The following is a 57,671-nucleotide window of genomic DNA, read 5'->3' on the forward strand; positions in this document are numbered from 1 at the left end:
TCCGGCCGCGTCAATCACTCATTGACAGCTGGGGGGCTCACCTTGACAGGCAGCCAGACGGCTGAATGTGTTTCCTGCAGGCGGCTGCTGCAGGTGGTGCTCGAAGCCGACCCCTACCGCCGGCTCGCCTACACGTCCCAGGTGAGCTTCGACCCGGAGCAGGTCGGCGAGCAGATCCGGCTCACCGTCGTCCACGGCGGGTTCGAGCCCGGGAGCACGGTCCTGCAGATGATCAATAACGGCTGGCCGAAGCTGCTCTCCGACCTCAAGACCCTCCTCGAGATCGAGACCACAGCAGCGGCCCGCTGACACCCGGCGGGACCGCGCCGGACCAGCGCACCCGCGGGGGCACTGGAGTGCGCGTAAGGTCCGGATCCATGCCCGTCGGATGGTCCAGTGACGTCGACCTGCACCTCGGGGTCACCGCGCCGATCCGGACGGCGCTCGACCTCTCGACGGCACTGCGTGCCGCCGTCCGCGACGGCAGGCTCGCCGCGGGGGCCACGCTGCCGTCCACGAGGGTCCTCGCAGGCGACCTCGGCCTCGCCAGGGGCACCGTCACCGCCGCCTACGGCCAGCTCGCCGCCGAGGGCTTCCTGGAGGTCCATCAGGGCTCCCCCACGCGCGTCGCCGACGTGGACAGGGTGCGCCCGGAGCCGGTGCCCCCGGCGGGACCACGGCCGGCCTGGCAGATGCGGCACAACCTGATGCCCGGCATGCCCGACGTGTCCGCGTTCCCCCGCGACAGCTGGCTCACCGCCACCCGCCGGGTCCTCGCCACCACGGCGGCCGAGCAGCTCGGCTATCCCCACCCGCTCGGGCACCCCGTGCTGCGCGCCGCGCTCGCCGCCTACCTCGGCCGGGCCCGCGGCGTCCTCGCCGACCCGTCGACCGTGGTCATCGGGCCCGGGTTCTCGGCGCTGCTCACACAGTGGGCCGCGGTGCTGGGCGACCACGGGGTCGACGCCGTCACCTTCGAGGACCCCTCGGTGCCGCACCTGCGCGCCGCCGTCCGCTCCGCGGGACTGACCGTCACCGCCGCCCGGGTCGACGAGGCGGGCGTGCGCACCGAGGACATCGGCTCCCCCGCGGTCGTGCTGACCCCGGCGCACCAGTTCCCGATGGGCGTCACGCTCGCGCCCTCCCGCCGGGGCCGCCTCGCCCGCCAGGCCGGGGCGCAGGACCTGCACGTGCTGGAGGACGACTACGACGGCGAGTTCCGGTTCGACCGCGGCCCCGTCGGTGCGCTGCAGGCGCTCGCCCCGGCCCAGGTGACCTACGCCGGCACCGCCAGCAAGGCGCTCGCGCCCGGGCTGCGGCTGGCCTGGTTGGTGGTGCCGCCGCGGCTGCTGCCCGCGCTGGGCGAGCGGATGGCGCTGCGCAGCACGTCGGTGCCGGTGCTCGACCAGCTCGTGCTGGCCGACCTCATCACGTCCGGGGCCTACGACAAGCACGTCCGGCGGATGCGCAACCGCTACCGCACCCGTCGTGACGCCGTCGTCGCCACCGCGGCAGCGCACGGGTTGGCGCCCGCGGGCATCGCCGCCGGCCTGCACCTGCTGCTGCCCACCGCTGACGGCGGCGAACGGGCGGCCGCAGCCGCGGCCCGCCGGCACGGGCTCGGCATCGACCTGCTCGCGCGCTATCGCCTCGCCCACGACCACCCCGACGGCCTGCTCGTGGGCTACGCGGCACCCGCCGACCACGCCTTCGGGCCTGCCCTCCGCGCGCTCGACGCGGTCCTCGGCGAGGTGAGCCCCCGCTGACGCATCCACCCCGCGGGCGGCTGGTCAGGAGTAGGCCTCCACCGGAGCGCAGCTGCACACCAGGTTGCGGTCGCCGTAGGCCCCGTCGATGCGCCGTACCGGCGGCCACACCTTGCGGTCGTGGACGCCAGGGGTGGCCCCCGTCGGGTAGGCGGCGATCTCGCGCGAATAGGGGTGGTCCCACTTGTCGGTGATGCTGGCCGCGGTGTGCGGGGCGCCGCGCAACGGGTTGTCGTCCACCGGCCACTCCCCCGCCGCGACGCGGTCGATCTCGCCCCTGATGCCGATCATCGCGTCGATGAACCGGTCGATCTCGGCGAGGTCCTCGCTCTCGGTGGGCTCCACCATCAGCGTGCCGGCCACCGGGAACGACATCGTCGGGGCGTGCAGGCCGTAGTCGGCCAGCCGCTTCGCCACGTCGTCGACGGTGACGCCGGACCGCTTGGTGATCTCGCGCAGGTCGAGGATGCACTCGTGGGCGACGTGGCCGCCCGCGCCCGCGTAGAGCACCGGGTAGTGCTCGCCCAGGCGCTGGGCGACGTAGTTGGCGGCCGCGATCGCCGTCAACGTGGCGCGGCGCAGGCCGTCGGTGCCCATCAACCGCAGGTAGGCCCACGGGATGGGCAGCACGCCCGGGCTGCCGTACGGCGCGGCCGAGACGGCGCCGACAACGCCGCGGCCCGGCAGGAACGGTGCGAGGTGCTCGGCGACGGCCACCGGACCGACCCCGGGCCCGCCACCGCCGTGCGGGATGCAGAACGTCTTGTGCAGGTTCAGGTGGCTCACGTCGCCGCCGAACGCACCCGGTCGCGCGACGCCGACCAGCGCGTTCAGGTTGGCGCCGTCGACGTAGACCTGCCCGCCCGCCTCGTGGACGGCGTCGCAGACATCGCGGACCTGGGCCTCGAACACTCCGTGCGTGGACGGGTAGGTGATCATCAGCGCGGCGAGCGCTTCACGGTGCTGCTCGATCTTCGCGCGCAGGTCGCCGAGGTCGACGTCGCCGGTGGGAGCGGTGGCCACCACGACCACCTTCAGCCCCGCCATCACGGCCGACGCGGCGTTCGTGCCGTGCGCGCTGGCCGGGATCAGGCAGATGTCGCGGTGCTCCTCGCCGCGGCTGCGGTGGTAGGCGGCGATGGCGAGCAGCCCGGCGAACTCGCCCTGGCTGCCGGCGTTGGGCTGCAGCGACACCGCGGCGTAGCCGGTGAGCTCGGCGAGCCAGCGCTCCAGGTCGCTGATCAGCTCGAGCATCCCGGCGGCGTCGGCGGGCGGGGCGAACGGGTGCAGGTCGGCGAAGCCGGGCCAGGTGATCGGCTCCATCTCCGCGACGGCGTTGAGCTTCATCGTGCAGGAGCCCAGCGGGATCATCGTGCGGTCCAGCGCCAGGTCGGCGTCGTTGAGCCGGCGCAGCCAGCGCATCAGCGACGTCTCCGAGCGGTGCGCGTGGAACACCGGGTGCGTGAGGTACTCGCCGGTGCGCAGCAGCCCTTCCGGCAGCGCGTCGTCCGTCGCGGCGTCCAGCTCATCGACGTCGGCGCCGGACACCTGGAACGCCGCCCACACGGTCTGCAGGTGCGCGGTGGTGGTGAGCTCGGAGCAGGAGATCCCGAGCGTGTCGGCATCGACGCGGCGCAGCGCGATCCCGGCGGCGTGCGCCGCGTCGGCGATCTGCCCGGCGCGGCCGGGGACACGCGCGGTCACGGTGTCGAAGAACGCGCCGTGCACGACCTCGACGCCGCCTGCCCGCAGCCCGGCGGCCAGCACCGCGGCCATCCGATGGGTGCGCAGCGCGATCGTGCGCAGGCCGTCGGGGCCGTGGTAGACGGCGTAGCACGCCGCGACGACGGCCAGCAGCACCTGCGCGGTGCAGATGTTGCTGGTGGCCTTCTCGCGGCGGATGTGCTGCTCGCGGGTCTGCAGCGCCAGCCGCAGCGCGGGACGGCCGTCGGCGTCGACGGAGGCGCCGACGATGCGTCCGGGCAGCTGGCGCGAGAGCTTCTGCGCCACCGAGAGGTAACCCGCGTGCGGGCCGCCGAACCCCAGCGGCACCCCGAAGCGCTGGGTGGTGCCGACCGCCGCGTCGGCACCGAGCTCACCGGGCGAGGTGAGCAGCGTCAGTGCCAGCAGGTCGGCCGCGACAGCGACCAGTGCGCCCCGCTCGTGCGCCTGCGCGATCAGCGGCGACAGGTCCCGCACAACCCCCGTGGCGCCCGGGTAGGACAGCAGCAGGCCGTAGAACTCGCCCTCGGGCAGGCCGTTCGCGAGGTCGACGACGTCCAGCTCGATGCCCAGGGGCGCGGCGCGGGTCTGCAGGACCTCCAGCGTCTGCGGGAGCGTGTCGGCGTCGACGACGAACCGGGGCGAGGTCGCACGGTTGGCGCGGCGCAGCAGCGTCATCGCCTCCGCGGCGGCCGTGGCCTCGTCCAGCAGCGACGCCCCGGCCACGGGCAGCCCGGTGAGGTCGGCCACGGCGGTCTGGAACGTCAGCAGCGCCTCGAGCCGGCCCTGGCTGATCTCGGGCTGGTAGGGCGTGTACGCCGTGTACCAGGCGGGGTTCTCGATCACGTGCCGGCGGATCACCGGTGGCGTGACCGTACCCGCGTAGCCCTGCCCGATCATCGGCACCGTGATCGTGTTGCGCGCGGCCAGCGCCCGCAGCTCGGCGAGCACCTCGGACTCCGACGCGGCAGGCGGCAGCGTCGACGGGGCCGGGCCGACGTCGCGGATGCTGCCGGGCAGTGCCGCCGCCGCGAGGCCCTCGAGCGACGCGGCACCGACGACGCCCAGCATCGCCTCCAGCTCCCGGCTACCGGGACCGATGTGCCGGTCGGCGAAGGGCGTACCGCGCTGCAGCTCGTGCAGGGACAGCCGCACGGGAGACGGGCTGGCGGAAGAGTCGGACAACGGTGCTCCTCGGGCTCGGGCGGTCGGACGCGCGCGTCACTGCCCTCCCCCTCTGTCACCGCCCGCGATCGGGCACCTGAGAGATTCACCCGCGCCGGAGCGGGCTTTCCCCGTCGGTGGCCGGACCGGTAGCGAGACCGTGCCCGGCGCTTTCCAGAGGCGTCTCGCCCACGCGGTCCCTGTTGCCTGAGAGATTCCGGGGAGGAATTGCTCCTTCGGCGTCCGGAGAGGAGATCCGGAGCTCTCCCGCGCGGGGTCGGCGACTACTGCGGCATCCTACGCCCGCCACTGCCCTCCCGTACCCCGCCGCGCCCGAGACATCGCCCTCACCCGGACAGGGCCCTCACCCGGACAGGGCCCTCACCCGCCCGCTGCGCCGAACCCGGCCCGCCAGGACGGGTACCGCGGCGCCCAGCCCAGGTCGAAGCGGGCGTGGTGGTTGTCGGCGCCCCGGGCCCAGCCGGCCCGGCCACTCGCCTGCGGCGGCGGTGGTGCCCCGACCGACCGGGAGAACGCCGGCACCCAGTCGCGAGCCGGAGCCGGCTCGTCGTCGCACACGTTGACGGTGCCGGCCGGCCAGTCCAGCGCCGCCACGGCGGCCGCTGCCGCGTCGTCGACGTGCAACAGGCTCGACACGGCGTCATCGGCCACGATCCGCCCGGCGACCGCGTCAGCGGCGCGCGCCCCGCCCGCGGTGTACCAGCTGCCCGGCCCGTAGAGCAGGCCGTAGCGCAGCAGCACCGCCTCGGGCACCTCCCGCACCGCGTCCTCCAGCGCGGCGACCCCCAGCACCGACGTCTGCCGCGGCTCGGCGGCGGCCACGTCGAGCGGTTCGTCCTCACGGGCCGGTGCCTCCCCCGCGGCGTAGGCCCACGCGATGCTCTGCGCCACCACCCGGCACACATCGGCGGCCAGCGCGGCGTCGACCAGGTTGCGCGTGCCCTCCCGGCGGATCGCCGCGTTGGCCGCGAGATCACCCCCGGCCAGGCTCGTGAGCTGGTGCATCACGACGTCGGGCCGGGCGGCCGTCACCGCCGCCTTGACGGCGTCGCGGTCGAAGACGTCCGCCACCAGCGGCCGCACCCCGGCCGCGCGCAGCCCGTCGACCGCCGCCGGGGAGCGCAGCAGCGCCGAGACGGTGTGCCCGGCCGCGAGCAGCAGCGGCAGCACCCTGCTGCCCACCACCCCCGTCGCCCCGGCCACCAGCACGTGGGTCATCGCGGTGCTCGCAGGTGCTTGCGCTCCTCGAGCTCGGCCGCCTCGACGAAGGTCAGCATCGGCTCCCCCGGCTTGCAGAGCATCACCGCGAGGAACCGGCTGGGACGATCGGACAGGTTGTTGGCGGCCTGGTAGTGGATCACGTCGCCGCCGGGCTCCCAGAACGCCCCACCGGCGGGGATCACCCGCTCCGGCTCGCCCTCCAGCTCGAACACGATCTCGCCCTCGATCACGTACCCGAACACCGGGCCGGAGTGGCGGTGCGGCGCGGCGCCCGGGTCGCCGGGCGGCAGGTCGATCTGCACCGTCATCGCCTCCACGGGATCCAAGACGGTGGGTGTGACGTGGTCGAGCAGCACCGAGAGCTGCGAGCGGGATCCCCGGAAGGTCGTCATGCCTCGAAACTAACCCGCACTGGTCCAGCTACCTGGTCCAGTTCCCGGCCGACCTGCTGATCCAGTTCGGAGCCGTAGTTCCACCGATGCCACGCCGGACCGCGCTCGACAGACTCCTCGCATGACATCGAAGCCCCCGCCGGCGCCCAGCACGGCAGCGTTCCACCTGCAGGCCGTGCTGTCGTTCGCCGTGTCCCTCATGGCGGTCGGCATCGCCATCTGGAACCTGCCGACCGACGTCTGGATCCGCGCGTTCCTCGCGATCGGCGTCCTCTACGTCACGACCTCGTCGTTCACGCTCGCGAAGACCATCCGCGACCGCCAGGAGACGACCACCGTGGTCAACCGGGTGGACCAGGCGCGACTGGACAAGCTGCTCGCCGAGCACGACCCGTTCCGGGTGGACCCGGTCCGCCTGGAGAGCTGATCCCAGCTCGCACACCCGACCACGACCTCGCACACGTTCGCCGGTCCTCGCACGGTGTGGAGGCCCTGCGAGGACCGGCCAGGGTGTGCGAGGTGGCGCGCTCCTAGCTGATCGCGCGGCGGGCTCGGCGGCGCGAGAGCTCGTCCTCGGGCGACTCGTCGACGGAACCACCGTCGGCGCGCTCGACCGGGAAGTCCTTGATGGAGCCGCTGATCTCGCGCATCGCCCCGCTGACCGCGATGCCGAAGACGCCCTGCCCACCGCGGAGCAGGTCGATGACCTCCTCGGGCGACGAGCATTCGTAGACCGTGGTGCCGTCGCTGAACAGCGTGATCCCGGCCAGGTCACGGATGCCGCGCCGGCGCAGGTGCTCGACGGCCACGCGGATGTTCTGCAGGGACACCCCGGCGTCGAGCAGTCGCTTCACGACCTTGAGGACCAGCACGTCCTTGAACGAGTACAGGCGCTGGCTGCCCGAGCCGGCAGCACCACGGATCGACGGGACGACGAGCCCGGTGCGGGCCCAGTAGTCCAACTGCCGGTAGGTGATGCCGACGACCTGGCAGGCCGTGGGTCCCCGGAAGCCGACGAGCTGATCCGGCAGGCCATCGAAGCCGGCGCCCAGAAGTGGGTCCGGGAAGAGCTCACCCTGCTCGGGTGCGCCGGACGGCGGGTCTTCCACCGATCTCCTTCCCGCCGGGGCCGACCGGATGTTCCGGGCCCGGATCCTCCAGGCACGGCCCGCTGTTGTGAACTGACCGTAAGCGGCAGTCAGCGGCGGGTCAACGCGGCGCGCCGCCGACATCACCCGGGAGCGGGCGTGTCGACGGCGCGGAACCCGCTTCCGGGTGGACCTGCGGCGTCCTGGATCAGGGCTGGGCGCCGCGGAAGTCCTCCGGGGAGATCGAGTCGAGGAACTCGCGGAACTTCTCGACCTCGTCCTCCTGCTCATCGGGGATGATCAGGCCGGCCTCGGCCAGCACCCGCTCCTCGGCGTGGATCGGTACCCCGATCCGCAGCGCGAGCGCCACCGAGTCGCTGGGCCGCGCCGACACCTTCAGGCCGCCGTCGAACACGAGCTCGGCGTAGAAGGTGCCTTCGCGCAGATCGGTGATGCGTACCTGCTCCAAGCGGCGTCCCAACCCGGAGATCACGTCCTTGAGCAGGTCGTGGGTCAACGGGCGGGCGGGCTTCACTCCCTGCTGCTCCAGGGCGATCGCGGTGGCCTCCACCGAGCCGATCCAGATCGGCAGGTAGCGGTCGCCGCTGGTCTCCCGCAACAGGAGGATCGGCTGGTTCGCGGGCAGTTCGACCCGGACGCCCACGACGCGCATCTCGCTCATGCGCTCTCCTCCTCCTGACGGTCCTGCTGTAGTCCGACGCTACACGCGACGACCGGCATCCGCGCGCCTCCGGACGGGCGGCGCCGCGTCGCGCTGGGTCGCTGTGGCTGCTCGCCCGGCCCGGGACGGGTCAGCCGCGCGGCCCGGTGAGGAAGACCAACCGGAACTTCCCGATCTGGACCTCATCGCCGCTGACCAGCACCGCAGTGTCCACCGGCTCGCGGTTGACGTAGGTGCCGTTGAGGCTGCCGACGTCGACCACGACGAACTCCCCGGACTCGCCGCGGAACTCGGCGTGGCGCCGGGAGACCGTGACGTCGTCGAGGAAGATGTCGCTGTCGGGGTGGCGACCCGCGCTCGTGGACGCGCGGTCGAGCAGGAAGCGCGAGCCCGCATTGGGGCCGCGCCGGACCACCAGCAGGGCCTGCCCCGCGGGAAGTGCGTCGATGCCGGAGACCGCTTGGCCCTGAGCCGGTTGCTCCACCTCGGAGAGGAAGTCCGCACGGAAGACCGATGTGGTCTCCGGGGAGCGCTCCGGGGGTACGCCGGGCCCGTCGTTCATGGTCACCTCGGGGACTCCTCCTGGAAATATGCCTGGAATGTCACGAGCAGGCAGCGACGGCCTGCTGTGTTCCGTCCAACCTACCGTTGCCCGGTGTGGTGGACACGGGGCGGTCAGTCGCCGGTGAGCTCGCGGTAGGCGGCGGCGTCGAGAAGATCGGCCACGGCGCCCTCGGCACCGTCGGCGAGCTTGATCTCGATCATCCAACCGGCCTCGTACGGGCCCGTGTTGATCAGCTCCGGGTTGTCCTGGAGCGCCTCGTTGACGGCCACGACGCTGCCGGCGACCGGCGCGTAGAGATCGGAGACGGACTTGGTGGACTCGACCTCACCGACGGCCGCGCCCGCGGTGACGGCGTCGCCGACCGCGGGAAGCTGCACGAAGACGACGTCGCCGAGCTGGGACTGGGCGTGGTCGGTGATGCCGATCCGCACCACCCCGTCCGCCAGCTCCCGCACCCACTCGTGGGCCTCGGTGTAGCGCAGCTCCTCTGGGATCACGCGGCGAGCCTAGGGCATGCGCTCCGGGACCTCCGCGACGTCCCCGGCCGGTCGTTCACGGTCCACGGGTGTGCGCATCGCGAGCACGAACTGAGCCAGGTAGAGCGCGCCCGCGTAGAGGTAGAGCACCGCTCCCCAGGCCGCGAACGCGTAGCCCGTCGGCCGGGCGAGGTCGGCGAACCAGCCCGTCTTCGTGCCGCACAGCAGCAGCGGGAACGCGTAGAGCAGCAGGAAGGTGGCGCCCTTGCCGATGTAGGTGACGACGAACGGTCCGTAGCCCCTGGCCCGCAGCACCGGCAGGCAGACCGCGAGCACGAGGTCGCGGGCCACCAGCGCGATCACCGCCCACCACGGCACCACCTCGCGCACGCCGAGCGCGATGAGCGCGGCCAGGATGTAGAGCCGGTCCACGGCGGGGTCGAGCAGCGCCCCCAGGCGGCTGTACTGGTCGAGCAGCCGCGCGAGCTTGCCGTCGGCCCAGTCGGTGATGCCGCCGACCGCCAGCACGACGATGGCCCAGACGTCGCTGAAGAACCCCGCGTCGGGCCGCAGGAGCAGCCACAGGAACAGCGGTACCCCCGCCAGCCGCAGCAGGCTGAGCAGGTTCGGAACGGTCAGGATCCGCCATTCACCGGACGGCGGGGCGGCGGCGTCGGTCACGGCTCGCAGCGTAGTTCCCACAACCCCGTGTTCCCGCAGCCGCCGGTGGGGCCCCGACGTGCGCTTCGCGGGGGATCACCGAAGATGGGCCCATGGACGCATCCGCCCTCAGGCAGCTGCAGGCGCCGCTCAAGGCGCGCTACACCGACGACCCGGGCGCCGCGGTGGTCACGCTCACCGCCGACGGTGAGCTCGACGGCTCCGGCATCGCCTGCCGCGTGCGCACCGCCTCGGCGATCGCCGAGGCGGGCCTGCACCCGGCCACCGGCGGCGACGGCAGCCAGCTCTGCTCGGGCGACATGCTGCTGGAGGCGCTCGTCGCCTGCGCCGGGGTGACGCTGCGCGCCGTCGCCACCGCGCTCGGGCTCGAGGTCGGCGGCTCGGTGCGCGCCGAGGGCGACCTCGACTTCCGCGGGACGCTGGGCGTCGCGAAGGACGCGCCGGTCGGCTTCTCCGACATCCGGCTGACGTTCGCCCTCGACACCACCGCCGACGCCGAGCAGGTCGCCACGTTGATCAAGCTCACCGAGCGCTACTGCGTGGTGCTGCAGACGCTCGTGTCCTCCCCCACCACGAGCGTCGTGGTGTCGGCGTGAACGGCTCGAACGGCGCGCACGCCCTGATCAGCTCGCTCGTCGCGAGCGGCGTCGACGTCTGCTTCGCCAACCCCGGCACGTCCGAGATGCACTTCGTGGCCGCGCTCGACGGCGTGCCGGAGATGCGCGCGGTCCTCACGCTGTTCGAGGGCGTGGCCACCGGCGCCGCCGACGCGTACAACCGGATGGCCGGCAGGCCCGCCGCCACGCTGCTGCACCTGGGCCCCGGGATGGCCAACGGGCTGGCCAACCTGCACAACGCGCGGCGCGCCGACAGCTCGGTCGTCAACGTCGTCGGTGACCACGCCACCTACCACGCCAAGTACGACGCCCCGCTGCAGTCCGACATCGCGGCCGTCGCCGGCTGGGCGTCGGGCTGGCAGCGCCACAGCGGCTCCGCCCACGACGTCGGTGCCGACGCGGCGGCCGCCGTCGCCGCCGCCCGCGCCGGGACGATCGCCACGCTCGTGCTGCCCGCCGACGTCAGCTGGGACAGCACCGACGCCGGCACCGCCGAGCCGGTCACCCCGACCCCGCGGCCCACCGCGCACCCGGACGCGATCACCTCCGCCGCGGAGGCGCTGAGCTCCGGGGAACCGTGCGTGCTGTTCATCGGGGGTGACGCCGCGCTCGCCGACGGGCTGGCCGCCGCCGACCGGATCGCGGCGGCCACCGGGGCGAAGCTGCTGCTGGAGAACTTCCCGACGCGGATGGAGCGCGGCGCGGGCGTCGTGGCCGTCGACCGGCTCGCCTACCTCGTCGACGCCGCGCTGCACCAGCTCTCCGGCGCCGAGCACCTGGTGCTGGTCGGCGCCCGCTCCCCCGTCGCGTTCTTCGCCTACCCCGACAAGCCCGGCGACCTCGTGCCACCGGGGTGCCGGGTCCATGAGGTCGTCGGACGCACGGGGCTCGCCGCCGCGGCACTGGAGGAGCTCGCCGACCTGCTCGCGCCGGAGACGCAGCCGCGCCTGGCCCCGGCCGCGCGCCCGGAGCTGCCCACCGGCCCGCTGACCGTCGAGACGGCCACCGCCGTGGTCGGCGCGCTGCTGCCGGAGGGCGCCATCGTGATCGACGAGTCGTTGACCTCCGGGGCGGGACTCCCGGCGGCGACGGCCGGGGCGCCGCGCCACGACCTGCTCTGCGCCACCGGCGGGGCGATCGGCTGGGGTCTGCCCGCCGCCGTCGGCGCGGCCGTGGCCTGCCCGGACCGGCCGGTGTGGTGCCTGCAGGCCGACGGCAGCGCGATGTACACGATCTCCGCGCTGTGGACTCACGCCCGCGAGAACCTCGACATCACCACGGTCCTCTACAACAACAGCGCCTACGCGATCCTGCGCCTGGAACTGCTGCAGGTGGGTGCGGCCGGGTTCGTCACCAACGACGGCAAGGCGGCCCGCGCGCTGCTGGACCTGGGCGGGCCGCAGTTGGACTTCGTGTCGATCGCCACCGGCATGGGTGTGCCCGCCGTGCGGGTGGACACCGCGGAGGCGTTCGCCGACGCGCTGCGCACCGCGGCGGCCGAGCCCGGCCCGCACCTCATCGAGGCGATGGTGCCGGCGCTGGTGCCCTGATCGGGGTTTCCGGGCGGGCAGGGGCCGTGGGAGCGCCACACGGTTCCCGGTGGCTGCGACCTGGCCGGGGTACGCAGCCACAAGGTTCCATGTGGCTGCCGGCGAGGTGCGGCTCGCAGCCACACGGTTCCATGAGGCGCTCCGGAAGCCAGGCCGGGCAGCCACAAGGTTCCATGAAGCAGCCACCCGGCGGCCACACACAGCCACCAGGTTCCATGAGCCCCCCCAACCAGGCCCCGTGACCTGCCCCGCACCTGCACGAGCAGGTGCAATGGCTCCCGATCCGATCCCTGCACGAGCGCCTGCACGGGAAGCGACCGGATCGGAAGTGGTAACCACGTCCGTGCACCTGCACGGTCACCGTTCGTCGCGAGGCGATGCCGATTCAGCGACCAGTCCCCCTCCCACCCCGCCTGGGGGGCCGGTTCGCCGACGTACAGTGTCGCCAGGGTGACGCTGCGTCCCGGACGGGCCGGGGAACGGTCGCCGCCAGAGCTCTGTACCGGGAGGTCTGGCGCGGGCAGCGTCGACGACCATGCCGGGCACGTGCCGGCGTCCCGCGGGGTGGACGAATGACACGAACGGTCGAGGGGTTCTCCTCTCTCGACCACGCCTGTGCCGTTCCGGTCAGCGACGAGCAGCTGTGGGAGATGACGGCGCGCTTCGTCGCCGACGGGCTGGCCGCGGGCGAGCAGGTCGTGTACTTCGACGACGGCACCGTCGAGGCCGTCCTCGACCGCCTGTCCGACGACCGCGTCGACATCGGCGGGCCGATCGACGGCCACCAGCTGGAGATCGTCCCGCCCGAGGCCACGCGCACCGCGCTGCGCAGCACCACCGGCCAGGTGCGCGAGATCGTCGCGGGCACCATCGACGGAGCGCTGCAGCGCGGGTTCAGCGGTGTCCGCATGACCGGGCAGCTCAGCTACGCGCTCGAGCGCCGCGGCGGCGTCTCGCTGGCCGAGTACGACGCTGCCATGGCCGAGGCGATCCTCGGCAAGCCCGCGTCGGTGCTGTGCTTCTACGATCGGCGCCGCTTCCCCGAGCACGACATCGAGGAGCTGCGCGCCCAGCACCACACGGAGGTGGCCGTGCACGCGATCTACGACGACACCATGCTGCGGATCACGAGCACCGGGCCGGGCGGGGCCCGGCTGGCGGGCGAGATCGACCACAGCAACCGCCAGCGCATCCGGCGCCTGCTCGACACCACGCTCGACCACGCGCTGCGCTCGCACTCCGCGCCCACCGACATCACGCTCGACCTGTCGTCGCTGCGCTTCCTCGACGTCGCCGGCGCGGTCAGCCTCGTGCACGCCGCCGAGGAGTTCCCCAGCACCCACCGGCTGGTCCTCACCGGCGTGCGGCCCCGGGTCGTGCGGGTGCTCGACCGCTGCGGGGCACCCTTCGCCGCCCAGCTGGAGATGCACAGCCGCGTCGACGGACCGTCCGCGTGAAGGTCGAGACCACCCGCACGGCCGTCGCGGTCCGGCTCCAGCACAGCGCCGCCTTCCACTCGTCGGTCGGTCACCTGCACCAGCAGCTGATCCCGCTCGTGCGCTCCGGCCTGGAGCGCGGTGGGCCCGTGGCCGTCGCGCTCAGCCCGGACACGGAGGCGGCGCTGCTGGCCGAGCTCGGCCAGCCTGCCGGGCTCATCGTGCTGGCCCGCCCGCACGGTCCCGACGCCGGTTCGGGGCAGACGGTCGCGGCACTGCGGGCTCGGGAGCTGCGGGAGCTGACCGCCGCCGCCGGCCCGGCCACCGTGATCAGCGAGCACTGGAACGCGCTCGACGGTGCCGACGGCGGTTTCTGGACCGAGTTCGACGCCGCGCTCAACATCGCGCTGGCGGATCTCGCGATCGACCTCACCTGCTTCTTCCCGGAGATGCCGCTGCACCAGGCCATCCTCGACGGCGCCCGGCGCAACCACCCCCACCTGCTGCTCGACGGCAGGCTGCACCACAACCCCGACCACCGCCCGCCCCGTGAGGTGCTCGCCGAGCTCCCCGCGGCGGCACCGATGCTGCTCGGAGCACCCGAGCTGCAGGTCACGTTCGGGGCGTGGCAGCTCGGCGAGGTGCGCACGGCCGTCGAGAGCGTCCTGCTGGCGTCGGACTACGGCGCGGCCAGGGCCGAGGACGTCGTGCTCGCCGTCAACGAGATCGCCACCAACGCCGTCGAGCACGGGGCGGGCGAGGCGCGGATGTTCGTGTGGGCCGGCGCCGACGGCTTCGTCTGCGAGGTGCACGACACGGGGATCCTGCGCGATCCGCTGCCGGGTCTGCAGGCCCCGCACCCGTCCGATCCGCGCGGCCGAGGCGTCTGGATCGCCCGGCAGCTGTGTGATTCCCTGCACGTCTGGACGGATGGGAGGGGCACCCACGTGCGGATGTACGCCGCACGGTGAGTAGGATGTGCACCGAACGTCACCCGGACGGCCGCTTCAGGGCTGGAAACTGTGACGCACATGCCCCTTGGCAAGCCGCCCCTCACGGAGAACACTTCTCCGCGGACTCGGCGCCACGAGGCTGCAGGCGAGTCAACTTACGGGCACGATCACAATCTTGGGACAACCATGTCTGACGATCAGCGACGATCCCCCGCGATGCACGTCACCGTCCTCGGCTCCTTCACGCTGAGCACCGACGGCAACCCCGTCGCGCTGGGAGTCGACGCCCGTAGGCTGGTCGCCTATCTGGCGATCCACCCGCGATCGCAGGATCGGGGTGCGCTGGCACTCGACCTGTGGCCCGGCGTTCCGCAGGCCGCCGCGCTGCGGCTGCTCACCGAGGCCATCGAGGCGATCGGCGTACCCGGTCTGCTGGCCGACGCGCACACCGACGGCCGGCTGAGCCTGTCGGGCGAGGTCACCGTCGACCTCGCCGCGGCCATGGCGCTGATCCGGGCCCTGCCCGAGATCCCGGCCAACACCGACCCCGAGATCTCCCCGCTCGCCGCCGACATCCTCCCCGGCTGGACCGCCGCGTGGATCGTCGTGGAGCGCGAGCGGTTCCGCCAGCTCCGCCTGCACGCCATCGAGGAGCGCAGCCTGCGGCTCACCGCCGCGGAGCGCTTCGAGGAGGCCGCCGCGATGGCGCAGCGGTCGGTCACCGCCGCCCCGAGCCGCGAGAGCGCCCGCCGCGCCCTCATCGAGGCCCACCTCGCCCAGGGCAACATCGCGGCAGCCGTCGCGGAGTACGACGAGTACCAGGAGCTGCTGCGCTCGAGCGTCGGCGGCCCCGCAGGCTCCGGGCTCGACGGGCTGTTCCCCCCGTCGCCCGTGTGGCCCGTCCTGCGCGCCCGCCGCGCCATGCCGCGCTCCGCGGTGCAGCTGCCCGGCCTGCGCTCGGTGCGCGCGTCCGGCAGCACCCGCCGGCTCGTCGCGGGCGGCTCGCTGCCCGGCCACGGCCGCTGATCACTGCCCGGCCACGGCCGCTGATCACCCCCTTCTGACCGAACGCCCCCGTCGCTGCGACGGGGGCGTTCGGTCGTCCGGGGCCGGTGGCTCAGGCCAGCGCGCGCAGCTTCGGCAGCACGTCCTCGGCGAACTGGGTGAGGAACCGCTCCTGGTCGTTGCCCGGACCGTGGAACACGAGGTGGTTGAGCCCCGCATCCACGTACGGCTTGATCTGCGCGAGCGCCTCGTCCGGGTCCGACGCCACGATCCAGCGCTTCGCCACCTGCTCGATGGGCAGCTCGTCGGCGAGGCGCTCCATCTCCACCGCCGAGTCCACGCTGTGCTTCTGCTCGGGGGTCAGCGACAGCGGCGCCCAGAACCGCGTGTTCTCCAGCGCCTTCTCGGCGTCACGGTCGTAGGACATCTTGATCTCGATCATCCGGTCGACGTCGCCGGCGGTCTTGCCCGCCGCCTCGGCTCCCTCGATCACCGCCGGCATCAGCTTGTCGGTGTAGAGCTCCATGCCCTTGCCCGACGTGCAGATGAACCCGTCACCAGAGCGGCCCGCGTACTTCGCGACCTGCGGGCCGCCCGCCGCCACGTAGACCGGGATCGGCTGCTCGGGCTTGTCGTAGATCGTGGCGTTGACCGTCTTGTAGTACTCGCCGTCGAACGAGACGTCCTCGCCCGTCCACAGCTCCCGCATCAGCCGCACCGATTCCCGCAGCCGCGCGAAGCGCTCCTTGAACTCCGGCCACTCCCGACCCGAGACCGCGATCTCGTTGAGCGCCTCACCGCTGCCGACACCCAACATCACCCGGCCGGGATACAGCAGCCCCAGCGTCGCGAACGTCTGCGCCAGCACCGCCGGGTTGTAGCGGAACGTCGGCGTCAGCACCGACGTGCCCAGCATGATCCGCGAGGTGCGCTCCCCCACCGCCGTCAGCCAGGCCTGCGCGAACGGCGCGTGCCCACCCTCGTGGCGCCATGGCAGGAAGTGGTCCGACACGACCGCGCTGTCGAGCCCCAGCTCCTCGGCCCGCACCCCGAACTCCACCAGCTCCCGTGGCCCGAACTGCTCGGCCGACGCCTTGTACCCGATCCGTAGCCCCACGATCTCTGCCCCTTGCCCTCGTTGCGCTGTGTGCCGTCCCACCGCTCCACCGCCACCCTGCTCCATGCCGGTGGCTTGACCTTCACCCGGGTTCACCTCCGATGGTTCGGGGATGACGGAACTCGGATGCGTCGCGGCGATGAAGTTTCTACTCTCGGAACAACCATGACCATCGCTGATCATCCCGTTGCTGATCATTCGGCTGCGGCCGGCGGCGTCAGGCTCCGATCCCTGTACCGCCTCCGGCCCTTCGTCCATCCCCATCGTTACGCGCTGGCGGGAAGTGGTGTCGCCGCACTCGTCGCCACCCTCGCCGGCCTGGCCGTGCCGCTCGTCACGCGCACCATCGTCGACGGGCCGATCGCCCACGGCGATCTGTCGTCGCTGCCGTGGCTGGTGGTGGGAGCGCTCGGGCTCGGCGTCGTCGAGGCCGGGCTGATCTTCGTCCGCAGGATGCTGGTGGCGCGACCCGCCAACCAGATCGAGACGTCGATGCGCTCGGAGCTGTTCCACCACCTGCAGCGGCTGCCGGTGGCGTTCCACGACCGGTGGGCGTCGGGCCAGCTGCTGTCCCGGGCCACCACCGACCTCTCCACGATCCGGCTGTTCGTCGCGTTCGCCGGTATCTTCCTGATCGTCAACGCGCTGACGCTGCTCATCGGCCTCGGGGTGCTGGTCTGGCTCTCGCCGTGGCTCGGTCTGGTCGTGGCGGTCGCGGCCGTCCCGCTGATCGTCCTGACGCTGGCGCTCGAGCGCCGCTACTCCGCGGCAGCCCGCCTGGCCCAGGATCAGCAGGGCGACATCGCGACCATCGTCGAGGAGTCGGCGCTGGGCATCCGGGTGCTCAAGTCACTCGGTCGGGGCCGCTCGATCGCCAAGCAGTTCACGGCGCAGGCCCGCACGCTGCGCGGCACCGAGATGCTCAAGATCCGGCTGCTCGCAGCACTGTGGACGGTGCTCGTGCTGCTGCCGGAGGTCGCCATCGCCGCGGTGCTCGGGATCGGTGCCGCCAACGTCGCGCAGGGCACCCTCACGCTGGGCACCCTGGTGGCCGCCGTCAGCGTGCTGACGTTCCTGTACTGGCCGATCGCGTCGCTGGGCTGGCTGCTGGCCGAGGCGAGCAACGCGGCCGCGGCCACCACGCGCTACTTCGAGGTGCGCGACATCGCGCCCACCATCACCGCGCCCGAGCACGCCGTGGCGCTGCCGGTCCCGCTGCGCGGGGAGCTGGTGCTGCGCGACCTGCACTTCGCCTACCCGGGCAGCGATCGCGAGATCCTGCGCGGTGTCGACCTCACCGTCCGGCCCGGCGAGACGTTGGCGCTCGTCGGCGCCACCGGGTCGGGCAAGACCACGCTCACCGCGCTGGTCCCGCGGCTCTACGACGTCACCGGCGGCGCCGTGCTCCTCGACGGCGTCGACGTGCGCACCGTCGCGCTCCCCGAGCTGCGCCGTGCGGTCGCCACCGCGTTCGAGGACCCGGTGCTGATCTCGGCGAGCGTGCGCGAGAACGTCGCGCTGGGGGTGCCCGACGCCCCCGACGAGGCGATCTGGGAGGCGCTGCGCGTCGCCAGCGCCGACGGGTTCGTCGCGGCACTGCCGTGGGGGCTCGACACCCGCATCGGGGAGCAGGGCATGTCGCTCTCGGGCGGGCAGCGTCAGCGCCTGGCGCTGGCGCGCGCGGTCGTCGGTCACCCGCCGGTGCTGGTGCTCGACGACCCGCTCTCGGCGCTCGACGTCCACACCGAGGCCGAGGTGGAGGCGGCGCTGCGCCGCGTGCTGGGCGGGGTCACGGCACTGGTCGTCGCGCACCGGCCGTCCACCGTGCAGCTCGCCGACCGCGTCGCAATGCTGGCCGATGGCCGGATCGCGGCCGTCGGCATCCATTCCGAACTGCTCGCCACCGACCCGGACTACCGGGCGCTGGTGTCGAGCCTCGATGACGCCTCGGCGACGAGCATCAGTTCCGACGAGGTGACGGCATGACCACCACACCGGCCGACGCGCCGGACACGGACGCGCTCGCGGTCCAGCAGTGGCGGGGTCGCGGGCCCGACGACGAGGAGTCCGACGTCGTGTCGCTCGCCAGCGGGGTGCGGCTGCAGCGCCGGGCCCGGCGGCTGGTGGCCGAGCTGGTGCGCCCGCACCGCATGGCGATGCTCGCCGCGCTCGTGCTGCTCATCGCCGAGAACGCCGTCATGCTCGCCGGCCCGCTGCTCGTGGCCACCGCCATCGACGTGGGCGTCCCGGCCGCGATCAACGGGCAGCTCGCCCCGCTGGCCTGGTCCATCGCGGGCTACGCGGCCACCGGCATCGTCGGTGCGGGGCTGCGGGCGGCGTTCCTGGTGCTCTCGGGCCGGATCGGGCAGGACGTCCTGCTCGCCGTCCGGCGGCGGGTGTTCGCCCACGCGCAGCGGCTGTCGCTGGACTTCCACGAGTCCTACACGTCGGGCCGGATGATCTCGCGGCTCACCAGCGACGTCGACTCGCTCTCGGACATGCTCGAGAAGGGCCTCGACGGCCTGCTGGGCGCGGTCCTGTCACTGATCGGCATCACGACGCTGCTGCTGGTGCTCGACCCGGTGCTGGCCGCGGTCGTGCTCGCCGGGTTCGTCCCGCTCGTCTTCCTGACGCGCTGGTTCCAGCGGCGCTCCCGCGCGAGCTACCGTCGCACCCGCACCACCGTCGCACGGCTGATCGTGCACTTCGTCGAGTCCATGAACGGCATCCGCGCGGTGCAGGCCTACCGTCGCGAGGCCCGCAGCGAGCAGATCATGGACGGGCTCGGCAACGCCTACCGCGACGCCAACGCGAAGGCGTACCTCACGGTGGCCTGGTACGTGGGCTGGACCCGCTTCGTCGGCAACATGACGCTGGCGGTGGTGCTGCTGCTGGGCGGGCTGCGGGTGATCGACGGCGCGCTCGAGCTGGGGGCGCTCACCGCGTTCCTGCTCTACCTGCGCCGCTTCTACGACCCGCTCGACGAGATGGCGCAGTTCTTCAACTCCTACCAGTCCGCCGCGGCGGCGCTGGAGAAGCTGGCGTCGGTGCTCGACACGCCCCCGGACGTGCCCGCGCCGGCCAGCCCGGTGGCGCTGCCGTCGCCGGTGCGGGGCGAGCTGGTGTTCGACGAGGTGCGCTTCGCCTACAAGCGCGCCGCGGAGCGCACGATCCTGCCCGCGTTCACGCTGCACGTCCCGGCCGGGCAGACCATCGCACTCGTCGGTGCCACCGGCGCGGGCAAGTCCACGCTGGCCAAGCTGGCGGCGCGGTTCTACGACCCCACCGACGGCGCCGTCCGGCTCGGCGGGGTCGACCTGCGCGAGATCGACGACGCCGCACTGCGCACCGCGCTGGTGATGATCACGCAGGAGGCGTTCCTGTTCTCCGGTTCGGTGGCCGACAACATCGCGATGGGCCGTCCCGACGCGAGCCGCGCCGAGATCGTGGCCGCCGCGGAGGCGGTGGGCGCCCGCGGGTTCGTCGACGCGCTGCCCGACGGCTTCGACACCGACGTGCGCAAGCGCGGCGGGCGCCTGTCCGCCGGGCAGCGCCAGCTGGTGTCACTGGCGCGGGTGGTGCTCGCCGACCCGGCCGTGGTGCTGCTCGACGAGGCCACGTCCTCGCTCGACGTGCCGTCCGAGCGGGCGGTGCAGGCTGCGCTGGAGACGGTGCTGGCCGGACGCACGGCGCTGATCATCGCCCACCGGCTCTCGACGGTGCTGATCGCCGACCGGGTGCTGGTGATGGACGAGGGCCGGATCGTGCAGGACGGCTCGCCTGCGGCGCTGCTGGAGGGCGGTGGCGAGTTCGCCGACCTGCACGCGGCCTGGCGGGCGTCGCTGGCCTAGCGGTTCGGGGTTCGACCAGTGGGGTGACGTCGCCGGCGCCCAGCGTCAGCGATGTCGCTCCCTGGCCGTCCGGATGGGTGCCAACCGGCCGAAACCGGGCCCCGGCTGCCGTGTCGGCCTAGTCTGCAGGGGTGACCGTCGACCTGCTGGGTCGCACACCCGTCCTGCAGCGCCACCACGGCGTTCCGGCGCATGTGCAGATCGAGCGGTGGTTGCTGGCCCAGATCGCCGCGGGCGAGATCGTCACGGGCGATCGGCTGCCCGGTGAGCGCGTGCTCGCCGCCGCCCTGCGCGTCAGCCGCATGACGCTGCGCCAGGCCCTGGACGAGCTGGCCCGCCGCGGCGTGCTCGTGCGGCTGCCCGGGCGCCGCGGCGGTGCGTTCGTGGCCGAACCCAAGCTCGACTGCGACCTCACCGGCGTCGCCGGCTTCACCGAGCAGATGCGCCGCGCCGACCGCAGGGCCGGAGCCCGGGTCCTGTCGGCGCGCACCGTCGCCGCCGAGCCGCCGGTCGCCACCGCGCTGGGCCTGCCAGCGGGTGATCCCGTCCATGAGCTGGTGCGGGTGCGCGACGCCGACGGCACCGCGCTGGCGCTGGAGTGCTCGTGGCTGCCCGCGGCGCAGCTGCCGGGCCTGCTGGAGCGCCCGCTCACGGGGTCGCTCTACGACCTGCTCGGCCGCGGTTACGGGCTCGCGCCGCACACCGCCGTCGAGTACCTGGAGCCGGTCACGGCCGACGCCGCGGACGCCGCTGCGCTCGGTCTCCCGGTCGGCACGGCGCTGATGCAGGTGGAGCGCACGGCACACTCGGCAACGGGCGTGGCGGTGGAGTTCGCGCGCGACCGCTACCGCGCCGACAAGGTGCGCCTCATGATCCGCACCGAGGTCACCGGGTAGTCGAGGGCGAGCTCACGCACACCGTGAGGGGTCGGCGCACACCGTCCACGGTGTGCGTGATCCCCCGACGGTGTGCGTGAGCACGTTCCTCGTCGGGGGTCACCACCCACCCAGCGTCGCCCCCAGCGCCGTGCGCCGGTGCAGCACCTCCCGCCCGGCCCGGCGAGCCGTCACCAGCCCCGCGGCGCGCAGCACCCGCAGGTGCACCGAGGTGGTGGGCAGGCCCAGCCCGAGCCGGCGCGCCAGCGTGCTGGTGGACGCCTCCACGGCGAGCTCGGCCAGCAGCCGGGCCCGGGAGGTGCCCAGCAGCTCCCCCAGCGCACCGGCCGGGCGGGCCGGGCCGGGTGGCCACAGCGTGCCGACCCCGCGGGCCGGGTAGATGACGGTCGGCTGCCAGGGCGGGTCGGTCACAGCGATGACGTTCGGCCACGCGAACACGCTCGGCATCAGCACCAACCCGCGGCCACGGACGTCGTCGGTGAAGCCGTGGGCGGTGCCGCCGAAGCGCAGCACCCCGTCGGTCCACGACAGGTTGGCGTGCAGCCCGTCCAGTGCCGTGGCGAGCCCGGCACCGGCGAGGACGGCGGCGCGGTGGGCGATGTCGTCGGCGAGCAGGTCGTCGACGGCGGCCCAGTACGGCCGCACGAGGTGGTCCCAGCAGGTGCGCTGGGCCGCGACGACCCGCCGCAGCGTGGCCGCCGGGTCGGCGAGCAGCGCCCGCACCGCGACGGCGACGTGCGGTGCTGCGCGCGAGCTCGTCAGGCAGATGCGCAGCTCGCGCTCGACGACCTGGAGCGGGGTGGCGGCGACGGTGGCGAGGTCGTCGTCGACGGTGGTGGTCGGGCCCGTCGGGATCGGGATGAGGAAGTCGGGTGTGTAGCCGGGGGTGGGGATCAGCGGGGCCAGCTCCCGGGCCGCGGCGGCGACGGCCGCCCGGTCGACCGAGCGCAGCCAGAACAGGTGGAAGGCCTGGCGGCGCGGATCGCCGAGCGTCCGCAGCGCCTCCATGGTCTCCCACAACGGGGAGCGGGCGAAGCGCAGGCCCGCCACGTCGGCGGTGCCGAGCCGCAGTTCGAGGGGCACGTTTCGATCCTGCACGAAGTATGAGGAGATCGGCACCGGTGCGGCGAGGGTGACCCCGTGCCGACCTACCGCAGCGTGCTCCGCAACGGCGAGTTCCGCGCCGTGCTGGGCGCACACGTCGCCACGATGCTGGCGATCATCACCTCCGACGTGTCGCTGGCCGTGCTCGTGTTCCAGCGCACGCAGTCGCCCCTGCTCGCCGCCGTGACGTTCGCGATCGGGTTCGTGCCGATGGGTGTCGGGGCGGTGTTCCTCGCCGGGGTCGGCCGGCGGCGCCCCAGCCGGGACGTCCTCGTCGCCTGCTCGGCGGCCGTGGCCTGCCTCGTCGCGGTGATGGCGGTGCCGGGCCTGCCGGTGCCGCTGGTGCTGGGGCTGCTCGCCGTCAAGGGCCTCATCGACCCGATCTTCAGCGGGGTGCGCGCGGCGACCCTGCCCGAGCTGCTGGGCGACGACGGCTTCGCGATCGGCCGCTCGTTGCTGCGGCTGGTGTCGCAGAACGCGCAGTTCGCCGGGTTCGCCGCGGGCGGGGTCGCGCTGGTGTTCGTCACGCCCAGCCAGGCACTGGCCGCGGCCGCCTGCGGGCACGCCCTCGCCGCGACGGTGCTGCTGCTCGGCACCCGGCGCCGCCGACCGGTGGCCACCGCCGCGGCGGCGCGCGGTCCGATCGCCGGTATCCGGGCGCTGCTGGCCGTTCCCGGCATCCGGCCCCTGATGGCGATGTTCTGGCTGCCCGGGTTCTTCGCGGTCGCACCGGAGGCGCTGGCCGTGCCCTACGCGCAGGTGCTGGGTGGCGGGAGCGTCGCGGTGGGCCTGCTGCTCACGGGGCTGCCGGCGGGCGCCGTGCTCGGCGAGCTGCTCACCGGGTCGCTGATGCGGCCGGCGCAGCGGGTGCGGTGGCTCGTCCCGGTGGCCGTAGCGGGGTTCGTCCCGGTGCTCGGGTACGCCTTCGCGCCACCGCTGGCCGTGACGATCACGCTGCTCGTGGTGGCGGGCGCCGGGATGAGCTACCTGATCGGTCTCGACCAGCTCGCCGTCGCCGCGATCGACGAGGACGCCCGCCGGCAGGCCTTCACCGTGCTCACCGCCGGGAACATGGTGACGCAGGGACTCGGCTTCGCCGCGGCGGGGGCGCTCGCGGAGTGGCTCCCGGTGCCGGCGGCGGTGCCGCTGCTCGCCGCCACCGGCCTGACCGTGACGCTGCTGGCCGGGCGGCATCTCCGCCGCACCCACCCGCTCCCCGTCGAGAACGACGTTGCCATGATCATCGAGCCCTGTTGATCACGACAACGTCGTTCTCGACGGGCGTGCCGGCGCTGTCGGGGCCCCCGCCTACGATCGGGGCGTGGCTCTCCCCGACACCGCCTCGGCTCCCCTCGACGTGCTCAAGCGGGTGTTCGGCTACGCCGCCTTCCGGGGCGAGCAGGCCGCCATCGTCGAGCACGTCAGCGCGGGCGGGGATGCGCTCGTCCTGATGCCCACCGGCGGGGGCAAGTCGCTGTGCTACCAGATCCCCGCGCTCGTCCGCGAGGGTGTCGGCGTCGTCGTGTCGCCGCTCATCGCGCTGATGCAGGATCAGGTCGACGCGCTGCTCGCGCTCGGCGTCCGCGCCGGGTTCCTCAACTCCACGCAGGATCTCGACGAGCGCCGCGCGGTCGAGGCCGCCTTCGTCGCCGGCGAGCTCGACCTGCTCTACCTCGCCCCCGAGCGGCTGCGCGTCGAGTCCACGCTGCGCCTGCTCGACCGCGGGAAGATCGCCCTGTTCGCCATCGACGAGGCCCACTGCGTCGCCCAGTGGGGCCACGACTTCCGGCCCGACTACCTGGCCCTCTCGGAGCTGCACGAGCGCTGGCCCGACGTCCCCCGCATCGCGCTCACGGCCACCGCCACCGAGGCCACGCACACCGAGATCGCCAGCCGGCTCAACCTGCGCGAGGAGTCGGGGGCGCGCCACTTCGTCGCGAGCTTCGACCGGCCCAACATCCAGTACCGCATCGCGCCGAAGAACGAGCCGCGCCGCCAGCTGCTGGAGCTGCTGCGCACCGAGCACCCCGGCGACGCCGGCATCGTCTACTGCCTCTCGCGCAAGTCCGTGGAGCAGACGGCCGAGTTCCTCGTCACGCAGGGCATCACCGCGCTGCCCTACCACGCGGGCCTCGACACGCGGGTCCGCGCGCGCAACCAGTCGCGGTTCCTGCGCGAGGACGGCATCGTCATGGTCGCCACCATCGCGTTCGGCATGGGCATCGACAAGCCCGACGTGCGGTTCGTCGCCCACCTCGACCTGCCGAAGTCCGTGGAGGGCTACTACCAGGAGACGGGCCGCGCGGGCCGCGACGGGCAGCCCTCCACCGCGTGGCTGGCCTACGGCCTCTCCGACGTCGTGCAGCAGCGCAAGATGATCAACGAGTCCGAGGGCGACCGGGCTCACCGCCAGCGGCTGGGCCAGCACCTCGACGCGATGCTCGCGCTGTGCGAGACGGTCTCGTGCCGGCGCGTGCAGCTGCTCAACTACTTCGGCCAGCGCGGCGAGGCGTGCGGCAACTGCGACACGTGCCTGTCGCCACCCGAGTCGTGGGACGGCACCGTGGCAGCCCAGAAGGTGCTCTCCACGGTCTTCCGGCTCGACCGCGAGCGCGGCCAGAAGTTCGGGGCGGGGCAGATCGTCGACATCCTGCTGGGCAAGCGCACCCCCAAGGTCGAGCAGTTCGACCACCACTCGCTCACGGTGTTCGGGGTGGGCACCGAGCTCGCCGAGGGCGAGTGGCGCGGGGTGGTGCGCCAGATGCTCGCGCAGGGCCTGCTCGCGGTCGAGGGCACCTACCAGACGTTCGTGCTCACCGAGCCCGGCCGCGTCGTGATGCGGGGCGAGCAGGAGGTGCGGCTGCGCCGCGATCCGGAGAAGACCGCCCGCTCCCGCACCCGGTCGTCGAAGGCGCCGCAGGTGGAGCTCCCGGCGGGCGCCGCGCCGGTGTTCGAGCGCCTGCGGGCGTGGCGGGGTGCCACGGCCAAGGAACAGGGCGTGCCGGCCTACGTGATCTTCCACGACGCCACCCTGCGCGAGATCGCCACGCGGGCGCCCTCGTCGCTGGCCGAGCTGGGCACCGTCAGCGGGGTGGGCGAGAACAAGCTCGCGAAGTACGGTCAGGGCGTGCTCGACACGCTCGCAGAGGATTGAGCGTCGAGGAATAGGCGCACCCGTCCGGCTGATCCGCCCGCGCCCGACGGTCACCGTTGGTGATCCCCCTGCGGGCTCCGCGACAGCGCGCTGACACGATGTTCGCCGATGCCGCGCGACTCCCCGGCGCGGGCCGACCTCCCGGAGGCACCCATGTCTCGTTCCCGCATGCCGCGCCACGTGCTGGCCGCCACCGCGCTCGTCCCGCTCGCGCTGGCGCTGACCGCCGGCTGTGGCGCGGCCACGACAGCCGGCAACCCGCTCGCCGCCGGCGGGGCGTCCTCTGCCGCCGCGCCCACCACGTCTCCCAACGCGGCGTTCTGCAGCGCCATCGCGCAGCTCGGGGTGCAGACCAAGCAGATCACCAGCAAGCCCAAGCTGGCGGCGATCGACTTCCTCAACGTCGCCGATGCCTACGACAAGGTCGCCGCCGTGGCACCGCCGGAGCTCAAGGCCGGGCTCGCCACCGTCTCGCGCGACTACCGCATGGTCGGGCGCGGTGACGTGGTGCTGGCCAAGGTCAGCCCCGAGATCGAGAAGAACATCAAGGACCTCACGGCCGCCACCACCCAGATCTGCGTGGCGAAGTAGCGGGCCGGGAAGCTCAGGCCTTCACCCGCTCCGCCTTCGGGTCGTAGAGCGGGCTGCGGGCCACCTCGGCGCCGATCCACGTGCCGTCCACGGCCACCTCGACGCGCCCGCCGAACGCCGCCGCACCCGCCGGGAGGTAGGCGTAGGCGATCGAGCGCGCCACCGTGTAGCCGTATCCACCGGTGCGCACCTGTGCCACCACGTCGCTCCCGTCCACCCGGACGGGCTCCCCGCCCAGTGCCACCGCCCGCGGGTCGTCGAGCACGAGGCAGCGCAGGCGGCGCGTGATCCCGGCGGCGCGGTGGCGCTCCAGCGCCGCGCGGCCGACGAAGTCGCCCGCACCCGACAGCGGGCGCACCGCGAAGGCGAGCCCGGCCTCGTCGGGGGTGGTCTCGGGGCCGATGTCGCCGCTCCAGACCCGGTAGCCCTTCTCCAGGCGCAGGCTGTCGATCGCGCGGTAGCCGCCAGGGCGGGCACCGGTGGCGGCCAGCGTGCGCCACAGCGCCGCGCCGTACTCGGTGGAGCAGTACAGCTCCCAGCCCAGCTCCCCCACGAACGTCACCCGCAGCGCCCGCACCGGGACGTCGCCGACGGTGATCTCACGCATCGACGGGTAGGGGAAGTCGGCGTTGGCCAGCGACGCCGGGGTGAGCGGGGCGAGCAGCTCGCGCGCCTGCGGGCCCCAGATCCCGAAGCAGGCCCAGGCACCGGTGACATCGACGATCCGGACGTCGGCGCCGGTGAGCCGGGCCTGTCGGCGCAGCCAGCCGATGTCGTGCTGCCCGAACGCCGTGCCGGTGACCACCATGAACTCGGCCGCACCCACCCGCGTGACGGTGACGTCGCACTCGATGCCACCGCGCTCGTTGAGCGCCTGGGTGTAGACGACCGCACCGGGCGGACGGTCCAGGTCACCCGCGAAGACGTGCGCGACGAACGCTGCCGCGCCCGCACCCGTGATCTCGATCTTCGAGAAGGACGTCTCGTCGAAGATCCCGGCCGCCTCGCGGACGGCGACGTGCTCGGTCTCGACGCACGGCGACCAGTGCCGCCCGGCCCAGCCGCCGGGGCGCAGCGCCTCGCCGCCCCCCCGGCCAGCGGGCAGCGCGGAGTAGTGGTTGACGCGCTCCCAGCCCGCCTTCTCCCCGAACACCGCGCCGTTGGCGGCGTGCCACGGGTAGGCGGGTGAGGTGCGCAGCGGGCGGCCGGCGGTGCGTTCCGCTGCCGGGTAGCGGATGTCGTAGTAGCTCTCGTAGTTCTCGACGGTGCGCGCCAGGGTGTAGCCCGGCGAGCGATAGTGCGCGCCGAAGCGACGCACGTCCATGTGCCACAGGTCCATGCCGGGATCGCCGTCCAGGATCCACGCGGCCAGCACCTGTCCGATGCCGCCTGCGCCCGCGATGCCGTGCGCGCAGAACCCGGCGGCGACGAAGAACCCGGCCACCTCGGTCTCGCCGAGGCAGAACTCGTTGTCGGGGGTGAACGCCTCCGGCCCGTTGATCATGCTGGCCACGCCGACCTCGGCCAGTACCGGCACCCGGACCTGCGCGTTCTCGACGATCTCGGTGAAACGGTCCCAGTCGGGCGCCAGCAGCTTGCCGTTGAAGTCGGCCGGCACGGCGTCGTAGGAGGTGGCCGACGCGGTCCACGGCGCGGAGTCGCGTTCGTAGCCACCCATCACCAGCCCGTCGATCTCCTGGCGGTAGTAGACGAGCAGGTCCGGGTCGCGCAGCGAGGGCAGCGTCCGGCCGGCGGGCAGCGAGCCGGCCGGCAGCGGCGCCGTCACCACGTACTGGTGCGACATCGGCACCACCGGGATCCGGACGTCGACCAGCCGCGCGATCTCCGCGGCGAACATCCCGCCGCAGTCCACCACCACGTCGCACTCGACGTCGCCACGATCGGTACGGACGCCGGTGATGCGACGGCCCTGCGCGCCCGCCACCGTGGTGATCGCGGTCACGCGCGTCTGCTGCGCGATCGTGACCCCCGCCTTGCGCGCCATCGCGGCGAGCGCGTAGCACAGCCGCGCCGGGTCGACCTGGCCGTCGGTGGGCGTGTACGCGGCGCCGAGCACGCCCTCGATGCTGATGAGCGGGAACAGGTCGCGGGCCTGCTCCGCCGAGATCAGCTCCAGCGGCAGGCCGGCCCGCTGCGCCCATCCGTGCTGGCGGCGGATCTCCTCCAGCCGCTGCGGCGAGGACGCGAGCTTGATCGAGCCCGACCCCACCCAGCCCGGCGCGTGCTCGGTGCGCTCCAGCTCCCGGTACAGCTGCGCCGACCAGACGTTCATCCGGGTGAGGGCGGGATCGGACCGCAGCTGCCCGACGAGGCCCGCCGAGTGGAACGTGGAGCCGCTGGTGAGCTCGGAGCGTTCGATCAGCAGGACGTCGGTCTCACCCCGTTCGGCGAGGTGATGTGCGACGCTCGCACCGCCGACCCCACCTCCGATGATCACGATTCGGGCTCGGTCGGGGAGCACGTCCACCATGGCTCGAGCCTACGGTCTAGACCGTTCGTGGCGCGAGCCATACCCTGCACCGATGGAGTACCCGGCCACGGCACTCGGCCCCGAGACCGAGCCCGGATCAGGCACCGGCACCGACGCCGGGATCGACGCACTCCTCGACTCCATCGCTGCCACCGCACGACGTCCGCGCACCGTCGTCGACCTGCCCGGCGGGCTCACCAACCGCAACCTCAAGGTCACCAACGCCACGGGCACCGCCGTGGTGCGCATCCCCGCGGGCGGGCCCTCCCTGCTGGGCATCGACCGCGATCAGGAGCACGTCAACTCCGTGGCGGCGGCCGCCTCCGGGGTCGGTCCCCGGGTCCTGCACTACCGCCCGGGAGAAGGGATCGCCGTCGAGTTCGTGCCCGGACGCACGCTCACCGACGACGACCTGCATGATCACGCGGTACTCGGACGGGTGGCTGCCGCATGCCGGCAGCTGCACGCCGGTCCACGGTTCAGCGGCGAGTTCGACATGTTCGCCGTCACACAGCGTTACCGCGGCATCGTCGCCGAGCACGGCTTCCGCCTGCCACCCCGCTACGACGAGTTCGCCCCCGTCGTCGAGCGGATCCGGCAGGCGCTCGGGCCGCGCACGCACACGGTGCCGTGCAACAACGACCTGCTCGCCGCCAACCTGCTCGACGATGGCGAACGGGTCCGCATCATCGACTACGAGTACTCCGGCAACAACGATCCCTGCTTCGAACTGGGCAACATCTGGAGCGAGGCCGCGTTGCCGAACCCCCTGCTCGACGTGCTCGTCACGGCCTACTTCGGGCGCCCACGCCCGTCCCAGGTGGCACGGGCGCGACTGTTCGGGCTCGTCGCGAAGTACGGCTGGACGGCGTGGGCGTCGATCCAGGAGGGCTCGAGTCCGATCGAGTTCGACTTCTGGTCGTGGGGGATGGAGAAGTACGACCGCGCCATCGCAGAGTTCGACGGGGACGATCTCGAGCACCTGCTCGTGACGGCCCGGCGAGCCGACTGATCCGGAGAGGCACCATGGCCGCCAACGACACGTCCGCCGCCGAGAGCGACGAGGCCCTCCTGCACCGCCTGGGCTACGCCCAGGTGCTCTACCGCGAGATGGGCGGGTTCTCGAACTTCGCCATCTCGTTCACCATCATCTCGATCCTCGCCGGCTGCCTGACCTCCTACTCGATCGCGTGGAACAACGGCGGCCCGGTCGCGATCACCTGGGGCTGGCTGCTCGTCGGCGCCTTCTGCGTGCTGGTGGCGCTGGCCATGGGTGAGATCGCCTCCGCGATGCCGACCGCAGGTGCCCTCTACTTCTGGGCGTCCAAGCTGGGTGGGCCCGCGTGGGGCTGGTTCACCGGCTGGTTCAACCTGGTGGGCCAGATCGCCGTCACCGCGGCCATCGACTACGGCGCGGCGACGTTCACGACCGCGCTGCTGAACCTGTGGCTGCCCGACGTGATCGGCACCGACACCGGCGCCATCTTCATCACCTTCACCGTGATCATGGCGCTGCACCTGGCGATCAACCTGCTGGGCGTCAACCTGCTCGGCAAGCTCAACACGATCTCCGCCTGGTGGCACATGGTCGGTGTGGCCGTCATCGTCGTGGTACTCGCGATCGTGCCGGAGCACCACCAGTCGGTCGGCTTCGTGTTCGGCCAGACGATCAACAACTCCGGGTTCGGCGGTGACGGTTTCGGCCAGATCTCCTTCTGGTTCGTCTTCGGCATCGGGCTGCTCATGGCGCAGTACACCGTCACCGGGTACGACGCCTCGGCGCACATGAGCGAGGAGACCCGGTCCGCGTCGCGCACCGCGGCCATCGGCATGGTCATGGCCGTCGTGGCCTCGGTGGTCTTCGGGTTCGTCCTGCTGGTCGCCATCACCTTCGCCGTCACCGACATCAACGGCACCACCGCGGCGGGCGCCAACGCCGTGGTCTACATCTGGACGTCGTCGCTGGGTGACACGCTCGCCGAGTTCCTGCTGCTGATCGCGGTGATCGCGCAGTTCTTCTGCGGCACCGCGTCGGTCACGGCCGCCTCGCGCATGCTGTTCGCGTTCTCCCGCGACGGGGCCGTGCCGTTCTCGAAGACCTGGCGCAAGGTGGCGGCCAACCGCGTCCCGGTCAACGCCGTGATCATCATCGCCGCGCTGTCGTGGGCGCTGATGATCCCGACGCTCGCCAACGGGATCATCGGCTACCAGGTGGGCACGTCGATCGCCGTGATCGGGCTCTACATCGCGTTCGCGCTGCCGATCATCCTGCGCATCAAGGCGGGCGACTCGTTCGAGCACGGCGCCTGGAGCCTCGGCAGGCACTACAAGTGGATCGCGCCGCTCTCGGTGATCTGGATCGGCATCGTCTGCATCCTGTTCCTGATGCCGACCACACCGAAGAGCGTGCCGTGGAGCGCCGAGTTCAGCTGGGAGGCCCTCAACTACGCGCCGATCACGGTCGGCGCCGCGCTGATCGGCTTCGGCGGCTGGTACCTGATCTCGGCGAAGAAGTGGTTCACCGGTCCCGTCCGCGAGGCCGGCAGCGCCGAGGAGCTCAGGAGCATCGAGCAGCAGCTCGAGGCGGAAGCGACCTGATCAGCCACCCGCGGACGCGTCCGAGGTAGCGTCGCGGCGATGACGCCCGGCAGGCGATCAGCCTGCCGGGCGTTCCTACTCGTGGAGGGACGACGACATGGGCACCGAGGTGAGCGAGTGAGGGCGCTGCGCGGAATGCTGAGCCTGGAGCAGCTGCGCGTGCACGTCGGGGAAGGCACGATCGACACGGTGCTCGTGGTGTTCACCGACATGCAGGGGCGGCTGCAGGGCAAGCGCACCGACGCCCAGTTCTTCCTCGACGAGGTCGTGCCGCACGCGTCGGAGGCCTGCAACTACCTGCTCGCCGTCGACGTCGAGATGAACACGGTGCCGGGCTACGCCATGTCGAGCTGGGAGCGCGGCTACGGCGACTTCGTGCTGCGCCCCGACATGGCGACGCTGCGCATGGTGCCTTGGCACGAGGCCACCGCGCTGGTGCTGTGCGACGCGCTGTGGGCCGACGGCTCCCCGGTCGTGGCCTCGCCGCGCCAGATCCTCAAGGGCCAGCTCGACCGCCTCGCCGAGCACGGCCTGGTGGCCGACGTCGGCACCGAGCTCGAGTTCAACCTGTTCGCCGACTCGTTCGACACGGCGCTGCGCAAGGGCTACCAGAACCTGGAGCCCGCCAACCTCTACAACGTGGACTACTCGATACTCGGCACGTCCCGGGTCGAGCCGCTGCTGCGGCGCATCCGCAACGGCATGACCGGCGCCGGCATGATCGTCGAGTCGGCCAAGGGCGAGTGCAACCTCGGGCAGCACGAGATCGCGTTCCGCTACAGCGACGCCCTCACCACCTGCGACAACCACTCGATCTACAAGACCGGCGCCAAGGAGATCGCGGACCAGGCCGGCATGGCGCTGTCGTTCATGGCGAAGTACGACGAGCGCGAGGGCAACTCGTGCCACATCCACATCTCGTTGCGCTCCCCCGAACACGGCGCCGTGTTCGCCGGGGACGGGGAGCATGGCTTCTCGCCGCTGTTCGCCAGCTTCGTGGCCGGCCAACAGGCCTGCCTGCGCGAGCTCACCTACCTCTTCGCGCCCAACATCAACTCCTACAAGCGCTACGCCGAGGGCAGCTTCGCCCCGACGGCCGTCGCGTGGGGCCTGGACAACCGCTCCTGCTCCCTGCGGGTCGTCGGCCACGGGCCGGGGCTGCGCGTGGAGAACCGGGTGCCCGGCGGCGACATGAACCCCTACCTCGGCGTCGCGGCGCTCATCGCCGCCGGCCTGCACGGCATCGAGAACGAGCTGCCGCTGGGTCCGCCGCTGGAGGGCAACGCCTACACCTCCGACGCACCACGCGTGCCGTCCACGCTGCGGGAGGCTGCCGAGCTGTTCGCCGCGTCCACCGTCGCTGTGGACGCGTTCGGGCAGGAGGTTGTCGAGCACTACAGCAATGCGGCGCGGGTGGAGCTCTCCGCGTTCGACGCCGCCGTCACCGACTGGGAGCGCAAGCGTGGGTTCGAACGGCTCTAGCTCGCGGCCTCGCAAGCCACTGATCGGCCTGACCGCGTACGGCGAGCGGGCCGCGTTCGGGGTCTGGGACCTCGCGGCGGTGCTGCTCCCCCGCACCTACACCGACCAGATCGTCGCCGCGGGCGCCCTTCCCGTGCTGCTGCCCCCGCTGGTCGAGTCCGCCGATGCCGTGGAGCGGCTCGACGCCGTGGTGCTCACCGGCGGACCCGACGTCGCCCCGCACCGCTATGGGGCCGACCCGCTGCCGACCACCGGCGCCCCCCGCCCCGAGCGCGACGCGGCGGAGCTCGCGGTGCTGGCCAGGGCGTTGGAGCTCGGCAAGCCGGTACTGGCCGTGTGTCGCGGGATGCAGATCCTCAACACCGGCCTGGGCGGCACGCTCGAGCAGCACGTCCCCGACGTCGTCGGCCACACCGGGCACAACCCGGCGCCGGGCGTGTTCGGCACCACGACCATCACGCTCGACCCCGACACCGTCGTCGGTACCGCGCTCGGTCCGGCGGTCGCCGGGCGCTGCCACCACCACCAGGCGATCTCGCGCCTCGCCGAGGGCCTGGTCGTCACCGGGCGCGCGGGCGACGGCACCATCGAAGCCGTCGAACACTCCGGAACCACGTTCGTCGTCGGCGTCCAGTGGCATCCGGAGCAGGACGATCCGCGGCTGTTCACGGCACTCGCCGCAGCCGCATCCCCATCCAGGACGAGGGAGACAGCGTGAGGTTCGACGGGAAGGTCGCCGTGATCACCGGCGGCGGGTCCGGCATCGGGCTCGCCACCGCACGGCGGCTGGCCAGCGAGGGTGCCAAGGTCGTGGTCGCCGACATCGACGACACCACCGGCAAGGCCGCGGCCGACGAGGTCGGCGGGCTCCACGTCCGCACGGACGTGACGTCGGAGACCGACGTCGAGGCGCTCTACGCGGCGGCGGCGCAGGCCTACGGCTCGGTCGACGTGGCGTTCAACAACGCCGGCATCTCCCCGCCCGACGACGACTCCATCCTCACCACCGGGCTCGACGCCTGGCGGCGCGTGCAGGAGGTCAACCTGACCTCGGTGTACCTGTGCTGCAAGGCGGCCATCCCGTACATGCAGCGCCAGGGTGGCGGCTCGATCGTCAACACCGCGTCGTTCGTGGCCGTGATGGGCGCCGCGACCTCGCAGATCTCCTACACCGCGTCCAAGGGCGGGGTGCTGGCGATGTCACGGGAGCTGGGCGTCCAGTTCGCCCGGGAGAACATCCGGGTCAACGCGCTGTGCCCCGGGCCGGTCGACACTCCCCTGCTGCAGGAGCTCTTCGCCGCCGACCCCGAGCGCGCACAGCGCCGGCTGGTGCACATCCCGATGGGCCGCTTCGCCCGGCCCGACGAGATCGCCGCCACCGTGGCGTTCCTGGCCAGCGACGACGCCAGCTTCATCACCGCCTCCACCTTCCTGGTGGACGGTGGGATCTCCGGGGCCTACGTCACCCCGCAGTAGCCCCGCTCGCACACACCGCCGCGCCACCGCACACACCGCACACGGTGTGTGCGGTGCCCCGCGAGTGTGTGCGAGCGAGCTAGCTCAGGCGGTGCAGCATCGCCGGCAGCGGCTGGGCGTGGACCACCGCGAGCCGCTGCGTGGCGCGGGTCAACGCCACATAGAGGTCGTTGGCGCCACGCGGGCTCTCGGCCAGCACATCGGCGGGCTCCACGACCACCACGGCATCGAACTCCAGGCCCTTGGCCGCGGTGATCGGCAGCACCACCACCGCCGCCTCCAGGTCGACGTCGGTGTCGGACCCCGGAGCCGGGGTGCCACCGAGGCGTTCGCGCAGCTCGGCCAGGTGCGACTGCGGTACCAGCACCGCGGTGCGCCCCTCCCCGATCGCCCCGGACTCCTCGGCCACGACCTTCGCGACGGCGTCGACGAGCGCTCCGGGTTCCACCGCCACCGCGCGGGGCGGGACCCCGGTGCTGCGCACCGAGCTCGGCGCCGCGAGGCCCGGTTCGATGACGGCCAGCACGTCGTCGGCGACGTCGGCGATCTCCGACGGCGTGCGGTAGTTGACCGTGAGCTGCTCGAGGCGCCACCGGTTGGCGACGTAGGGCGCGAGCATCTGACCCCACGACGACGCGCCGGCCAGATCGCCGGTCTGCGCGATGTCGCCGACGATCGTCATCGAGCGGCTCGGGCACCGGCGCATGATCAACCGCCAGGCCATCGCCGAGAGCTCCTGCGCCTCGTCGACGATCACGTGCCCGAACGTCCACTCCCGGTCGTTGGCGGCCCGGTCGGCGGTGGACTCGAAGGTGCGCACCTGCTGGCGCTCGGCCAGCCGGTCGGCGTCGATGATGTCCCCTGCCCGCAGCAGGTCCTCGTCGAGGTCCTCCTCCAGGTCGAGCACGTCGAGCACGCCCTGCGCGTAGAGGACCTCCTCGCGCAGCGCGGCGGCCTCCCTCGCGGCCTGCTCGGCACCGTCGTCGCCGAGCAGCTCGGCCGCCTCGTCGAGCAGCGGGACGTCGGCGGGCGACCAGACCCGGCCCGGCGCGGTGCCCGCGGCGGGACGCTCCCGGAGCAGCAGCTGGCGGTCGGCCGCAGGCAGTCGCCGGGCCACCGCGTTGAGCCGGCGGGCGTCGGAGTAGAGGTCGGTGAGCAGGTCCTCGGCCGAGAGCGTCGGCCAGAGCTTGTTCAGCTCGCGCGCGAGCTCGCGGCTCTCGCCGAGCTCCTCGCGGATGTCGGCGAGGTCGCCGGAGTCGAGCAGGTTGCGCCCGCTGGAGTTGCCCCCCAGCGTGCGGGCCACCTGCTCGGCCAGCAGCCGGATGGCCTCCTTGTGGAAGATGCGCTTGCCGGCGTTGTGCGGCTTGCGCGAACGCCGGGCCCGGGTGCGGGCCGTGTTGACGACGTCGCGGTCGAGCCGGATCTCCTGCCCGTCCACCACCATCCGCACGGGCCGGCGCGGCAGCTCCTCCCGCTCGCGCACGGCCGCGGCGATGACGGCCGCCATCTCGGAGCGGCCCTTGACCTCCGCGACCGCGACGGGCTCCGGGCGCCGCGCGTCCAGCCCCGGGAACAGCTGGCCCACCGTGCCCAGCACCACGCTGGTCTCGCCAAGCGACGGCAGCACCTGGCCGATGTAGCTCAGGAACGTCGGGTTGGGACCGACGACGAGCACGCCGCGGCGCGCCAGCCGGTCGCGGTGGGTGTAGAGCAGGTAGGCGGCACGGTGCAGCGCCACGGCCGTCTTGCCCGTGCCCGGGCCGCCCTGGACCACGAGCACGCCCGAGGGCTTCGAGCGGATGATCGCGTCCTGCTCGGACTGGATCGTGGCGACGATGTCGGACATGCGCCCGGTGCGGTTGGCACCGACGGCGGCCAGCAGCGCCGCCTCGCTGGTGAGCCCGCTGGCCTGGCCGATGGCGCCGGCGTCGTCGAGGTCGAGCACCTCGTCGTCGATGGCGGTGACCTCACGACGCCGGGTGCGCAGGTGACGGCGCCGCCGGATGCCGTCCGGGTTGGCCGCGGTGGCCGTGTAGAACGGCCGTGAGGCGGGCGCGCGCCAGTCCATCAACAGCGGCTCGTACTCGTTGTCCTCGTCGAGCAGGCCCAGCCGCCCGATGTAGCTGCGCTCACCGGGCGAGCCGTCGGGCTCGTCGACGGCGTCGAGCCGCCCGAACGCCAGCCCCTGCTCGGCGGCACGCAACGCCGTGAGCCGGTCGGTGTACATCGCCGCGGCGGCGTCACGCTCGGTCAGCGCCTGCGGGGTGCCGACCGTCTCGTCGTGCAGCACGCCGTGCAGACGCCGTGCCGTCTCCTCGCGACGGTCGTCGAGCTTGCCGTAGAGCATGCCGACGTAGGCACGCTCGTTCTCGATCCCGTCCCCGGCATCCGCGGAGCTGTCGTTCGGCGCGGGGGACGTCTTGTTGGACACCTGCTGATCACCTTCGCGCTGCCGGACTGGTGGAGAAGCGACTTGTGAACGTACCAGCGGACCGTTGCGGTGCTGCAGTGCCGCGGCCCAACCGTGCGTGTTCGCCGTCACGTCCCCACCGACGGCGTCGATCAGCTCCCGGGGTGGCGGGCCTTCGGGGCCCGGCCGAACGGCTGCTCGACGGGCTCCACGGGCTCCGCTGCTGGCACGTGGCGGGTGACCGGCTTCTCCGCCAGTGCGAGGGGCTCGTCGTAGTGCTGCAGGCGCATCGGTGGCCCGGAGACGAGCGTGTAGTCGGCCTCGTCCTGCCGGATCTCCACCCGCAGCTGCCGGCCCTGCCACAGCAGGCCGAACGCGATCCGCGACAGCGCCGGGGGCAGCCGCGGTGCGAACCGCAGGCCCGTCGCGTCGCACCGCATCCCGCCGAACCCGGACACGACCGCCGTCCACGTCCCGGCCATCGACGCGATGTGCACGCCGTGGTCGGAGTTGCCTGCCAGGTCGTTCAGATCCACCAGCGCGGCCTCGGCGAGGTAGTCGAACGCGAGGTCCAGGTGCCCCGTCCACGCCGCCACGACCGCCTGCGTGCACGCCGAGAGCGACGAGTCCCGCACCGTGATGCCCTCGTAGTAGGCGAAGTTGCGCTGCATCTGCTCCGGGGTGAATGCATCCGGGCGCAGCTGCATCGCCAGCACCAGGTCCGCCTGCTTCGAGACCTGCTTCCGGTACAGGTCGAAGTACGGGACGTTGAGCAACAGCGGGTACTTCTCGGGTGGCGTGTGCTCGAAGTCCCACACCTGGTGGTCGGTGAAACCTTCCGACTGCGGGTGCACCCCGAGGACCTCGTCGAACGGGATCCGCATCGACTTCGCGGCGTCGCGCCACGACGCCATCTCCTCCGCGTTGACGCCCAGCCGGGCCGCGGCCCGGCTGTGGCGCGCCGCGGTATCGGCGGCCACGCGCAGGTTCAGCTGCGCCATCAGGTTCGTGTAGACGTTGTTGTCCACCACCGCCGTGTACTCGTCCGGACCGGTGACACCGTCGATGCGGAACTGGCCGGACTGGTCGTGGTGGCCCAGCGAGCGCCACAGGCGCGCCGTGGCCACCAGCAACTCCAGGCCGGTGTCGCGTTCGAACTCGACGTCGCCGGTGGCGGCGACGTGGCGGCGGACGGCGTCGGCGATGTCGGCGTTGATGTGGAACGCCGCCGTTCCCGCGGGCCAGTACCCCGAGCATTCCTGCCCGCGGATGGTGCGCCACGGGAACGCCGCCCCCGACAGGCCCAGCTGCTCGGCGCGCTCGTGGGCCAGCGGCAGGATCGACTGGCGCCAGCGCAGCGCGTCCGCGGCGGCCTCGGGCGCCAGGAACGACAGCACCGGCAGGCAGAACGTCTCGGTGTCCCAGAACGTGTGCCCGTCGTAGCCCTCGCCGGTCAGCCCCTTGGCCCCGATCGCGCGCCGCTCCGCCCGCGCCCCGGCCTGCAGGACGTGGAACACCGCGACCCGCACGGCCTGCTGCAGCTCCGCGTCGCCGTCGATCTCGACGTCGGCGGTGGCCCAGAACTCGTCGAGGTACTGGCGCTGCTCCTCCAGGAGGCCGTCGAACCCCGTGTAGCGGGCCGCCGCCAGCGCGGCGCGGACCTGGTCGTGCAGCGCAGGCTGGGAGCGGCGCGCGGACCAGCCGTAGGCCAGGTACTTCACGATCGTGAGCGTCTCGCCGGGCTGCAGGCGCGCGATCACGGTGGTGCGCCCGATGTCCTCCGTCGACTCCGACGAGGTCTTGGTGCCCTCGGGCCCGGTGACCTCGTGATCCATCGCCGCGGCCACCCGCAGCCCAGAGCGGCGGGTCTGGTGGATCAGCCACGCCCCGTGGTCGTGCACGCCGTTCTGCTCCGCCTGCAACGGATCGGTCAGTGCGGCCTCGACGCGCGGGTCGTCGTCGTCGCGGGCCGGGAGCTGCTCGTTGGCGACGAGCTCCGACTGCACCACCAGCAGCGCGGGCGCATCGAGCACCTCCACCTCGTAGCGGATGGCCGCGATCGCCCGCTGGGTCAGCGACACCATCCGGACACTGCGGACCTTCACCGCGCGCCCGGCGGGTGAGGCCCACTCGACCTCACGCGTCAGGGTGCCCGCCCGCAGGTCCAGCACCCGCTCGTGGCGGCGCAGGTCGCCGTAGCGCAGGTCGAACGGCTCGTCCTCCACCAGCAGCCGGATCAGCTTGCCGTTGGTGACGTTGATGATGGTCTGGCCCGACTCCGGATACCCGTACCCACCCTCGGCGTACGGCAGCGGCCGCCGCTCGTAGAACGAGTTCAGGTACGTGCCCGGGGTGGCGTGCGGCTCCCCCTCGTCGAGGTTGCCGCGCAGCCCGATGTGCCCGTTGGACAGCGCGAACACCGACTCGACCTGGCCCATCGCGGCCATGTCCAGCTTCGGCTCCCGCACCACCCACGGCTCGACGGTGAACGAACGTGCCGGGTCCGGGCTCATGAGTGGCTCCCATCGGTCTGGTCCAGCAGTTCGGCGAGGTCCTGCACGACGACGTCGGCCCCGTGCTCGCGCAGGGCGGCGGCATGGCTGACCCGGTCGACACCCACGACGAAGCCGAAGCCACCCGCCCGGCCCGACTCGACGCCTGCCAGCGCGTCCTCGAACACCACGGCATCGGCCTTGTCGACGCCCAGGTCGGCCGCGGCGGCCAGGAACGTGTCCGGTGCCGGCTTGCCCGGCAGCCCGCGCTCCTTGGCGCTCACCCCGTCGACGCGGTGGTCGATCAGGTCGGCGATCCCGGCGACCTCGAGCACCTGCTCGGCGTTGGCCGACGACGACACGACGGCTGTCTTGAGCCCGGCGTCACGCACGGCATGCAGGTAGCGCACCGACCCCGGGTAGACGGTGACGCCGACGGTGACGATCTTCTCCTGGACGAGGTCGTTCTTCCTGGTCGACAGCGCGTAGATCGTCTCGGCGTCCGGGGCGTCGTCCGGGCCGCCATCGGGCAGCTCGATACCGCGCGAGCGCAGGAACTCCCGGGTGCCGTCGAGGCGCGGCCGCCCGTCGACGTACGGGCCGTAGTCGGCGGCGATGTCGAACTCGCGGAACGGGGTTCCCTCACGCTCCGTCCGGGCCCGGAGGTAGTCGTCGAACATCTGCTTCCAGGCAGCAGCATGCACGCTGGCGGTGTCGGTCAGGACGCCGTCGAGGTCGAAGAGGCACACGCGGGTGCCGTCGGGGAGGCCGAGCATGCGCGAACGGTACCGATACCGGCGATCACAGCCGACCTCCGTGGTCAGATGTTCACACCGAGGATGCACAGCCGGAGCACTGGATCCGGACATCGGGGGTGTGGGGGGCTGAGCGCTGCGGGCAGCCGCCGTTGTGGGGATCGGGATTCGGGTTGCTGTTCGGGCCGGGTGCCGCATTCCCCCTGCCGAGCGCCTCACGGAACCATGTGGCAGCCCAAGCCCCGGCCCCCCGAACCGCAACAAGCCCAGATCACGCCCAGACATGCCGAACACCTGCCAGCCCGAGGGGTGCGGCCAAATCCCCTACGCCGGCCTCGCCGCCCCGGCCATGGGCAGCACGATCACCACCGGCTCCCCGGCGCCACCCACCACGCGCAGCTCGCACCGGCCGTCGACGGCGCGGGCCGACACCGTCAGGACGCCGCCCTGCGGGCGCGGTTCGATGTCGCGCTGCACGGCCTCGCGCACGGCGTCGAGCAGGCGCATGGGCGGCACGGGCACGGTGTCGATCCCCGCACCGAGCGCGGCCGCGATGTCGGGAGCGATGTCGATCTCCACGCGCAGCCGCTTGCCGAACCGGACCTGCTCGAGCTGCAGGTAACCGCGGACGGCATCGATCTCGCGCGCCAGCGTGCTCGACGCGTCGACGGGCTGGTCGGCGGCCCGCGACACGTCGGCGAACCCGAGCAGCAGCTCGCGCGCACGCATCGGGTCGGTGCGGATCAGCGAGGCGATCGTGTTGAGCGAGTTGTAGAAGAAGTGCTGCTCCAGTCGCCGCGCCTCGACCGCACCGGAATCGACGGGAGCAGGATCGGCGGGAGCGGCCGCCGGGCCCGGCTCCTCGACGGTTTCCGGCGCGACGACCGCCACCACCTCGGCCGGTGCGGCCTCCACGACAGGCGCGGGCGTCTCCAGCGGGCGCTGCGGCGGGGGCTGCGGGGCATGCGCCCACCCGTGCTCGGTGACCTCGATGCGCTCCACCGCCACCTCGGCCGGTCCACCCGCGGGATCGACCAGCCCCCGCCAGTGCGGCAGCCGGAGGCGCGAACCCGCGACGAACCCGGTGAACTCCACGAGGCCGGTGAGCCGCGGATCCACCCAGATCGCGTGGCGCGCGGCGTCGGCGGGCACCCCGGCCGCGAACGGCGAGCGCGACCGGCGCAGCGTCGCGAGGCCGGCCACCTGCCGCCGCTGGTCACCGGTGACACCGACCCGCCCGACGTAGCGCAGCTTCCCGTCCTCCCCCGGAACCCCCAGCAGCAGGCTGGCGATGGTGTCGGGCCGCGCGGGGTCGGTGGGTGTCCAGCCACCGACGACGACCTGGCGGGTGCGCGGGACCGGCACCTTCAACCACAGCGGTGACCGGCCACCGGGCCGGTAGCGCGAACCGAGGTGCCGGGCGTGCAGCGCGTCGACGCCCTTCGCGTCGGCGATCTCCAGCATCGACGGCAGCTCGGAGACCGGCAGCGGCGACGTCGTCCAGATCGGGGCGCTGGCGAAGCCGAGACCCTCGAGCAGCGACCGGCGGTCGCGGAAGGGCAGGTCGACCGTGGAGTGCCCGTCGAGCCAGAGCAGATCCGCCACCTGGTAGTCGACCGGGACGCTGCGGATGTGGCGCTCGTTGGGCCGGAACCGGGCGCTGCGGCGCTTGAGCAGGCGAGCCCGCGGCGCGTGCTCCTCACCGCGGGCCACCAGGGTGCCGTCGAGGATCATCCCCCGCGGCGGGGACCGGCGCTGCAGCGGCGCGTCCAGCTCGGGGTAGGCGGCCGTCATCGACACGTCGTTGGCGGAGAGCAGCCGGGTGCGGCGTCCCGGTTCGACGTAGGCGATGCAGCGATGGCCCGTCCAGGCGAGCTCCACCACCCAGTCCGGACCGGTCGGGGGCTGCCCGGACCCTGCGGAGACCTGCATCGGCGCGACGAGCTCGGGCACCCCGGAACGTTCGACGGGCCCGCGAGCACCCGTTTCGCGCAGATGGCCGGGCCCGCGAGCGACCCGCCCGTCCGACGCCGACCGCCCCGTCACAGCGCTGACAGTAGCGGCGCCACCACGCACCAGCCGCCACGAGGTCCCCCGGACTCGGCGAGCGGACATCGACGGGGGACGATCAGTACCACCATGACGCTCACCGACCGCCTCCCACCCCACCCCGACGACCCCGACGCGCTGGTCGAGGCGTTCACCGACTGGGCCTTCGACGAGCAGGGTCTCTCGCTGTACCCGGCGCAGGAGGAGGCGCTGCTGGAACTCGTCACCGGCAGCAACGTCATCCTGTCCACACCCACCGGCTCCGGCAAGTCACTGGTGGCCATCGGCGCCCACGCCGCGGCGCTGCAGCGGGGGCAGCGCACGTTCTACACCGCGCCGATCAAGGCGCTGGTCAGCGAGAAGTTCTTCGCGCTCATCGACGTCTTCGGCGCCGACAAGGTCGGCATGCTCACCGGCGACGCGGCGGTCAACGAGCAGGCCCCGATCATCTGCTGCACCGCCGAGATCCTCGCGAACATCGCGCTGCGGTCGGGCCGCGACGCGGATGTGGGCTCCGTCGTCATGGACGAGTTCCACTTCTACGCCGACCCCGACCGAGGGTGGGCCTGGCAGGTGCCGCTGATCGAGCTGCCGCAGGCGCAGTTCCTGCTGATGAGCGCCACGCTCGGCGACGTCTCGTTCTTCCGGGAGGACCTGACCCGGCGCACCGGCCGCGAGACGGCCGTCATCACGTCGGTGGACCGGCCCGTGCCGCTGCTCTACCAGTACGTCTACACGCCCATCCACGACACGATCGCCGAGCTGATCACCACCAACCAGGCGCCGGTGTACGTCGTGCACTTCACCCAGCAGTCGGCGGTGGACCGGGCCCAGTCCCTGATGAGCGTCAACGTCACGGCGAAGGAGGACAAGCAGGCCATCGCCGATCTGATCGGCCGGTTCCGCTTCACCTCCGGCTTCGGCAAGACGCTCTCGCGGCTGGTGCGCCACGGCATCGGCGTGCACCACGCCGGCATGCTGCCCCGCTACCGGCGCCTCGTCGAGACGCTCGCCCAGGCCGGCCTGCTCCGTGTCATCTGCGGCACCGACACCCTCGGCGTCGGCATCAACGTGCCGATCCGCACCGTCCTGTTCACCGCGCTCGCCAAGTACGACGGCACCCGCACCCGCCCGCTCAAGGCCCGCGAGTTCCACCAGATCGCCGGCCGGGCCGGGCGCGCCGGCTACGACACCGTCGGCACCGTCGTGGCCGAGGCCCCCGACCACGAGGTGGAGAACGCCCGGCTGATCGCCCGGGCCGGTGACGACGAGAAGAAGAAGAAACGGATCGTGCGCAAGAAGGCGCCCGAGGGTTTCGTCGGCTGGTCCGAGGTGGGCTTCGGCAAGCTGCAGCTGGCCCAGCCCGAGGCGCTGACCAGCCACTTCGCCGTCACCCACGCGATGCTGCTGAACGTGATCTCGCGCCCCGGCGACGCCTTCCAGGCGATGCGCCACCTCCTGGAGGACAACCACGAGCCCCGCCCCCGCCAGCGCCGCCACATCCTGCGGGCCATCGCGATCTACCGCGCCCTGCTGGCCTCGGGTGTGGTGGAGCAGCTCCCCGAGCCCGACGCCGAGGGCCGCCGGGTCCGCATCGTCGGCGACCTGCAGCTGGACTTCGCCCTCAACCAGCCGCTCTCGCCGTTCGCGCTGGCCGCGTTCGAGCTGCTCGACCGCGAGTCCCCGACCTACGCCATGGACATGCTCTCGGTGATCGAGGCGACCCTCGACGACCCGCGCCAGGTCCTCTACGCCCAGCAGAGCAAGGCCAAGGGCGAGGCCGTCGCGGCGATGAAGGCCGAGGGCATCGAGTACGAGGAGCGGATGCAGCTGCTGGAGGAGGTCAGCTGGCCCAAGCCGCTCGACGAGCTGCTCAACGGGGCCCTGGAGACCTACCGCCGCGGCGCGCCGTGGGTGGAGGACGCGAAGCTCTCCCCCAAGTCCGTGGCCCGCGACATGTTCGAGCGGTCCATGACGTTCGTCGAGTACGTCGGGCACTACCAGCTGGCCCGTTCGGAAGGCCTGGTGCTGCGCTACCTCGCCGACACCTACCGGGCGCTGCGCCAGACCGTGCCCGACGAGGCCAAGACCGAGGAGCTCACCGACGTCGAGGAGTGGCTCGGCGAGCTCGTCCGCCAGGTCGACTCCTCGCTGCTCGACGAGTGGGAGGCACTCGCCGCGGGTGCCGGCACCGGCACGGAGGAAGTGGCACCCCCCAGCCTCGACCAGGGCCCGGCCGGGGTCACCCGCAACGTCCGCGCCTTCCGGGTGCTGGTGCGCAACGCGCTGTTCCGCCGCGTCGAGCTGGCCGCCTTCCGGCGCTGGGACCTGCTCGCCGAGCTCGACGGGGCGGCCGGCTGGAACGCGGAGGACTGGCGCGAGGCGCTCGAGCCCTACTACGCCGAGCACGACCGGATCGGCACCACGGGCGACGCCCGCGGCCCCGCACTGATCACCATCACCGAGGAGCCCGAGCGCTGGCTGGTGCGCCAGGTGCTCGACGACCCCGCGGGCGACCGCGACTGGGCGATCAACGCGGAGGTCGACCTCGCCGCGTCCGACGAGGAGGGCGGTGCCGTCGTCTGGATCACGTCGGTGGAGCCGCTCGGCGGGTACTGAGCAGCTGGTCGAGCAGGCGCAGCGCCTCGCCGTAGGAGAACCGGGACAGCTCCTCGTAGGACAGCTGCTGGAAGATCCCCCGTGCGACCGGCCGCCACCGACCCGAAGCGGGCGCCGAGATCGCTGAGCACCTCTCCCCTCCCGGCGTCGGGCAGGAACGCGTACGCCGCGCCCGGGATCCCGTACGCCACGCCCCAGCGCAGCGTCGCGAGCTGGTCGGCGCGGCGGGCCCGCACCTCCTGGACGCGGCGCGCATCGCCGCCCCGCGACGCCTCACGCCCGACGGCGGCACCCCCTCCCCCAGCTGCACCGTCGTCGGTCGACGAACGATTGACGTTCTGGTGGTGTCAATGTATCGTTGACGTATGAAGTACGAGGAAGCGGTGCAGTGGCTGGACCGCGTCGACCCCGCCATCACCCGGCCCGACCGCTCGGTCACCGCCCGGCTCGACCGGCTCAAGGAGGTCAGCGCCGAGGGCGGGCTCACCCGCGACGCCGCCGCCGCCTGGTACGCCCTGGTCCAGGAGATGCGCCGCCTCGCCGACTACTACGAGCGCGACCTCGTCCGCAGGCTCCGGTCCGACGGCATGACGTGGGCGCAGGTCGCCGACGCCGTACAGGCCCAGCTCTCGAGCCGGCAGGCCGCGCAGGCCAAGTGGAAGCGCCTCATCGACCCGGGCCGGCGCACCACCACCGGCAACATGCGCCGGGGCGGCCGCAAACCCCAGCAGGGGCCTGCGGATCCGGACTGAACAGACAGCCGCCACCGGCCGCTCGGTGCCCGTCGTGCAGCTCAGCGCCCCACACGGGTGAGATCGGCGACGCCCGTCTCGCGGGCCCCTCCCCGCTGCTAGCGTCCGTCGCGATCGGACAGTCGGTGACCAGCACAGTTGTAAACCGTGGTCGGCGGCGGGTCGGCGCCGCGGGGTCGGCGGCCCGCCGCGTGGTCCGCGCCGGATCGGGTTCGACCCGTCCGGTCCTGGTGATCACTCCACGCGGAGCGGGCAAGCGCTTGCAACAGCGCTGAGCACGCACATCACGCCGGTGGAGATCCTCACGAAGGCGCGCGGCCCCGCCTTCTTGCCGGTATGGTCCCGATTCCGAGATCACTCGCTTTCGCGGGTGCCGGGGGGATCGAGCGGAGGGCAACGCCGATGGAGGCAGCTCCGGAAGGCGGCGGCACTGCCGGGGACGCGGTCGAGACGATGACCGCGGACACCGTGGCAGAACGCCTCGCTACCGCATGGCACGACGCCGTGTGGGGCACCAGTTACGTGGCGCTCGGCGACGCCGCCCTGCGCGAGCAGCTCCTCGGCTTCGTGCGCCGGCTGCTGCGCACGGGTGTGGGTGGGGACCCCGCTGCCGGTGCCGCGATCGACCGGGCCGTGCCGGCAGCGATCGGTGCCGAGCTCGTCGGGCTGCACTTCACCGAACCGGTGTCGCTGGAGCGCACGGTCGAGGCTCTGGGCAACGGCCTGCACGGTGCCGGCTTCGCCCCCGGCCACGCGGCCGCCGTCACGGGCGCTCTCGCAGCCGGCTACGCCACGGCACTGCAGGAGCGCACGCGCCTGGAGCAGGAACGCATCAGCGGAGCGGCCTTCGCGGCCCGCGCCGCGGCCGAGCAGGCGCGCTGGGGAAGCGAGGCCCGCTTCGCCGCGGTCTTCGCCGATGCCGCGGTCGGCATCGTCGTGATCGATCTCGCCGGCATCGTCGTGGAGGCCAACCGCACGCTCTGTGCGATGTTCGGCCACGCCGTCGAGGACGTGGTGGGGCACAGCATCGACTCGTTCGACGTCCCCGACGACAACGGCATGCTCAAGGACATGATGGCAGGCGCCGTCGACCACGTGCGGGTCGAGAAGGTCTACTCCCACGTCGACGGCTCCACGGTCCGCGCCGACGTGGTGATGTCGCTGATCAGGGACCCCAGCGGCGAGCCCCGCTACATCCTGGCGCTGGTCGAGGACATCGGCGAGCGGCACCGCCTGGAGAACCGGCTGCGCCACCAGGCCCAGCACGACCCCCTGACCGGGCTGCCCAACCGCACGATGTTCTTCGACCGGCTCGACGCCGCCATCGACACCGCCCGCCCCGGCACCGGCCTGCTCAACGGCTACGCCCCGGCCCCCGCGGGGGTCTGCTACCTCGACATCGACGGGTTCAAGGCCGTCAACGACACCCTCGGCCACGACGTCGGCGACGAGCTGCTGCGCGCCATCGCCACCCGGCTCTCCGACGAGCTGGGCCGCGACGGGCACCTGGTCGCGCGGATGGGCGGCGACGAGTTCGTGGTGCTCGTGGACGTGGAGCGCACCATCGCCCGCGCCGAGGCCGTCACCGCGGGCGCCGTCGCCGCCGTCATGCGCGACGTCGCCCGCCGCGCGCTGGCGGCCGTGCGCCGTCCGGTGCAGGTGGCCGGGCACCGGATCGCGGTGTCGGCGAGCATCGGCATCGTCCAGGCAGGCGACGGCGGCATCGGCTCGGCCGCGCTGATGAAGGCGGCCGACACCACCCTGTACTGGGCGAAGCTCGACGGGCGCAACCGCTACGCCGTCTTCGACCCGGATCGTCACCGCCGCGACATCGCCCGCTATGAGCTGTCGGCCCGCATGCCCGAGGCACTGGCCAACGGTGAGTTCGTGGTGGAGTACCAGCCGCTCGTGCGCCTGTCGGACCAGCAGGTCATCGGCGTCGAGGCGCTCGTGCGCTGGCAGCTGCCCAGCGGTGAGCGCCTCGGCCCCGACCGCTTCGTGCCGCTGGCCGAGGAGACCGGCCTGATCGTGCCGCTGGGCCGCTGGGTGCTCACCGAGGCGTGCCGCCAGGCGGCGCAGTGGTCGGCCACCAACCCCGAACACCAGCTGCTCATCAGCGTCAACCTCGCCGCGCGACAGGTCCGGGAGCCCGGGGTCGTCGAGGACATCGCGGGCATCCTGGAGAGCACCGGGTGGCCTGCCGGGTCGCTGCAGCTCGAGCTCACCGAGAGCGATGTCATGGGTACCACCGCCGAGTCGCTCGACACGCTGCACCGGATCGCGAGCATGGGCATCCGCATCGCCATCGACGACTTCGGCACCGGGTACTCCAACCTCGCCTACCTGCGCAGCCTGCCGGTGCACGCCCTCAAGCTGGCCGGCCGGTTCGTCACCGGCCAGGACTCCGCGGGCGGCGACGCACTCGACGTCGAGGTGTCCGCGCTGCTCATCCAGCTGGCCCACGTGCTGGGCCTGTCGGTCACGGCGGAGTCCGTGGAGACCGAGGGGCAGCTCGAACAGCTGCGGGCGCTGGGCTGCGACACCGGTCAGGGCTGGTACTTCGCACCGGCGGTCCGTGCCGATGCCATTCCCGGCATGCTGGACGGGCCGGTCGGACCGACCACCGTCCCGGTGATCCCGGCCTCGCGCAGCGCGACGGCCGACGGGGTCAGGAACGGAGCAGCATCCCCGAACCCGACGATCCCGGTCCACTGAACTCGTAGCTCAGCACCGCACCGGACGGCTGCCGCCGCAGGCGCACCTGCACGTCGCTGCCGCACGGGCCCTCGTCGATCACCTCGACGGCGGCGAGCGTGTCCGACGGTCCCGGCTGCGCGGGGCTCAGCCGCAGCGTGCCCGCACACCCCAGCTGGGGGTAGCGCACGCCGGCGACGTCGCTGCCCGGCGTGATCACGACCTCGGCGTCGAACACCGGAATGGCACCGCCACTCTGCTGCAGCTGTCCCGACCAGCGGCCCCCGAACGCGGCCGGGAACCCGACGGCCACCGGGGCGGGGGCCTCGGCCCATGGCGAGAGCAGCACCACGACCACGGCGGCCGCCACCACCAGGAGCACCGTGGCGATCCCCGCGACCAGCCGGCCGCGGCCCCGGCCCGCCGGTGCCGCACCGTGCTGCTCGATCGCGGCGATGTCGATCAGGGGCAGCGCTGCGGTCAGGGGAACAAGCGGCAGGTCACGCGTCTGCTCGCCCGGGCCCGGCCCGGCTGGGCCCGATCCGGAAGGGCCCCGCCCGGCAGATGGGGGCGCGTCGAGCGCCCGGCGGGCCGCGGCGGCGAGCTCCCCGGCGCTGCGGTAGCGCGCGTCGGGCTGCTTCGCCATGCCGGTGGCCACCACCGCGTCGAGCCCCGCCGGCAGCTCCGGGCGATGCTGCGACGGCCGCGGGGGCGGGCGCGTCCCGTGGGCGTAGATCGCCGGGAGCAGCCCGTCGACGGGGAACGGGACCTCACCGGTGAGGCACTCGTAGAGCACGCACGCCAGCGAGTAGACGTCCGCCGCCGGCCCGGGCTCGCCGGGGGCGAACCGCTCCGGAGCCATGTAGGCCACCGTCCCGACCGCGGTGCCGGTGGTGGTCAGCGACGCGCGACCGCCCGTCCCGGAGCCGTCCATCGCGTGGGCGATGCCGAAGTCGACGAGGTAGACGAAGTCCTGGGCGGTGAGCAGCACGTTGGACGGTTTCACGTCGCGGTGCACCAGCCCGTCGGCGTGGGCCGCATCCAGCGCCTGCGCGATCTGCTCGATGATGGCCACGGCCCGCTCCGGAGCGAGCGACCCACCGCCGGTGATCGTGCGGGCGAGATCCACCCCGTCGACCAGCCGCATGTCGAGGAACAGCCGGCCGTCGATCTCGCCGTAGCGGTGGATCGGGATGACGTGCGGATCGCGCAACCGCGCGCTGGCGTGCGACTCGCGGCGGAAGCGCTGCGCGTAGCGCGGGTCGCCGGAGAGGGGATCGGACAGGAGCTTGAGGGCGACGACCCGCTGGTGCTCGCTGTCGAAGGCGCGGTACACCTCGCCCATTCCCCCGCGACCGAGCAGTCCTTGCAGCTCGTAGGGCCCGAAGGTGCTCACGGACCTCACGGTAGGGCACGCCGTCGCGTGCCGCTGCGGCCCGGTCGCCGGCGCCGCCACGACCGTGTCGAGGCAGACCGAGCGGATGCCGTCGATCACATGCCAAGATCACGACATGACCTCCGCTGCCATCAGGATCGGCGTCCAGGTGCAGCCCCAGCACGCCGACTACGCCCAGATCCGCCGCGCCGTTGCCCGCGCCGAGGACGCCGGCGTCGACATCGTGTTCAACTGGGACCACTTCTTCCCGCTCTCGGGCGAGCCGGACGGCAAGCACTTCGAGTGCTGGACGATGCTCGGCGCGTGGGCCGAGTCCACCGACCACGTCGAGATCGGCGCGCTGGTCACGTGCAACAGCTACCGCAACCCCGAGCTGCTCGCCGACATGGCCCGCACGGTCGACCACATCAGCGACGGCCGGCTCGTCCTCGGCATCGGGGCCGGCTGGTTCGAGCGGGACTACGACGAGTACGGCTACTCCTTCGGCACCCCCGGCACCCGGCTCGCCGGTCTCGCCGAGGCGCTGCCGCGCATCCGGTCGCGCTGGTCCACGATCAACCCCGCCCCCACCCGCGACATCCCGATCCTCATCGGCGGCGGCGGGGAGCGCAAGACGCTGCGCTACACCGCTGAGCACGCCACGATCTGGCACGGGTTCGGTGACCTCGACACGTTCACCCGCAAGAGCGCCATCCTCGACGAGCACTGCGCCGCGGTCGGGCGGGCACCGCAGGAGATCGAGCGCTCGGTCGCGGTGAACTCCGCCCCGGAGGCGGTCGGCGACGCGCTGGTCGCCGCCGGTGCATCGCTGTTCACCGTGGGGGTCAGCGGGCCGGACTACGACTACGGCCTCCTGAAGGACTGGGTCGCCTGGCGCGACGAGCGCAAGGGATGAGCTCCCGGCAGGACGTCGACCGCCGCGACGGGCCTGTGATCTGATGCACCGGTGCTGAGCGCGGGACTGTTGCTGCACCGACCCGATCCGAGCGGCGCCGGCGGGGTCGAGCTGCTGCTCGGACACATGGGCGGGCCCTACTGGGCGCGCAAGGACGAGCGGGCCTGGTCGATCCCGAAGGGCGAGCACGGGCCCGAGGAGGATCCCCGCGCCGCTGCCGTCCGGGAGTTCACCGAGGAGATGGGCTCCCCGCCACCGGCCGGAGAGCTCGCCGAGCTCGGTGCCGTCCGCCAGCGCGGTGGCAAGATCGTCACGGTGTTCGCGGCCGCGGGCGACTTCGATGCCGAGCGCATCGTCAGCAACGAGTTCCTGCTCGAGTGGCCGCCCCGATCCGGTCGGATGCAGTCCTTCCCCGAGATCGACAGGGCGGCGTGGCTCGACCCGGACACCGCTCGTCGCAAACTCGTCGCCGGTCAGGTCGCGTTCGTCGACCGGCTCCTCGCGGCGCTGGCGAGACGATGAACGGTGGCGGCACGGCCAACGGTGGCGGCACGGTGAAGGGCATCCGATGACGACGATCTGGCGGGCACTGGCACGCGGCATCGCCGCGGGCACGGCGGGCACGGGTGCCCGGCTGGCGGCGGGGCTGCTCGACCCCGCCCGGCGCGACCGCGCGACCGCGCGGCCCCCGGCACTGCGCCGGCTGGCCGTCAGCGCCGCCACGGACGCGGCGATCGGCGCCACCGCGGGCGCGCTGCGCTCCGCCGGGGTGCGGCTGCCCGCGGCAGCCGGTGGCGCGCTGCTCGGCATCGCCGGCCTCATCGCCACCGCGGGGCCGGGCACCGTGGGCCGGATGCTGAACCCGCGCCGCTGGGGCGAGGTCGACTGGGCAGCCGTCGCCGTTCCCCAGCTCGCCTACGGGGTCACGACGCACCAGACGCTGCTCGTGGTGTCCCGCGTCGCCGAGGGCCGCGAGACGGTGCTGGCCGCGCCGTCGGGCACGCTGCTGCGCGCCGCCGCCCTCGGCGCCGCCTCCGGGTCGCGCAGCAGCGCCGCGATCACCGCGGTCGCACTGACGTCGGCCCGCAACGACCGGGGCCTCATCGCCCCGCGCCTGGGCAGTCCCGCCGCCACGGTGGCGCTCGGGCTGCTCGCGATCGCCGAGGCCATCGGCGACAAGAGACCGGGCACCCCCAGTCGCCTCGAGACCGTCCCCCTGCTCGCCCGGGCCGCCGCCGGCGCCGTCTCGGCGGGTGTGATGGCCCGTCGCGACGACGACGACCCGGCACTGCCGGCCGTGATCGGGATGTCCACCGCCACCCTGGCGGCCATCGCCGGTGCCGGGCTGCGGGGCGTCGCGGCTCGCCGGCTGCGCACCGACAAGCCCGGCGCCTTCGCCGAGGACCTGCTGGCGGGGCTGCTCGCCTGGTACGGCGCCCGTCGCTGAGGCCCGGCGCGGGACCGTTGTGGACGGTTTCCGGTCCACAGTGCACATGCCACGAGCACCCGAAAGGACGCACGTCTCCCTACGGACGGTCGTCACCCTCCGCGCCCAAGGCGATGCAGAGTGACACCTTCGGGTGATTTCCGCGCGAAGTACGCGACCGGCAGTGGAGGTGGCGTCAAGCTGTGCGCATGCAGCGCAAGTCAGTGGCCACAGTGGCCATCACCGTCGTCGTGCTGGGCGCAGCCGCCGTCGGTCTCGCCTCCACCGCCCAGGCATCCGACACCGCGCCGGCCAACCGCGGCTGGGACACCAGCCTCAACCGGGGCTGGGAGATCCAACCCCACGACTCCCCGCCGGCCACCGGCGACTGAGACCGCCCGGGCCGGCCGAAAGCCGCCGCCGCCACACCAACCCCTCCGGTGTGGCGGCGGCCCCATGTCCCGAGCCTGTTCCCCGGGCCTGCTCACTGCTCCGCGGCGAGCCGCTCGTACATCCGCGCGGCGGCGCGGGAGAAGCCGTCGGGGAGATCGAGTGCCGCCAGCGCGGCCCCGGCCTCGTCCATCTCCCCCACCCAGCGCCAGGCCCGGGAACCGGTCCGGGACCGGATCCCGGCCACCACCGCGGGATAGTCGACACCGTCGCGCGCCAACTGCTCCCCCAGCGCGTCGGCCACCCCGAACTCGCGCGCAGCCGCGTCGATCGCCAGCCAGATCGCCGGCATGGCCTTGCTCTGCAGCGCGAAGCACGCCTTCAGGCCGCTGGCCGCGCCGAGCCCCCCGTCGAGCACCCGCGCCTCGAACGGTGACCCGGCGAACAGCCCGGCCACCAGCGGCGCCGTGGCCCCCGCGAGCCACAGCACCGACTGGCCGCGCTCCCAACCGGGCGGGCCGATCACGGCGCCGTCCACCACGTTGTCGGAGCCCAGGAGCTCACCGATGCCGACGACCGTGGCCGGTGCGACCGCGTTGGCGTCGACGTAGATCGGGCGGTCGGAGCGGTCGGCCAGTGCGGCCGCCACCTCCCCGGCCACCTGCCGGGCGGCATGCGGCGGGCAGATCGAGATGATCACATCCGACCGGCGGGCCAGCGCGGCGACGTCGGGCACACCCACCAGGTCGGCCAGCTCGGCGCGCTTGGCCGTGGCGTCCCCGCGGCCGGCCACGGCCCAGATGACGACCCCGGCGGCCGGTTTCAGCGCCGAACCGAGGGACGCACCCATCGCACCGGGGTGCAGGACGCCGATCACGGGACGCGGGGGCAGCTGCCGATCACTCACCGGGCCATCATCGCGGTAGGCTCGATGTCGGCGCGCGGCGCGCCCCCGGTCCGCGGGAAGGGCAGAGCCCGGCCGGCACGTCCAGCAGGTGCGGTGGCCGCCACTCCCCTCGGCCCGAAGCGGACCCGGGCATCCGAGAGGAGTCCGCGTGAGCACCGTTCCCCTTCCCCCGACGCCGTCGCTGCAACAGCTGCGCAAGCAGGCCCGCGAGCTGCAGCGCGCGGCGCGTGCCGGTGACCACACCGCGCTCGCCGCCGTCACCGCCCACCATCCGGACCCACCGGCCGGGCCGCTGCCGCTGCATGCCGCGCAGCTCGTGATCGCCCGGCGGCACCGCTTCCCGAGCTGGCCGCGACTGGTGGCCCACCTCGCCGTGGTCGCGGAGTTCCAGCGGGTGCACCGCGACGTCGCCACCGGTGCCGATCCCGCCGCGGCCTTCCTCGACCTGGCCTGCCTCACCTACGCCGTCGACGAGCCGAAGCGCACCGAGGCGGCCCGGATGCTGCTCGCACAGCGACCCGAGATCGCCGCAGCCGGCATCCACGTGGCAGCCGCCTGCGCGGACGCGGACCGGGTGCGCGTGCTGCTGGCAGCCGATCCCGCACTCGCCGGCGCGGTGGGCGGCCCGCAGCAGTGGCCGCCGCTGATGCACCTGGCCTACGCGCGACACGACCCGGACGTCACGCTCGACGCGGTGCTCGACACCGCGCGGCTCCTGCTGGACGCGGGTGCCGATCCCGATGCCGGATTCCTGTTCGACGGCCTGCCTACCCCGTTCACCGTGCTCACCGGTGCCCTCGGTGGCGGCGACCGCGGCCAGCCGGTGCATCCGCACGGGCTCGCGCTCGCCGAGGTCCTGCTGGAAGCGGGTGCCGACCCGAACGACGGCCAGGCCCTCTACAACCGCATGTTCCAGTCCGACGACCGCCACCTGCGCCTGCTGTTCGCCCACGGCCTCGGCACCGGCGACGGCGGGCCGTGGCACGCCCGCATGCCCGATGCCACCGACACCCCGGCGGGCATGCTGCGCGACCAGCTCGGCTGGGCCACGACCCACGGGATGCTCGACCGGATCCGGCTGCTGGCCGCCCACGGCGTCGATCTCTCGGCGCGGCTGCGGACCGGCCGCACCGCGGTGGAGCTCGCCGCCCTCACCGGACGCCCCGACGTCGCGGCGCTGCTGGTCGAGCTGGGAGCCACGGCACCCGCGTTCGGCCCGGTCGATGCGCTCGTGGCGGCCGCACTGGCCGCCGACGCCACGGCCGTCGAGCGGCTGCGCTCCACCCATCCGGACGTGGTGGAGCAGACGCGCCACGCGCACCCCGGGCTCGTCGTGCGGGCCACGGCGCTCGGCAACGTCCCCGCGATCCGGTTGCTGGTCGGGCTCGGGTTCGACGTGAGCGCGCTCGCCAGGGCCGACCTGCCGATCGACCAGCCGTGGGAGACCGCCCTGCACCACGCGGCCGGCAACGGCGACGTCGCCATGGTGCGGGAGCTGCTGGCGCTGGGGGCCGACCGCACGGTCCGGGACCACCGCTTCGACGCGACGCCGCGCGACTGGGCCCTGCATTTCGACCACGTCGGGGCAGCAGCGCTCCTGGAGGGCTGAGAAGCCGCTCCCCCTTGACCTCGGCGCCCGGACAGGGGATCGTCAGTGTTCGGACTATTCGAGCGACTGCCCCGCCGGGTGCCGGGAGGCCTCCATGGATCACAACCTGCTCAATGACATCTGCCTGCAACAGCTCACGCTCAGCGGCGTCCACGAGGGCGAGACGATCTCGGTGCTCACCCGCGGCGACGAGCGCGTCGACTACGCCGACTCCTTCATGTGGGCCGCGCAGAAGCTCGGCGCCGCCACGTTCCACCTGCGGCTGCCCTCCCCTGCGAGCGCGTCGGGCGCGTGGGCGGTCGGTGAGTCCGGACTCGGCACCAACCCGCTCGCCGTCGAGGCGCTGCAACGCACCGACATGCTGGTGGACCTCACGTTCCTGCTGTTCAGCAAGGAACAGTTCGCCATCCAGGACGCCGGCACCCGCATCCTCACCGCCGTCGAACCCGCCCCGCTGCTGGCGCGCCTGATGCCCACCCGCGAGCTGCGCGAGCGCGTCGAGATCGGCGCCGAGCTACTGGTGAAGGCCCAGACCATGCGGATCACCAGCCCGCACGGCACGGACGTCACCTACGAGCTCGGCGTCTACCCGACGATGAGCGAGTACGGCTACACCGACCAGCCCGGCCGCTGGGACCACTGGCCCGCCGCGTTCGTGTTCACCGGCGGCGCCGACGACGGCGTGGACGGCACCATCGTGCTCGCCCCAGGCGACGTCCTGCTGCCCTTCAACACCTACGTCCAGACGCCGGTGCACATCACCATCGAGCGGGGCTTCATCCGCGACATCCGCGGCGGCCTGGATGCGGAGCTGCTGTCCTCCTACATCCGCAGCTTCGACGACCCCCGCGGCTACGGCATGAGCCACGTCGGCTGGGGCCTCGACGAGCGCGCGCACTGGCACGGGCTCACCCAGTTCGGCGGCGGCATGGGCATGGAGCTGCGCAGCTTCTACGGCAACGTCATGTTCTCCATCGGCCCCAACAACGAGCTCGGCGGCCCCAACGACACCCCGTGCCACTTCGACATCCCGATGCGCGGCTGCTCGCTGCTCCTCGACGACGAGCTCATCGTCGACGCGGGCGAGCTGACGGTGCCCGAGATGCGCCCGGCGGCCAGGCGATGACCGATCACCATGTGGGCCTGATCGTCCCCAGCTCCAACCTCACCATGGAGACCGAGCTGCCCCGGATGCTGCACGCCCGGGAGGCCGTCGATCCGGAGCACCGGTTCGTCTTCCACGCCGCCCGCGCCCGGATGCAACAGGTCACGCCCGAGCAGCTGCGCGCGATGAACGCCCAGTCCGAACGCGCCGCCGCGGAACTGGCCGACGCCCGCCCCGACGTCGTGGCCACGGCCTGCCTGGTCGCGATCATGGCCCAGGGCCCGGGGTACCACTGCACGGCGGAGGAGGCGATCACCACGACGCTGCGGAGCGAGGGGTCGCAGGCCCCGGTCGTCTCCAGCGCGGGCGCGCTGATCGCCGGCATCCAGGCGCTGGGGGCGAAGAAGGTCGCGATCATCACCCCGTACCTGAAGCCGCTCACCCAGCTGGTGGTCGACTACCTGCAGGACGCGGGCATCGAGGTCCTCGACGCGCTGTCGCTGGAGATTCCCGACAACCTGGCGGTCGGGCGCCTCGACGCCGACGACCTGCGGGAGCACTGGCGCAAGCTCGACATGACCGGCGCCGACGCGCTCGTGCTCTCCGCATGCGTCCAGATGCCGTCACTGGCCGCGATCCAGCCGGTGGAGGACGAGGCGGGCATCCCGGTGCTGTCCTCGGCCACCGCCACCACGTTCCGGATCCTGCAAGAGCTGGGGCTGCCGACCACGGTGCCGAACGCGGGACGCCTGCTCGCGGGCTGATCCGCCCCGCCACCCGTCCGTGCCGCCCGTTGCAGGACGGCGGCCGCCGGGCTCGCCGCCGAGCGCGCACTGGCTCATGATCGAACCCGAACCTGTGAGCGTTGATCACGCGACCGGCGCGCGGCAGGCTCTCGCGTGGCGGGAAGGCCCCTTCGCGCGGCGATGGCAGGAAAGCCACTTTGCCGCAACGACGTTGCAGGAAAGTGGCTTTCCTGCAACGTGACGGCGAGGCGCCGGGTGGGGAGGCGCCGGGTGGGGTGGTGCAGGCCGTCAGGAGCCCGCGGCCACCAGCGGCGTGCGCAGGTCGGCGGCCGGGAACGGCGGCCGGTCGTCGAAGCGCAGCGAGAGCTTGCCCGCCGCCCGCCACGCCCGCGCCGTCAGGTCGCGGTCGGCGTCGGTGACCAGGTTGCCCATCACCCGCAGCGCCACCGTCATCAGGCCGCGTGACCGCATGCCCACGGGGCCGGCCAGCGGCAGCAGCCTCGGCAGCGTCAGCAGCCCGGCCAGGCGCCGCGCGATGGAGAACGCCTGCCCGTAGTGGGTGCGCAGGGTCGCGGGCCAGGCCACGCCGAGCTCGCGCTGCCCGACCATCAGCTCCGCCACCAGCCGTCCGGTCTCCAGGCCGTAGTCGATGCCCTCGCCGTTGAGCGGGTTGACGCAGCCGGCTGCGTCGCCGATGAGTGCCCAGTTGGCACCGGCCACATGCGACACCGCACCGCCCATCGGGAGCAGCGCCGAGGCCTGCGCGCGCACCGGGCCGTCGAGCTGCCAGTCCTCGCGGCGGGCGTCGGCGTAGTGCTCGATCAGGCTGCGCAGCCGGATCTGGGCGGGCCGCTTGGCCGTGGCCAGCGTGCCGACGCCGATGTTGACCTCGCCGTCCGAGAGCGGGAACACCCAGCCGTACCCGGCCAGCACCTCGTTCTCCTCCCCGCGCAGCTCCAGGTGCGAGGAGATCCACTGGTCGTCGCTGCGACCGGAACGGATGTAGCCGCGCGCCGCCACGCCGAACGCCGTATCGCGGTGCCACTCCCGGCCCAGCACCCGGCCCAGCGTGGACTTCGCGCCGTCGGCGACGATCAGCCGGGAGCAGTCGACGGTGTGAGTCTCGTTGCCGCGCCGGAAGACCACGCCGGTGACGCGATCACCGGCGCGCACCACGTCGACGGCGCGGGCGCCCTCGAACGGGACGGCACCGGCCTGCACCGCCACCTCCCGGATGCGCGCGTCGAGCTCGAGGCGCGGTACCGCGCTGCCGTACGCGGGCAGGGAGCCACCGGGCCACGGCAGCATCAGTTCCTGGCCGAACCCG

Annotated in this window: 47 protein-coding genes and 1 riboswitch (1 of these 48 running past the window's edge); of the genes, 29 read left to right on the forward strand and 18 right to left on the reverse strand. The window is 73.0% G+C overall.

Going from position 1 to position 57,671, the window contains the following annotated elements:
- Both ACFPFQ_RS30530 and ACFPFQ_RS30535 read left to right on the forward strand, forming a co-directional pair.
- A partial coding sequence (locus tag ACFPFQ_RS30530) for an SRPBCC domain-containing protein (RefSeq protein WP_379625001.1) occupies positions 1-309 on the forward strand: 309 nt, incomplete at its 5' end.
- 68 nt (positions 310-377) lie between these two features.
- A complete protein-coding gene (locus ACFPFQ_RS30535) occupies positions 378-1,766 on the forward strand; it encodes a PLP-dependent aminotransferase family protein (RefSeq protein WP_379625003.1) in 1,389 nt (462 codons plus the stop codon).
- Positions 1,767-1,790: 24 nt separating this feature from the next.
- Here the strand turns inward: ACFPFQ_RS30535 and gcvP are convergent, their stop codons facing one another.
- From gcvP to ACFPFQ_RS30550, 3 genes are all read right to left on the reverse strand, one after another.
- A complete protein-coding gene (gcvP, locus tag ACFPFQ_RS30540; RefSeq protein ID WP_379625005.1) occupies positions 1,791-4,673 on the reverse strand; it encodes an aminomethyl-transferring glycine dehydrogenase in 2,883 nt (960 codons plus the stop codon).
- A 163-nt stretch (positions 4,674-4,836) separates the two neighbouring features.
- Positions 4,837-4,932: riboswitch (glycine riboswitch) on the reverse strand.
- Between the two features lie 101 nt (positions 4,933-5,033).
- Positions 5,034-5,891, reverse strand: coding sequence for an NAD-dependent epimerase/dehydratase family protein (locus tag ACFPFQ_RS30545; protein ID WP_379625007.1), 858 nt, complete (start codon positions 5,889-5,891; stop codon positions 5,034-5,036).
- Entirely contained in the window at positions 5,888-6,286 is a 399-nt protein-coding gene (locus tag ACFPFQ_RS30550) for a cupin domain-containing protein (protein WP_379625009.1), read from the reverse strand. Before ACFPFQ_RS30550 ends, ACFPFQ_RS30545 begins: the two co-directional genes overlap by 4 nt.
- Before the next feature lie 121 nt (positions 6,287-6,407).
- Between ACFPFQ_RS30550 and ACFPFQ_RS30555 the strand changes: the two genes are divergently transcribed.
- On the forward strand, positions 6,408-6,713 hold the full coding sequence (locus ACFPFQ_RS30555; RefSeq protein WP_379625011.1) for a YiaA/YiaB family inner membrane protein: 306 nt from the start codon (positions 6,408-6,410) through the stop codon (positions 6,711-6,713).
- Between the two features lie 103 nt (positions 6,714-6,816).
- Here the strand turns inward: ACFPFQ_RS30555 and ACFPFQ_RS30560 are convergent, their stop codons facing one another.
- The 5 genes from ACFPFQ_RS30560 to ACFPFQ_RS30580 all read right to left on the reverse strand — a co-directional run bounded on the left by ACFPFQ_RS30560 (position 6,817) and on the right by ACFPFQ_RS30580 (position 9,778).
- Positions 6,817-7,395 carry a MerR family transcriptional regulator gene (locus ACFPFQ_RS30560; RefSeq protein WP_379625013.1) on the reverse strand — a complete coding sequence of 193 codons (579 nt, stop codon included), beginning with the start codon at positions 7,393-7,395 and terminating at the stop codon, positions 6,817-6,819.
- Positions 7,396-7,582: 187 nt separating this feature from the next.
- Positions 7,583-8,056, reverse strand: a complete 474-nt coding sequence (locus ACFPFQ_RS30565) for a bifunctional nuclease family protein (protein WP_379625015.1) — start codon at positions 8,054-8,056, stop codon at positions 7,583-7,585.
- A 130-nt stretch (positions 8,057-8,186) separates the two neighbouring features.
- Positions 8,187-8,624 (reverse strand): glycogen accumulation regulator GarA, encoded by a 438-nt coding sequence (gene garA / locus ACFPFQ_RS30570; RefSeq protein WP_379625016.1) that lies wholly within the window; start codon positions 8,622-8,624, stop codon positions 8,187-8,189.
- Positions 8,625-8,731: 107 nt separating this feature from the next.
- The gene (gene gcvH, locus ACFPFQ_RS30575; RefSeq protein ID WP_379625018.1) at positions 8,732-9,118 is read right to left on the reverse strand and encodes a glycine cleavage system protein GcvH; all 387 of its coding nucleotides are present in this window, start codon (positions 9,116-9,118) and stop codon (positions 8,732-8,734) included.
- 9 nt (positions 9,119-9,127) lie between these two features.
- Positions 9,128-9,778 carry a CDP-alcohol phosphatidyltransferase family protein gene (locus tag ACFPFQ_RS30580; protein WP_379625020.1) on the reverse strand — a complete coding sequence of 217 codons (651 nt, stop codon included), beginning with the start codon at positions 9,776-9,778 and terminating at the stop codon, positions 9,128-9,130.
- A gap of 92 nt (positions 9,779-9,870) precedes the next feature.
- Here ACFPFQ_RS30580 and ACFPFQ_RS30585 point away from each other — a divergent pair, with 92 nt between their 5' ends.
- The 5 genes from ACFPFQ_RS30585 to ACFPFQ_RS30605 all read left to right on the forward strand — a co-directional run bounded on the left by ACFPFQ_RS30585 (position 9,871) and on the right by ACFPFQ_RS30605 (position 15,360).
- Entirely contained in the window at positions 9,871-10,374 is a 504-nt protein-coding gene (locus ACFPFQ_RS30585) for an OsmC family protein (RefSeq protein WP_379625022.1), read from the forward strand.
- Positions 10,371-11,945, forward strand: a complete 1,575-nt coding sequence (locus ACFPFQ_RS30590) for an acetolactate synthase large subunit (RefSeq protein WP_379625024.1) — start codon at positions 10,371-10,373, stop codon at positions 11,943-11,945. Before ACFPFQ_RS30585 ends, ACFPFQ_RS30590 begins: the two co-directional genes overlap by 4 nt.
- A gap of 572 nt (positions 11,946-12,517) precedes the next feature.
- The gene (locus ACFPFQ_RS30595; protein ID WP_379625025.1) at positions 12,518-13,402 is read left to right on the forward strand and encodes an MEDS domain-containing protein; all 885 of its coding nucleotides are present in this window, start codon (positions 12,518-12,520) and stop codon (positions 13,400-13,402) included.
- Positions 13,399-14,352, forward strand: a complete 954-nt coding sequence (locus tag ACFPFQ_RS30600) for an ATP-binding protein (protein ID WP_379625027.1) — start codon at positions 13,399-13,401, stop codon at positions 14,350-14,352. Before ACFPFQ_RS30595 ends, ACFPFQ_RS30600 begins: the two co-directional genes overlap by 4 nt.
- Positions 14,353-14,550: 198 nt before the next feature.
- Positions 14,551-15,360 (forward strand): AfsR/SARP family transcriptional regulator, encoded by an 810-nt coding sequence (locus ACFPFQ_RS30605; RefSeq protein ID WP_379625029.1) that lies wholly within the window; start codon positions 14,551-14,553, stop codon positions 15,358-15,360.
- 91 nt (positions 15,361-15,451) lie between these two features.
- Here ACFPFQ_RS30605 and fgd read toward each other — a convergent pair whose 3' ends face one another.
- Positions 15,452-16,456, reverse strand: a complete 1,005-nt coding sequence (gene fgd / locus ACFPFQ_RS30610) for a glucose-6-phosphate dehydrogenase (coenzyme-F420) (RefSeq protein WP_379625031.1) — start codon at positions 16,454-16,456, stop codon at positions 15,452-15,454.
- A 165-nt stretch (positions 16,457-16,621) separates the two neighbouring features.
- Between fgd and ACFPFQ_RS30615 the strand changes: the two genes are divergently transcribed.
- The 3 genes from ACFPFQ_RS30615 (at position 16,622) to ACFPFQ_RS30625 (ending at position 21,203) form a co-directional block, all read left to right on the forward strand.
- Positions 16,622-18,442, forward strand: a complete 1,821-nt coding sequence (locus tag ACFPFQ_RS30615) for an ABC transporter ATP-binding protein (RefSeq protein WP_379625033.1) — start codon at positions 16,622-16,624, stop codon at positions 18,440-18,442.
- Entirely contained in the window at positions 18,439-20,307 is a 1,869-nt protein-coding gene (locus tag ACFPFQ_RS30620) for an ABC transporter ATP-binding protein (RefSeq protein ID WP_379625035.1), read from the forward strand. The genes ACFPFQ_RS30615 and ACFPFQ_RS30620 overlap by 4 nt, the downstream gene beginning before the upstream one ends.
- 131 nt (positions 20,308-20,438) lie before the next feature.
- Entirely contained in the window at positions 20,439-21,203 is a 765-nt protein-coding gene (locus ACFPFQ_RS30625) for a GntR family transcriptional regulator (RefSeq protein ID WP_379625037.1), read from the forward strand.
- Positions 21,204-21,302: 99 nt separating this feature from the next.
- Here ACFPFQ_RS30625 and ACFPFQ_RS30630 read toward each other — a convergent pair whose 3' ends face one another.
- Positions 21,303-22,286, reverse strand: a complete 984-nt coding sequence (locus ACFPFQ_RS30630) for an ArsR/SmtB family transcription factor (RefSeq protein WP_379625039.1) — start codon at positions 22,284-22,286, stop codon at positions 21,303-21,305.
- 57 nt (positions 22,287-22,343) lie between these two features.
- On the opposite strand from ACFPFQ_RS30630, the gene ACFPFQ_RS30635 reads away from it, so the two are divergent.
- From ACFPFQ_RS30635 to ACFPFQ_RS30645, 3 genes are all read left to right on the forward strand, one after another.
- Complete coding sequence (locus ACFPFQ_RS30635; protein WP_379625041.1) at positions 22,344-23,564, forward strand: hypothetical protein; 1,221 nt, start codon at positions 22,344-22,346, stop codon at positions 23,562-23,564.
- Positions 23,565-23,628: 64 nt separating this feature from the next.
- Complete coding sequence (gene recQ, locus ACFPFQ_RS30640; protein ID WP_379625043.1) at positions 23,629-25,461, forward strand: DNA helicase RecQ; 1,833 nt, start codon at positions 23,629-23,631, stop codon at positions 25,459-25,461.
- Between the two features lie 153 nt (positions 25,462-25,614).
- The gene (locus tag ACFPFQ_RS30645; protein WP_379625045.1) at positions 25,615-26,052 is read left to right on the forward strand and encodes a hypothetical protein; all 438 of its coding nucleotides are present in this window, start codon (positions 25,615-25,617) and stop codon (positions 26,050-26,052) included.
- Between the two features lie 13 nt (positions 26,053-26,065).
- Here the strand turns inward: ACFPFQ_RS30645 and ACFPFQ_RS30650 are convergent, their stop codons facing one another.
- Positions 26,066-28,543 (reverse strand): GcvT family protein, encoded by a 2,478-nt coding sequence (locus ACFPFQ_RS30650; RefSeq protein WP_379625047.1) that lies wholly within the window; start codon positions 28,541-28,543, stop codon positions 26,066-26,068.
- Between the two features lie 52 nt (positions 28,544-28,595).
- Between ACFPFQ_RS30650 and ACFPFQ_RS30655 the strand changes: the two genes are divergently transcribed.
- The 5 genes from ACFPFQ_RS30655 to ACFPFQ_RS30675 all read left to right on the forward strand — a co-directional run bounded on the left by ACFPFQ_RS30655 (position 28,596) and on the right by ACFPFQ_RS30675 (position 34,099).
- The gene (locus tag ACFPFQ_RS30655; RefSeq protein WP_379625049.1) at positions 28,596-29,555 is read left to right on the forward strand and encodes a choline/ethanolamine kinase family protein; all 960 of its coding nucleotides are present in this window, start codon (positions 28,596-28,598) and stop codon (positions 29,553-29,555) included.
- Positions 29,556-29,569: 14 nt separating this feature from the next.
- Entirely contained in the window at positions 29,570-31,141 is a 1,572-nt protein-coding gene (locus ACFPFQ_RS30660; protein WP_379625051.1) for an amino acid permease, read from the forward strand.
- Positions 31,142-31,276: 135 nt separating this feature from the next.
- Positions 31,277-32,623 carry a glutamine synthetase family protein gene (locus ACFPFQ_RS30665; RefSeq protein ID WP_379625490.1) on the forward strand — a complete coding sequence of 449 codons (1,347 nt, stop codon included), beginning with the start codon at positions 31,277-31,279 and terminating at the stop codon, positions 32,621-32,623.
- On the forward strand, positions 32,604-33,341 hold the full coding sequence (locus ACFPFQ_RS30670; RefSeq protein ID WP_379625053.1) for a gamma-glutamyl-gamma-aminobutyrate hydrolase family protein: 738 nt from the start codon (positions 32,604-32,606) through the stop codon (positions 33,339-33,341). Before ACFPFQ_RS30665 ends, ACFPFQ_RS30670 begins: the two co-directional genes overlap by 20 nt.
- Positions 33,338-34,099 carry a 3-oxoacyl-ACP reductase gene (locus tag ACFPFQ_RS30675; protein ID WP_379625055.1) on the forward strand — a complete coding sequence of 254 codons (762 nt, stop codon included), beginning with the start codon at positions 33,338-33,340 and terminating at the stop codon, positions 34,097-34,099. Before ACFPFQ_RS30670 ends, ACFPFQ_RS30675 begins: the two co-directional genes overlap by 4 nt.
- Positions 34,100-34,178: 79 nt before the next feature.
- Here ACFPFQ_RS30675 and ACFPFQ_RS30680 read toward each other — a convergent pair whose 3' ends face one another.
- The 4 genes from ACFPFQ_RS30680 to ACFPFQ_RS30695 all read right to left on the reverse strand — a co-directional run bounded on the left by ACFPFQ_RS30680 (position 34,179) and on the right by ACFPFQ_RS30695 (position 41,709).
- On the reverse strand, positions 34,179-36,446 hold the full coding sequence (locus ACFPFQ_RS30680) for a HelD family protein (RefSeq protein WP_379625491.1): 2,268 nt from the start codon (positions 36,444-36,446) through the stop codon (positions 34,179-34,181).
- Between the two features lie 215 nt (positions 36,447-36,661).
- Complete coding sequence (locus ACFPFQ_RS30685) at positions 36,662-39,022, reverse strand: glycoside hydrolase family 65 protein (protein ID WP_379625057.1); 2,361 nt, start codon at positions 39,020-39,022, stop codon at positions 36,662-36,664.
- On the reverse strand, positions 39,019-39,777 hold the full coding sequence (locus ACFPFQ_RS30690) for an HAD family hydrolase (RefSeq protein ID WP_379625059.1): 759 nt from the start codon (positions 39,775-39,777) through the stop codon (positions 39,019-39,021). Before ACFPFQ_RS30690 ends, ACFPFQ_RS30685 begins: the two co-directional genes overlap by 4 nt.
- A gap of 303 nt (positions 39,778-40,080) precedes the next feature.
- On the reverse strand, positions 40,081-41,709 hold the full coding sequence (locus ACFPFQ_RS30695; protein WP_379625060.1) for a histidine kinase: 1,629 nt from the start codon (positions 41,707-41,709) through the stop codon (positions 40,081-40,083).
- A gap of 186 nt (positions 41,710-41,895) precedes the next feature.
- Here ACFPFQ_RS30695 and ACFPFQ_RS30700 point away from each other — a divergent pair, with 186 nt between their 5' ends.
- The 3 genes from ACFPFQ_RS30700 to ACFPFQ_RS30710 all read left to right on the forward strand — a co-directional run bounded on the left by ACFPFQ_RS30700 (position 41,896) and on the right by ACFPFQ_RS30710 (position 47,891).
- Positions 41,896-44,424 (forward strand): DEAD/DEAH box helicase, encoded by a 2,529-nt coding sequence (locus ACFPFQ_RS30700; RefSeq protein ID WP_379625062.1) that lies wholly within the window; start codon positions 41,896-41,898, stop codon positions 44,422-44,424.
- A 365-nt stretch (positions 44,425-44,789) separates the two neighbouring features.
- Positions 44,790-45,176, forward strand: coding sequence for a hypothetical protein (locus ACFPFQ_RS30705; RefSeq protein ID WP_379625064.1), 387 nt, complete (start codon positions 44,790-44,792; stop codon positions 45,174-45,176).
- Positions 45,177-45,629: 453 nt separating this feature from the next.
- Positions 45,630-47,891 carry a putative bifunctional diguanylate cyclase/phosphodiesterase gene (locus ACFPFQ_RS30710; protein WP_379625065.1) on the forward strand — a complete coding sequence of 754 codons (2,262 nt, stop codon included), beginning with the start codon at positions 45,630-45,632 and terminating at the stop codon, positions 47,889-47,891.
- Here the strand turns inward: ACFPFQ_RS30710 and ACFPFQ_RS30715 are convergent.
- Complete coding sequence (locus ACFPFQ_RS30715) at positions 47,845-49,266, reverse strand: serine/threonine-protein kinase (protein ID WP_379625067.1); 1,422 nt, start codon at positions 49,264-49,266, stop codon at positions 47,845-47,847. The two genes, ACFPFQ_RS30710 and ACFPFQ_RS30715, sit on opposite strands and share 47 nt — an antisense overlap.
- A gap of 115 nt (positions 49,267-49,381) precedes the next feature.
- On the opposite strand from ACFPFQ_RS30715, the gene ACFPFQ_RS30720 reads away from it, so the two are divergent.
- The 4 genes from ACFPFQ_RS30720 to ACFPFQ_RS30735 all read left to right on the forward strand — a co-directional run bounded on the left by ACFPFQ_RS30720 (position 49,382) and on the right by ACFPFQ_RS30735 (position 51,979).
- Positions 49,382-50,161: an LLM class F420-dependent oxidoreductase gene (locus tag ACFPFQ_RS30720; RefSeq protein WP_379625069.1), complete on the forward strand. Its 780-nt coding sequence runs from the start codon at positions 49,382-49,384 to the stop codon at positions 50,159-50,161.
- A 51-nt stretch (positions 50,162-50,212) separates the two neighbouring features.
- Positions 50,213-50,683: an NUDIX domain-containing protein gene (locus tag ACFPFQ_RS30725; protein ID WP_379625071.1), complete on the forward strand. Its 471-nt coding sequence runs from the start codon at positions 50,213-50,215 to the stop codon at positions 50,681-50,683.
- Positions 50,684-50,729: 46 nt separating this feature from the next.
- The gene (locus ACFPFQ_RS30730) at positions 50,730-51,608 is read left to right on the forward strand and encodes a DUF4126 family protein (protein ID WP_379625073.1); all 879 of its coding nucleotides are present in this window, start codon (positions 50,730-50,732) and stop codon (positions 51,606-51,608) included.
- Positions 51,609-51,796: 188 nt separating this feature from the next.
- Positions 51,797-51,979, forward strand: coding sequence for a hypothetical protein (locus tag ACFPFQ_RS30735; protein WP_379625075.1), 183 nt, complete (start codon positions 51,797-51,799; stop codon positions 51,977-51,979).
- A gap of 92 nt (positions 51,980-52,071) precedes the next feature.
- On the opposite strand, the gene ACFPFQ_RS30740 is transcribed toward ACFPFQ_RS30735, so the two are convergent.
- Complete coding sequence (locus ACFPFQ_RS30740) at positions 52,072-52,884, reverse strand: DUF1932 domain-containing protein (RefSeq protein ID WP_379625077.1); 813 nt, start codon at positions 52,882-52,884, stop codon at positions 52,072-52,074.
- A gap of 148 nt (positions 52,885-53,032) precedes the next feature.
- On the opposite strand from ACFPFQ_RS30740, the gene ACFPFQ_RS30745 reads away from it, so the two are divergent.
- The 3 genes from ACFPFQ_RS30745 to ACFPFQ_RS30755 all read left to right on the forward strand — a co-directional run bounded on the left by ACFPFQ_RS30745 (position 53,033) and on the right by ACFPFQ_RS30755 (position 56,362).
- Positions 53,033-54,493: an ankyrin repeat domain-containing protein gene (locus ACFPFQ_RS30745; RefSeq protein WP_379625079.1), complete on the forward strand. Its 1,461-nt coding sequence runs from the start codon at positions 53,033-53,035 to the stop codon at positions 54,491-54,493.
- Between the two features lie 94 nt (positions 54,494-54,587).
- Positions 54,588-55,619 (forward strand): leucyl aminopeptidase, encoded by a 1,032-nt coding sequence (locus ACFPFQ_RS30750; protein ID WP_379625081.1) that lies wholly within the window; start codon positions 54,588-54,590, stop codon positions 55,617-55,619.
- Positions 55,616-56,362, forward strand: coding sequence for an aspartate/glutamate racemase family protein (locus tag ACFPFQ_RS30755; protein WP_379625083.1), 747 nt, complete (start codon positions 55,616-55,618; stop codon positions 56,360-56,362). Before ACFPFQ_RS30750 ends, ACFPFQ_RS30755 begins: the two co-directional genes overlap by 4 nt.
- Positions 56,363-56,632: 270 nt before the next feature.
- Here the strand turns inward: ACFPFQ_RS30755 and ACFPFQ_RS30760 are convergent, their stop codons facing one another.
- Positions 56,633-57,671, reverse strand: the 3' portion of a protein-coding gene (locus ACFPFQ_RS30760; protein WP_379625085.1) for a geranylgeranyl reductase family protein. 266 nt of this gene lie beyond the right edge of the window; the window shows 1,039 of its 1,305 coding nt (coding positions 267-1,305); its start codon lies beyond the right edge, outside the window; its stop codon occupies positions 56,633-56,635.

Source organism: Pseudonocardia sp. GCM10023141 (genome assembly GCF_042653605.1).

What these genes read in the sequence shown, in the direction of transcription:
- ACFPFQ_RS30535 (WP_379625003.1), top strand. Translation starts at nt 378, where the DNA reads ATGCCCGTCGGATGGTCCAGTGACGTCGACCTGCACCTCGGGGTCACC.
- ACFPFQ_RS30545 (WP_379625007.1), bottom strand. Translation starts at nt 5,891, where the DNA reads ATGACCCACGTGCTGGTGGCCGGGGCGACGGGGGTGGTGGGCAGCAGG.
- ACFPFQ_RS30550 (WP_379625009.1), bottom strand. Translation starts at nt 6,286, where the DNA reads ATGACGACCTTCCGGGGATCCCGCTCGCAGCTCTCGGTGCTGCTCGAC.
- ACFPFQ_RS30555 (WP_379625011.1), top strand. Translation starts at nt 6,408, where the DNA reads ATGACATCGAAGCCCCCGCCGGCGCCCAGCACGGCAGCGTTCCACCTG.
- ACFPFQ_RS30565 (WP_379625015.1), bottom strand. Translation starts at nt 8,056, where the DNA reads ATGAGCGAGATGCGCGTCGTGGGCGTCCGGGTCGAACTGCCCGCGAAC.
- ACFPFQ_RS30585 (WP_379625022.1), top strand. Translation starts at nt 9,871, where the DNA reads ATGGACGCATCCGCCCTCAGGCAGCTGCAGGCGCCGCTCAAGGCGCGC.
- ACFPFQ_RS30595 (WP_379625025.1), top strand. Translation starts at nt 12,518, where the DNA reads ATGACACGAACGGTCGAGGGGTTCTCCTCTCTCGACCACGCCTGTGCC.
- ACFPFQ_RS30605 (WP_379625029.1), top strand. Translation starts at nt 14,551, where the DNA reads ATGCACGTCACCGTCCTCGGCTCCTTCACGCTGAGCACCGACGGCAAC.
- ACFPFQ_RS30615 (WP_379625033.1), top strand. Translation starts at nt 16,622, where the DNA reads ATGACCATCGCTGATCATCCCGTTGCTGATCATTCGGCTGCGGCCGGC.
- ACFPFQ_RS30620 (WP_379625035.1), top strand. Translation starts at nt 18,439, where the DNA reads ATGACCACCACACCGGCCGACGCGCCGGACACGGACGCGCTCGCGGTC.
- ACFPFQ_RS30645 (WP_379625045.1), top strand. Translation starts at nt 25,615, where the DNA reads ATGTCTCGTTCCCGCATGCCGCGCCACGTGCTGGCCGCCACCGCGCTC.
- ACFPFQ_RS30650 (WP_379625047.1), bottom strand. Translation starts at nt 28,543, where the DNA reads ATGGTGGACGTGCTCCCCGACCGAGCCCGAATCGTGATCATCGGAGGT.
- ACFPFQ_RS30655 (WP_379625049.1), top strand. Translation starts at nt 28,596, where the DNA reads ATGGAGTACCCGGCCACGGCACTCGGCCCCGAGACCGAGCCCGGATCA.
- ACFPFQ_RS30660 (WP_379625051.1), top strand. Translation starts at nt 29,570, where the DNA reads ATGGCCGCCAACGACACGTCCGCCGCCGAGAGCGACGAGGCCCTCCTG.
- ACFPFQ_RS30665 (WP_379625490.1), top strand. Translation starts at nt 31,277, where the DNA reads ATGCTGAGCCTGGAGCAGCTGCGCGTGCACGTCGGGGAAGGCACGATC.
- ACFPFQ_RS30680 (WP_379625491.1), bottom strand. Translation starts at nt 36,446, where the DNA reads ATGCTCTACGGCAAGCTCGACGACCGTCGCGAGGAGACGGCACGGCGT.
- ACFPFQ_RS30685 (WP_379625057.1), bottom strand. Translation starts at nt 39,022, where the DNA reads ATGAGCCCGGACCCGGCACGTTCGTTCACCGTCGAGCCGTGGGTGGTG.
- ACFPFQ_RS30690 (WP_379625059.1), bottom strand. Translation starts at nt 39,777, where the DNA reads ATGCTCGGCCTCCCCGACGGCACCCGCGTGTGCCTCTTCGACCTCGAC.
- ACFPFQ_RS30700 (WP_379625062.1), top strand. Translation starts at nt 41,896, where the DNA reads ATGACGCTCACCGACCGCCTCCCACCCCACCCCGACGACCCCGACGCG.
- ACFPFQ_RS30705 (WP_379625064.1), top strand. Translation starts at nt 44,790, where the DNA reads ATGAAGTACGAGGAAGCGGTGCAGTGGCTGGACCGCGTCGACCCCGCC.
- ACFPFQ_RS30710 (WP_379625065.1), top strand. Translation starts at nt 45,630, where the DNA reads ATGACCGCGGACACCGTGGCAGAACGCCTCGCTACCGCATGGCACGAC.
- ACFPFQ_RS30720 (WP_379625069.1), top strand. Translation starts at nt 49,382, where the DNA reads ATGACCTCCGCTGCCATCAGGATCGGCGTCCAGGTGCAGCCCCAGCAC.
- ACFPFQ_RS30730 (WP_379625073.1), top strand. Translation starts at nt 50,730, where the DNA reads ATGACGACGATCTGGCGGGCACTGGCACGCGGCATCGCCGCGGGCACG.
- ACFPFQ_RS30735 (WP_379625075.1), top strand. Translation starts at nt 51,797, where the DNA reads ATGCAGCGCAAGTCAGTGGCCACAGTGGCCATCACCGTCGTCGTGCTG.
- ACFPFQ_RS30750 (WP_379625081.1), top strand. Translation starts at nt 54,588, where the DNA reads ATGGATCACAACCTGCTCAATGACATCTGCCTGCAACAGCTCACGCTC.
- ACFPFQ_RS30755 (WP_379625083.1), top strand. Translation starts at nt 55,616, where the DNA reads ATGACCGATCACCATGTGGGCCTGATCGTCCCCAGCTCCAACCTCACC.